Raw genomic sequence first — 57671 nt, 5'->3', positions numbered from 1 at the left:
ACGCGAGCTTCATTCCCGAGCCTTCGGGGCCGGGCTGGCCGGCGGCGAGCTGCTGGCGCAGTCGCTCACCGGTCAGACGCGCAACTTCGGATTCGGTCCAGAGCCGCATCAACTCGTCGTGCATTGCCGGATTACGCAGCTCGGGCTCGTCACGCCAGGCCTGAGCGACCTTTCCGATCATGCCTCCCTCACGCGGTGCGCCCGAACCGATGGCAACACGCTCGTTGTTCAGGGTGGTGGTCGCAACCTTCCACCCCTGGCCTTCGGCTCCGAGGCGATTGGCGTCCGGAATCCGGACGTCCGTGAGGAATACCTCGTTGAATTCGGCCTCGCCGGTGATCTGACGCAGCGGCCGGACATCGACGCCCGGGTCGGTCATGTCGCAGATGAAGTAGCTCAGACCCGCATGCTTGGAACGTGACGGATCGGTCCTGGCCACGAGAATCGCCAGCTGCGCATTCTGCGCGCCCGACGTCCATACCTTCTGCCCGTTGACTATCCAGTCGTCGCCGTCGCGGACGGCGCGGGTAGCGACGGCCGCGAGGTCCGACCCTGCGCCCGGTTCACTGAACAGCTGGCAGTAGACCGTCTCCGCAGTCCACAACGGGCGCAGGAACTTCTGCTTCTGCTCCTCGGTACCGAAGGCGGCGATGGTCGGTGCCGCCATGCCGAGTCCGATCCCGTTCTTGCCGGTGGCCGGGCCGGGTGCGCCGGCGGCCTCCAGCTGAGCGTTCACCTGACGCTGAAAGCTCTGCGGTACACCGAGTCCCCCATGACCTTCGGGGAAATGAACCCACGCCAGTCCGGCGTCGAATCGTGCGCCGAGGAAATCCGATACCGACACACTGTTCGGATCGTTCTCCGCGAGAAGCGTGTTCACCTTTTCGGTGAGATCACGCGATACTGCCTCTTCGTCGAAAGCCATGCCCATTCCTTCGGTTCGAGCGGTGAGCGGACGGTCAGTCCTTCGGTCCACCGGCGACGTAGACGACCTGACCGGAAACGAAGCCCGCGCCTTCACTGACGAAGAACGACGCGGTGTGCGCGATGTCCTCGGGCTGACCGACGCGGTTGACCGGAATCTGCGAAGCGGCAGCGGTCTTGAAGTCCTCGAAGCCGACTCCCATGCGCTCTGCCGTTGCGGCGGTCATCTCGGTTTCGATGAATCCGGGGGCAATGGCGTTGGCGGTGACGCCGAACTTGCCCAATTCGAAGGCCAATGTCTTGGTGAATCCCTGCATGCCGGCCTTGGCTGCGGAGTAGTTGACCTGTCCGCGGTTGCCGAGAGCCGACGTGCTCGAGAGGTTCACGATGCGGCCGAACTTCGCTTCCACCATGTACTTCTGCACCGCACGCGACATGAGGAACGCTCCGCGCAGATGGACGTTCATCACCGAATCCCACTCGGCGACGCTCATCTTGAACAGAAGGTTGTCGCGAGTGATGCCGGCATTGTTGATCAGCACGGTAGGTGCACCGAGTTCTGCGGCCACACGATCCACCGCTGCAGCAACCGAAGCCTCGTCGGAGACGTCAGCGCCCACGGCCAGTGCTTGGCCGCCTGCGGCCTTGATCGCGTCGACGGTTCCGGCACACGCTGCTTCGTCGAGGTCCAGCACGGCAACGGCAAAGCCGTCTTCCGACAGTCGCTTGGCCACTGCCGCACCGATTCCGCGTGCTGCACCCGTGACAATTGCGGTTCTACGTTCCTGGCTCACTGGCCCTCCATAATTTCGTGATTCGACGGACACCGGACGATCTCGTCAGATCCCGGCCTGATCTGCAATTTCCCTGGCTTTGGCTACCAAGGCGTCAATACGTTCCACGGTGGGAGTTCCGCTCTCGGCGGCATTCTGCGGTTCGTCGCGGGCGCGACGCATCACGCCCTCGGCGATCACGGCGATCTTCCACAGCCCCAAGGTGTGCCAGAACTTCAGCGCAGCCGGATCCCGTCCGGTGGCCTCGAGATAGATCCGGGAGATCTCCTCTCGCGAAGGGAATCCCGGGAGCGCTGACGCCGGGAAATCGCCACCAGTGTCCTCCCCTGCCGCCGGCCAGTACGCCAACAAGCTTCCGACATCGGCCAACGGATCACCGAGTGTGCAGAGTTCCCAGTCGAGGGCCGCGACAACTTCGCCGTTCTCAGCGGAGGTGATCACGTTGCGTAGGTGAAAGTCGCCGTGCACCAACGTGGTTTCGGTGTGAGCCGGCTGAGCTGCAATGAGACGTCGGGTGAGATCGTCCAGGTCAGGACATTCCCGCGTCTTCGACTGTTCCCACTGTCCGCCCCAGCGCTTCAGCTGCCGTGCAGCGTAAGGCTTGTGGCTTGCCAGGTCGTCGAGACCGGCCTTCCCGAGGTCGACGGCGTGTATCTTCGCCAGCGTCTGAGCGAGCGAGATTCCGATTGCCCGGCGACGATCTTCCGACAACGCCTCAGCAAGAGGCATTCGGTCCACCACTTCGCCGTCCACGAATTCCATGAGGAGCAGCGGAACTTCGGTGACGGCTGGATCCTCGGTCAACCCGAATACTCGCGGCGAAGGCACGTCGGTGGATTCGAGAGCGCTCAGGATTCGAGCTTCGCGCGCCACGTCGTGAGCCGAGGCCAGCAGGTGCCCCAGCGGTGGGCGTCGTAGCACCCAGCGATTGCCGTCTTGATCGCGAACCAGGTACGTGAGATTCGACTGCCCCAGACCGATTCGATCGAAGGACAACGGCCCGGTGAAGTCGATCCCCAGGCCTGCTATCCACCCGGTGACCGCTTCGGTATCGAGTCCCACTACTCCGACGCTAGCCACCGACGGACGCTCCCTGCCGGAACGGGAGTGCGTCACCCAACAACTGGCCACCGTCGATGGTCATGATCTCGCCGGTGATCCACTGGGCTGCATCCGAAACCAGGAAGGCGATGGCAGCGGCCACGTCCTCGGGTTCACCGATGCGTCCGAGAGCGGTCGACGCGGACACCGCTTCCTCATGTTCTTTCCACAGAGCTTCGGCGAGTTTGGTTCTCACCACTCCCGGAGCAACGGCGTTGACACGAATCTTCGGTGACAACTCGAGCGCCAATTGCTTGGTGATGTGGATCAGAGCAGCCTTCGACGCGTTGTACGTACCGATCCCGGCCTCGAACGCCATGCCGCCGATCGAGGCGGTGTTGACCACGGAACCACCGTGCTCGCCCATCCAGGCCCGCGCTGCCAGGCCGGTCCACAGGACTGGAGCCCACACGTTGACGTCGAAGGTCTTGGCGAAGCGCGAGTGATCCTGGTTGATGATCGGCCCGAACGACGGGTTGGTGCCCGCGTTGTTCACCAAGATGTCGAGACTGCCGAAACGCTCGATCGTCTGCTCGACGCACTTGCGTGCAGCATCCTCGTCCGTCGCGTGAGCGCCGACGCCGATCGCGTTGCCGTTCACCTGCGCGGCAGCCGCATCTGCGGATTCCTGTGAGCGCGAGGTCAGTACGACGTTTCCGCCCGCCGCCGCAATCGCCTGCACGGTCGCGAGGCCGATGCCCCGCGATGCGCCTGTGACGATTGCCGTCTTACCGGTGAGATCCAGTCCTGCCATGTCAGTTCGCCTTGACTTCGCGGTACTTGCGCAGTTCCTGCTTGGCGATGGCGCGCTTGTGCACCTCGTCCGGGCCGTCAGCCAGGCGAAGGGTGCGCATGTGGGCGTAAGCCATCGCGAGCGGGAAGTCGTCCGTGACGCCGCCGCCGCCGTGAACCTGGATGGCGCGGTCGATGATCTTGAGCGCGATGTTCGGCGCTGCAACCTTGATGGCTGCGATCTCGGTGCGCGCTTCCTTGTTGCCCACCGTGTCCATCATGTGAGCGGCCTTGAGCGTGAGGAGTCGAACCATCTCGATGTCGATACGAGCCTCGGCGATCCAGTCCTGGATATTCGCGTTGTCACTGACGGGCTTTCCGAAGGTGATGCGGGTGGATGCGCGCTTGCACATCAGTTCCAGTGCGCGCTCGGCCATTCCGATTGCACGCATGCAGTGGTGGATGCGGCCGGGGCCGAGGCGGGCCTGGCTGATCGCGAATCCTTCGCCCTCGCCGGCGAGAATGTCCTTGGCCGGGACGCGCACGTCCTCGAAAGTGATCTCGCCGTGTCCTTCGCGGTCCTGGTAGCCGAAGACCGGCAGGTTGCGCAGGATCGTGACGCCGGGAGCATCGATCGGAACGACCATCATCGACTGCTGACGGTGGGTGGCGGCATTGAAGTCGGTCTTGCCCATGACGATCAGAACCTTGCAGTTCTGGTGCAAAGCGTTGGAAGCGAACCACTTACGGCCGTTCAGTACGTACTCGTCGCCGTCACGGTCCATACGAAGCTGGATGTTGGTGGCGTCGGAACTGGCAACCTCGGGCTCGGTCATCGCGAAAGCAGAACGGATTTCGCCTTCGAGAAGCGGCTTGAGGTACTTCTCCTTGTGCTCGTCGGTGCCGAAGAGCGTGAGCACCTCCATGTTTCCCGTGTCCGGAGCGGCGCAGTTGGTGGCTTCGGAAGCCAGGTGGCTGCGGCCCATGATCTCCGCAAGCGGTGCGTATTCCAGGTTGGTCAGCCCGGGGCCCCATTCGGGATGCGGGTGAAAGAGGTTCCACAGCCCGCGCGCCTTGGCTTCCTTCTTCAAGTCGTCGATGATCGGCGGCTGGAAGTGCGGGTTACCGGACTCACGCATCTGCTCTTCGTAGACCGCTTCGGCCGGGTAAACGTGCTTGTCCATGAAATCGAGCAGTTCGGCCTGGTACTTCTTGGTGCGATCCGAGAACTCAAACACTGACATGTGAACTCCTGACAGAGAGGGAAGGAAAATTGGGGGCTCGATGTTCGAGATGGCTGTTGACGCCCTCGACGACATCCGGGCCGTGAAATGCGTTCAGCATCAGCGATTCCGCACGCCTGGCGGAATCGGTGAAGGTCGAGTGCGCGTCGGCACTCATCTGAGACTTGATGACGGAGAGGGACGTCGGCGAGCAGTTGGCCGCGATGTCCTCGGCGTAAGCAATCGCCGCATCCAGAACGTCACCGCCGCTGACCAGGTGGTCGATCAAACCGATACGGTACGCCTCGTCGGCATCCACCATCCGGCTGGAAAGCAGAAGATCGACTGCTCGGCTGTGACCGACCAAGCGGGGCAACATCCAGGAGATGCCGTACTCCGCAATCAGGCCTCGACGCGCGAAGGCGGTAGTGAATCGCGTTGCGCTCGAACCGAAACGAACGTCACAGTACAGAGCCTCGACCATTCCGAGCCCTGCGGCAACGCCGTTGACGACAGCGATCAGCGGCTTGCGAACGGTGGTCGGGAAATCACGGTCCCGTGGTCGGACAAGATCACTTTCGGAGACGTCGCCGACGTTCTTCAAATTGCCGAGGTCAGCCCCCGAGCAGAATCCTCGACCGGAGCCGGTGACAACAATTGCTCGGACACTGGGATCATCGTCTGCTGCGGCCAAAAGGTCGTAGTACTGATCTTCGAGCTCGTTGGTCCACGCGTTGAGAACGCGGGGCCGATTGAATGTCAGGACCAGCACCGCTCCTCTCTGCTCGGAGAGGACGAGTTCCTCGGTCATCGCGTTCCCGCGAGCAGCGACGCCTGATACCGGCGCATCCCGCGCAGCCAACGGTCGTAGTCGGCGCCCTTCTGCCGGTACATGTCCAGAACGTTCTTGTGCGGAAGGATGAGGAATTCCTCGGCATCTACTGCGGCAAGAACGATTTCGGCGCATTCAGCAGGCTCGAGAACATTACCTGCCGCAAGCACGGCCCCGGTTGCGGCCTTGCCGACCGGATCGCCGGAGTTCTCGCCTTCGTAGAGAAGCTTGGTGTTGACACCCATCGGACACAGGCAACTGACGCGAACGCCCTGATCTCCGTAGGTGATCGAGAGCCACTCGGCAAACGCGACCGCGGCATGTTTGGTCACCGAGTACGCGGCGGACCCGACCTGACTGAGCAAGCCGGCAGCAGAGGCAGTGCTGATGAAGTAGCCTTCCCCGCGCTCGGTCCAACCAGGGACGAGGAGCCTGGCGGCACGAATGTGGGCGCGAACGTTGACGTCGATCGTCGTGTCCCAGACGTCCTCACTGATGTCGAGGCCCATGCCTCCGGTGACGCCGGCATTGGCGAAGTAGAGGTCGACCGGGCCGAATTCCTTTTCCGCCTGCGCGATGAGGCCCGCAATGACCGTCTCGTCGGAGACGTCGCCACCCGCAGACACTGCTGCGCCGGGATGCTCCATGTTGATCGCCTCTGCCACTGCCGAAGCTGCCGCCCCGTCGAGGTCGGCTACTACGACGCGAGCGCCCTCTGCGGCCAGTCGCTGCGCCAACGCACCGCCGATCCCCCCGCCGCCACCGGTGACAATTGCTACCTTCTGGGCAACCTTCATGAGCGATTCCTCTCGCTTGCGTCATACCTACGCGCTGACAGTGATCCACGTCTCCCCTCATGTATAGTTGAATCCGGCGTCAGTTTCAACCGTCGAATCGCGACGGTCACCCGAACGGCCCGTTCCGTCCTCCTGAACTGCGAGTAAAGGGATCAACGATGACTGAAAACCAATTGCCCGTCCGCCCGTCCACCTTCGCCGAGCTCGAGAAGCTCATCGGCCAGGAACTTGGCCCGACGGAGTGGTACGACATCACCCAGGAGCGCATCAACGCGTTCGCCGAAGCCACAAACGATCATCAGTGGATTCACGTCGACCCGGAACGAGCCGCATCGAGCCCGCTCGGCAGCACGATCGCGCACGGACTCTTCAGCCTCTCGCTGGGCCCACAGTTCTCCTACCAACTCATCCACTTCGACGGCTTCGCGCACAGCCTCAATTACGGCTACGACAAGGTTCGCTTCCCCGCTCCCGTTCCCGTGGGATCCCGGGTCCGCATGCGTGCAACCGTTGTGTCCGCGGAGCAGTTGCCCGGCGGAATCCAGGTGAAGATGAGCCAGGTGGTTGAGCGCGAAGGTTCCGACAAGCCAGTCGTCGTGGCCGAATCCGTCGCTCGCGTCGTCGAGAAAAGCTGAACAGAGAAAAGCTGAACAGAGAAAAGCTGAAACAAGACTCGGCACGTCCCGGCCGCTCGAACGTCGATACGGCCGGGGCGACCTGCCGCTTCAGGATCGGTCAGGGAATTTCAGCGCGTTAGCCCACAGGTCTGTCACCGTGGCGACAATCTGATCGAACTCCGGCGAACGCCCGTCCACCTCACCCTCATGGAGGGTGAACAGACTGTAGGCGAGCCGACTCACCATGCCGGACAGAGCAATTGACGCTGTCATTGGATCCAGCGTCGTGTCCGCGATACCACGACTCTGCAGATCTGCAATCCCGCGGGCATTACGGCGTATGAACGCATTGGCACGCTCGCTGCGGAACTTCCGGAACTCCGGGTCGATGTGAGCAACCTGCTCCATCAGCCCCATCAATTTCGCATTGCGTTGATACGCAGCCAGATACGCTCGATTACTTGCCTCGAGCACGGCGTACGGATCGTCTGCGCCCGCCACGCGTCCCATGCCCGGGTGCATCATGTCGTCTCGCGCGACCTCGAGGACGGCGGCGAAGACCTCTTCCTTGTTCGCGAAGTAGGTGTAGAACGATCCCGTCGCGCAGCCGGCTTCTTTGGCGATGTCGATCAGACGGGCATCGAGATAGCCACTACGCTCGAATACCGCGCGGGCAGCGGCAATCAGCGCTGCGCGCGTGCGGGTTCCCCGCTCGGTGGTCGGCCGATCTCGGAGCAGCGCAGGCGGAGCCACTGGCAGGGCGGCAATTCGCGATTCGTCATCGAGCACGGTGCGCTCCCCATCCTTCCGAGCCAACATCATTTCGGGACAATCCCAGCAGACTCGATGTTGACGCCGGATTCAAGTGTACGCTCTGGTGAGACCCAGGACACACAATCGGTCGATTCCTCCCGAAAGGCAGAACCATGGTTAGCGTTCTCGACCCGGTGACCCGTCACGCGGAAGTCACTCCGGACAACATCGCAATTCGAAACAGCACTGCGATCCGCGGCACGGATGAACACTGGACTTACCGGCAGCTCCACGACGCGTCCCTGGCGTTCGCCGGCCGCATTCGCGATGCCGGGTTGAGCGTAGGCGATCGGGTTCTCCTAGCGGCACCGTCGGTAGCGGAATTCGTCGTGGCGTACATGGGAATTCAGGCCGCAGGTTGTGTCGTGGTACCGATCAACACGATGTCGGCGCAACCCGAAGTCGAGTACGTTCTGGACGACGCGGAGATTTCCCTGGCCATCGCGTGGCATCAGCTCGGTCCCGCAGTCCAGGATGCAGGGAGTGCGCGCGGTGTCCCGGTGTGGACACTCACCGAAGAATCGGCGCAGGCCGATCATGCACCCGCAACTGTGGTCGACCGTGACGCAGCAGACACAACGGCGATTCTCTACACCTCCGGCACCACCGGACGCCCGAAGGGCGCTCAGCTGACCGTCGGGAATTTGTTGTCCGCCGGTGAGATCGGCGCCGAGAGCAGCCGCGGAAACCCTTCGGACCGCACCGGAACCGGACTGCCGCTCTTCCATATCTTCGGCCAGGGTTCGGTCATGATGGCAACCTTCACCGGCGGCGGATCACTGTCCCTGCTCGCCCGGTTCGACCCCGCTGCCATGCTCGACCTGGTCCGCCGGGACAAGCTCACCATCATGGCCGGTGTCCCCACCATGTGGAATGCCATGCTGCACGCCGCCGCCGATGTGGACAGCTCCGACTTCGAACAACTCAGGATCGCAATCTCCGGTGGCGCATCACTTCCCGGTGAAGTCGCTCGCGCCTTCGAAGCACGGTTCAACTGCACGATCCTCGAGGGCTACGGCCTCACCGAGACGAGCGCGTTCGGGACTTTCAACAGCATCGACCGCGTCGCAAAGATCGGATACACCGGCCGCGCCGTACCGCGCACCGAGGTCGAGGTGCGTGATCACGACGGAAATGTCTGCGAGGCAGGCACAGTGGGCGAGGTGTTCATCAAAGGACCGACGGTCATGAAGGGTTACTGGAAGCGCCCTGAAGACACCGCCGCCGTTCTTTCCGACGACGGATGGTTCCGCACCGGAGACCTCGGTGAGACCGATCCCGACGGGGACCTTCGCATCGTCGACCGAGTGAAGGACCTCATCATCCGTGGTGGATACAACGTCTATCCGGGCGAGGTCGAAGAGGTGCTCTACCAGCACCCCGACATCATCGAAGCCGCAGTGATCGGCATACCCGACGACTACTACGGGGAGGAAGTTGCCGCAGTGGTGGCCGTGCGTCCAGGCTCCGACCTCGAAGCAGACGCCGTCACTTCGTGGGCTCGGGAACGTCTCTCCGCCTACAAGATTCCCCGAGTCGTCCAGTTCATCGACGCACTCCCGAAGGGTTCGACGGGAAAGATCCTCAAGCGATCGATCGACCGAACCGAACTCCTCGCCCAGAAGCAGAACTGAAAACACAGGTGAGCCCCGGCGAGATTTCGCCGGGGCTCGCCTGTTCACTCACTCACAGAGCCCCGTCCATGCGCTCAGAGAGCGTCGAAGTACTCGATCTGCGGGGCGCCGGCGAGGAAGGGTGCCATCGCCTTTCCTGCAGCCTGGAAATGCTCGGACGTTCCGTGAGCCTTGATGGCAGCACCGTCCTGATACAACTCCATGAACTTGTAGGAATTCGCATCCGTTTTCGATCGGATCAGTTGATACAGAACCGTTCCGGGCTCCTCCGTGCGCACCTTCTCCGCAAGTTCGGCGATTACGGCTTCGAACTGCTCGCCGCTTCCGTCCTTGACGGTGATATCCGCGATGACAGCAATCATTCGTTCCTCCAAAAGTGTTCCGGCAGTGTTCGAGTGTTACCGAGAAACCTACAGTTTCACTGCGTGGGCAGTAGTCCGAACGTCGATGCCAATTGTCTGCGAGTGCTTTCTGCGTCGGTGTGGAGAATGCCGGCGATCCCCAATCGTGCCGCACCGTCGAGATTCTGTTGCAGATCGTCGATCATCACCGCGTCTTCGGGCGCGACGCCCAGTCGCTCACACGCGATGGTATAGATCTGACGAGAGGGCTTACGAATCCCGACTTCCGAGGAGATCACCACTTCGTCGGCCAGGTCCTCGAGGACAAATCCCGCATAACAATCACGCCCGAAAGCATTGGACACGAGCGCAACAGGGTGTCCCGCCGCCCGCACGTCTGCGAGCAGACGCACCATCTCCTCGTCTCGAATCAGCCCGGCTTGCATACGGTCGACCAATCCAGCACTGTCGACGACTGCGCCGTGCGCTCGTAGACGTTCTCCGAATCCGGCCTCGAAGGCCTCCTGGTCGATCTTTCCGGATTCGTGATCGGAGAGCAGCCTCTTCGAGACGTCGTCGCGGGAGAGCAGGGTCAACGGAAGTCGTGGGTCTCCCCCAAGCGAGGCCCCGAAATCTTCGAAGGCCTGAAGAACACTGGAGGTGAGAACTCCACCGAAATCGACGAGCACTGCCGTACGCGTAGGTGTCATTGCTCCATCAGACACCAAACATGAACCCGGCGTCAACATCAGTTTTGGCGCAGCGAGAATTGTAAAGTGTTGATCCACAACCGGTTGACCGTATCGAGCAGACCATCGAAGGTCACTCCGGCGGCGCCGTCCTTGCCGCCGCGGGATACGAAGTACCCGAACGCAAGTCGACTGATCATCCCGGAGAGTGCCCGAGACGTCAGTAGCGGATCCAGGTTCGCGTCCGCCAGACCGGCTTTCTGCAGCTTCTCGATACTGCGCGCGTTGCGTCGAACAAACGCGTCAGCACGCTCGAGGCGGAGAACCCGGAACTCCGGATCGATACTTGCGACCTGCTCGAGCAATCCCATCAGCTTCGCGTTCCGTCGGTACGCCTCGAGGTACGCGCGGTTGCTCGCCGCGATGACCTCAGCGGGATCCGCTCCTTTCGGAGTGTGCGGCATGCCCGGATGCATCATGTCTTCGCGCGCCAGCTCCATCACAGCCGCGAAGATCTCCTCCTTGCTTGCGAAGTAGGTGTAGAACGTACCGGCCGAGCACTGCGCCTCCACCGTGATGTCGATCAGACGCGAGTCCAGATAACCGGTCCGTTCGAAGACGGTGCGAGCCGCATCGATCAACGCTCGACGCGTACGCAAACCACGCTGAGTGGAGGGGAGTTCCCGTGACACTGTCGACGAAGCATCTTCGGAGCCTGTGCGTGCTGCAGCCATGCTCCAGTTATACGTCAGACGCCCGCTACCGGTGACCGATAGCGGGCGTCTGTTCGAGACCGAAGGTATTACCTGCCGTAGAGATGCGCGCCCGGAATTGCGTTCGGATCGTCCCGAACTTCCTTCGGGTTGGTCTCTTTCAGCACCCAAGCGCTGAAGAAGGTCACCAAGCCCATGAGTGCTACGAACACGGCAACCCATGTCGTGGTTCCGGTCTTCGCGATAAGTGCTGTCATGATGAACGGAGTGCCACCGCTGACCGTGATCGCAGCCAACTGGTAGGCCAACGATGCTGCCGAGTAGCGCACGTTGGGTGCGAACAGTTCACCCATGTATGCCGCGATAGGCCCGTAGGTCATCGACTGGAACACGCTGCCGACCGTGACTGCGATGAAGAACAGCGGCAGGGACTTGGTGTTGATCAACCAGAAGTACGGGAATGCCCAGACCACGATCGCTGCGGCGCCGATCAGGATCATCGGACGACGACCGATCTTGTCGGACATCTTCCCGGACCACAGCACCACGCCGACTGTCAGCAACGCGCTCAGGAGCGAGATGATGAGCAGTGAGTTCCGCTTCAACCCCAGTTCGGTTGTGCCGTAGCTGAGTACGCCGGCAATGCTGATGTAGAACAGTGCATTGGTGGCGGCCAGAAGTCCGCAGCCAAGCAGGATCTTGCGCCAGTGATCCTTGAGCGCCTGCGCCAGTGGAGCCTGAACGACGACATCCTTTTGGTTCTTCTTGGCGTCTTCCTGCAACTCGAGGAATTCCGGCGTGTCCTCGACCTTCGTCTGGATGTACAGAACCACGGGGAAGAGCAGCGCGCTGGCGAAGAACGGAACCCGCCAACCCCAGCTCAGGAATGCTTCGTTGGAAATGGTCGCGGTCGCGACGAGGAAGACCAGGTTGCCCAGCACTACACCGAACGAGACACCCATCTGACCGAAAGTGCCTGAGAATCCACGCTTCTTGGGACTCGCGGATTCGGTGAGGAGAAGGACGATTCCGCCCCACTGGCCACCGCAGGCGAGACCTTGGATGAATCGCAGTGTCACCAGAAGAATCGGAGCGACGACGCCGATTGCCGACGCACTCGGAATCGCGCCGATCAGGAACGTCGCGACAGCCATCAGCAACAGGCAGGTGACGACGGCGGGCTTGCGTCCGTACTTGTCGCCGAAGTGTCCGGCGACCAAACCGCCGATGGGGCGGGCAACGAAGCCGGCCCAGAACGTACTGAACGAGAGCAATGTGCCCATCAGTGCGGATGAATCGGGGAAGAACACATGCGGAAAGACCAGTGCCGCAGCCGTTCCGTACAAGAAGAAGTCGTACCACTCGATGGAACTGCCGAGCAGTCCCGCGCCGAGAAGTTTGCGGTGCGCTTTCTTCTTCTTCCGTTCCTGATCGGACAGGCCCCCTGCCTGCGTGCTCGAATCCACTGCCGATCTCGTCATGGGTTACTCCTCGATGGGTCGGACGCTCGTCGCGCCGGGAGTTGAGAAGTGAAACCGGGCCAGAAGTAGAAACTGACACCAACTTCAACTCTGTGGCGTTGCGATCAGTCTGCGATACAAAAAGAGTGATGTCAATCACTGAAATGCATTGCCGCATAAGGGACTAAATCCCCTATCGATGCTTGCTGATCACCACGACGAATGGCCGGCTCACCTTGTCGGCGGCCGGCAATTCGTTTGTCAGGCAGATCTAGTTCGGTACCCGCAGTTCACGACGAAGAATCTTGCCGCTCACTGTTTTCGGCAGGTCATTCATGACCTCGACGATGCGTGGATACTTGTATGCTGCAAGCCTTTCCTTGCAGAACTCGACCAGATCCTCGGTGGTCGCCTCGGCACCGTCCTTGAAGGACACGAAGGCCTTCACGGTTTCGCCGCGATACGGATCCATGACACCGACGACGGCAGCCTCTCGTACGGCAGGGTGTTCGTAGAGAACATCTTCCACTTCGCGTGGCCACACTTTGAAGCCCGAGGCATTTATCTGATCCTTCATCCGGTCGACGATGTAAAACCAACCGTCGCCGTCCATGAATCCGATGTCGCCGGTGTGAAAACGCCCGTCCGGCATCGCATGTGCGGTCTCGTCCGGCTTGTTCCAGTATCCGAGTGCAACCTGGGGACCGGAGACCACGATCTCGCCGTACTCCCCGATCTGTACCGGCCTGTCGTTCTCGTCCACCACCTCGGCGTACGTATTCGATACCGGAACGCCGACAGCAACGGCCCCCGACGCCGGATCTACCGGCGCTTCACGCGAATTCGGCACCACGTTCGCCGGACTGTTCGTCTCGGTCAGCCCGTAGCCGTTGTGAATGTAGTGACCGAACTTCGCCCGGAACGCTTCCAACGCCGCGTGCGGGATCGGCGCGCCACCTGAATACACCGACTCGAGAGAGCTCAACGATTCCTTCGAGACTGCGGCGCTGTCCGTCCACGCGATGAATACCGTGATCGCTCCGATGATCGCGGTAGCCCGATGCTCCGAAATCGACTCCGCTGCAACGATGGGATGGAATCGGCAGGTCAGAATCGTGGGCGCGCCGGCCAGGAGTGGAGCCGCGACGTGCCCGATCAACCCGGTGATATGGAACAGTGGCGCCACCGCGAACATCGCGCCGCCGGGGCGCAGCCCCAACCAGTCCCGATAGATCTGCGCTGCGAACACGACATTTGCGTGCGTGTTCATCGACCCCTTCGGCGGGCCGGTCGTCCCCGACGTATAAGGAAGGTAGGCAAGGTCTTCCGGGGACAGATCGACCTTCTCGGGCTTCTGTCCTCGATGAGCCTCGATCAGTTCCAATAGGTCCGGAAATCCATCATGACGAATCCTGGACGCCGAACCGAAGATCCGTTCATCGTCGCGCGACTGAAAATCCCGTTCCGACGTGGTGATGACCCGTCGCACTTCGGTGCCCTCGGACGCAGTCGCCACGGTCTCGGCCGAGGACTCGAGACAGATGACTGCTACCGCGCCGCTGTCCGCGAGTACGGTGGACAGCTCACGGTCCCGGTACATCGGATTGACCGGAACGACGACAGCGCCGAGTTTCCAGACTGCGACCGTCGCGATGACGAACTGCGGAACATTCTGCAGGACAAAGGAAACTCTGTCGCCGAACCCGATTCCGTCCACGGCGAGGGCTACGGCAAGCGCATCCGACATCTCGTCGAGCTCGGCAAAGCTGACGGTCCTGTCGAAGTACCTGATGATCGGGGCGGTGCGATCGCGCTCCAGCGACGCACGGAACATCGCGAGGGCGTTGGCATGCTCGATGTCCACGTTCGGCGGAGTGTCGGCGTCGTAGTTGGCGAGCCACGGCTTGCTCTCGTACACGTTGGTCATAACTCAGCTCTCGAAGTACCGACGCGGATTATCCACCAGCATGGTGTTGATCTGATCCTCGGTGACGCCGCGCTCGAGCAGCGCGGGAATGACCTGATCGCTGATGTGGGTGAAATTCCAGTTCGGCACTGCGGCTGCCTTGGCCTCACTCGAGAACCAGTCGATGAAGCACGAGGCATCATGTGCCAGAACCATTTTCTCGGCATAGCCACGGCGGGCCAGTTCCACGACAGTGTTCACCCGCTCCTCGAACGGCAGCAGAACATCGAGACCGAAACGGTCCATCCCGAGTAGCGAACCCGCATCGGCAAGTGCACACAGGTAGTCCAGGTCGGTCGAATCACCCGAGTGCCCGATGACGACCTTGCTCAGATCTGCACCTTCCTCGGCCAGAACCTTCTGCGCAACGAGGCCCGATTCCGTGTGCGGGTTCGTGTGAACCGTGATCGGTACCCCGGTTTCGACCTGCGCCCGACCGACCGCTCGCATCACACGCTCGACACCGGGAGTCAGACCAGGTTCTTCGATGGCGCACTTGAGGAACGACGCGCGGATGTCTGTGCCGGCAATGCCGTCCTTGATGTCCTTCACAAATAGATCAACCATCGGCTCGCGCACGTCGAACAGCAAACCTGGACCGGTGTAATGGAATTGGAACGGAATGTCGTTGTACGTGTAGACGCCGGTGGCGACGATGATGTTGAGATCGACCTGCTCGTTGATCCGCGCAATACGCGGGATGTAGCGACCGAGTCCGATGACCGTGGGATCGACGATCGTGCTGATCCCTCGCGACTTCAGTTCGGACAGCTTGGTCACCGCATCGGCTACTCGAGCCTCCTCGTCCCAAGGCTCCGGGTAGTCGGGATAGTTCTGACGCATCTCCTCCCCCAGAACGAAGACATGCTCGTGCATCAACACCTTTCCCAGATCGGCTGTGTCCACCGGCCCACGAACGGATTGTACTGAACTCATCGATCGAACCCCTGACTGTGATCGCCATCACTAACATGAGACAATGAGCTAGTGTGTCTCACGTCGCTTGGTTCGTCAATAGGTTCGACCCACCCGAAGCCCACCTCTGTTCGACCGCCGAAATTGTGCAGTACCGGACAACCGGAGAGAATGTCCCGATGCCTACCGACCTCGAACGCCGACGCGCGATCGACACCGCCGCGAGCATGTACCTCGCGGAGGAACCACTCGACATGTCACTGCTCGCCGAACGTCTCGGAGTAGGCCGCGCGACGCTCTACCGCTGGGTCGGCAATCGCGACGAACTGCTCGGAACAGTGCTGGCCGAGGCCACCGAACGGACATACCGGAAGGCGATGTCACAGGCGTCGGGGCAAGGTCCGGAGTACATCCTCGACGTCTTCGGACGCGTCATGCGGTCGGTGGAATCGTCGACCGAACTGCGAGCGCTGACCAAACGCGAACCAATGGTGTTCATCAAACTCGCGATGATGCCCGGCTCCATCGAATCGATCTCCGCCTCCATCACCGCCGAAATCTTGCAGTCCCAGGTCGACGCCGGCCAACTGACGATCACGCTCTCGCCGCAAGTGCTGGGCGAAGCTCTCGTTCGCATCTGCGACGTACACCTCTACGCCCCTCTACTCGGGCGGGAAAAGGCGGAGATCGAGACGGCCCTCGACCTGATCGCACTGCTCCTCGGCGTCACCCGTAACTGACGGTATCGACTGCGTGAGCACTGCTCCGACACACGGCCCACCCGAGTCCTCAGACGTCTGATGAGTTGTTACGCTGTCGGTACCCCCACGAGAGGCAAGCCGTGTCCGACGACCACACAGGATTCACACTTCGCAGTGGTCCGCTGGTGCCGCAACTCGAACAGTTGCTTCGCGAGCGAATCAGGCAAGGAACGTGGGCGCCGTCCGAGCGCATACCGAGCGAGGCGGCCCTCGCCGTCGAACTCGGTGTCGGGCGTTCCTCGATTCGCGAGGCAATCCGCCTCCTCGCTCGCGACGGACTACTCGAAGTCAGACACGGCGTCGGCACCTTCGTGGCTGCCGCGTCCGAACTCGAGCACGTCGACGAATTCACCAAACTACTTCGACGCTCGAGGATCCTCGAGGTCTTCGAAGTCCGTCGCGCACTCGAGATCGAGGCCGCCAGACTGGCCGCGGAGCGGGTACAACCCGAGGACCTCGACGGCCTGCGGCGGCGACTGACCATGCGACACAGTCATTTCGAGGGTGACGTCGAGAAGTTCGTCGACGTCGACCTCGACTTCCACACCGAAGTCGTTCGGTTGTCCGGAAACGCGGTTCTGCTCTCGCTGTTCACGTCGGTGCGTCCACTCCTTCGTGAATCCCTCGTCGAGATGATGGCCCACGAAGCCGGCGTCCCCGACACCTCACATGCCCATGATCAGTTGGTCGAGGCCCTTCAAGACGCCGACCCAGAAGCCGCGGTAGCGGCAACCCGAGCAAATATCGACACCGTCTTACGGCGGTTGCGTGTGCTCGACGCCTAAGAGAGGTTAGTTCTCGTGCAACACCCCAATGGCACAGTTCTGTCGACCGAACACGTGGATCTCGTCCGCGACGGCCGATACTTGTTGAAAGACATCAACATTTCGATCGAACCCGGGCAACACTGGGTACTCCTCGGCGCGAACGGTGCAGGCAAGAGCACCCTCCTGAGCCTTCTCGGAGCAACCGCCCACCCGACTCGCGGTTCCGTCTACGTCCTCGGGCACAAGCTGGGCCGAGTCGACATGAGGGAACTGCGGATGGACATCGGGCACGTGAACCCGCGCCACACGATCGGAATTCCGATCACCGTCCGCAACGTCGTGATCACCGGCCTCACCAACACCACCGAGGTAATGCCGCGGTGGTCACCGACGCCGGAGCAAGAGGCTCATGCCGACGCACTGATCGATCTACTCGGGATGAGTCCGCGTTCGGACGCACTGTGGCCCAACTTGTCCCAGGGCGAACGAGGGCGAGCCCTGATCGCCCGTGCACTCATGGTGGAACCACGCCTGCTCCTGCTCGACGAACCGGCGACCGGGCTCGATCTTGCTGCGCGCGAACAGCTCTTGACGGCTCTGGACGATCTCCGCAATCAGAACCCGTCACTTGCCAGCATCCTCGTGACGCATCACATCGAAGAGATTCCGAGCACCACCACACATGCTCTCCTGATCAAGGACGGCGTCGTGACCGCCAGCGGCCTCGCCGAGAATGTGATCACCACCCAGAACATCAGCGAGTGCTTCTCGCATCCCATCGAGATCGAGCGTCGTGGTGGTCGGTGGAATGCTCAGTCGCGGCCACGCGAAAGAGTTTGACCGACAGTAGTTTCAGAGACGTCTGGCGCCGGGCCCCTCCCGGCCCAGTTCGTCTCCAGGGTTGAGCAGGTTGCATGTCTTGAGTGACAGACACCCACAGCCGATACAGCCCGTCAGTTCGTCCTGCATCCGGCTGATGGCCTGCTTGCGATCCTCGAGGCGCTGATTCCACTCCGTCGAAATCTTGCGCCAGTCCTTCTTCGTCGGCGTTCGCCCCTGCGGCAACGACCCGAATACTTCGGCGACTTCGGCCAGAGGTATCCCGAACCTGACTGCCAACTGGATCAGCGACACCCGCCGGATCGAGTGGCGCGGGAACTTCCTCATATTTCCTGCCGTCCGCTCCGCAGGAACCAGACCGAGTGTTTCGTAGTAGCGCACCGCCGACACGGCGACGCCGGTGCGCGCCGATACCTCACCGATCGAGAGAAGTTCGTCACTCTTACGGATCATTCTGCCTCCCAATGGCTGCGCGACATTGACCTGAAGCGCACTTGAGATTCTACCTTCGACAACATGCACTCCCCCACCGATGCTCCCGCCGGAACCTGGCGGCAGCTCCTGAGCGGTCGATACCTCGGCACCGCTACCGTCCTCGCAGGCGGCGTCGCGCTGTACGCGACCAACGTCTACCTGACGACCAGCCTGCTTCCGACTGCCATCGACGACATCGGCGGTCAGCAGTACTACGCCTGGACCGCGACGGTCTTCCTCATCGCTTCCGTCATCTCCTCGATGTTGGTCACCAACGTCCTCGCCGCCAGGGGACCGCGCGGGGCCTACCTGATCGGCCTCGCGATCTTCGCGCTCGGCACCGTCGTCTGTGCGGTCAGCCCGACCATGGAATTGCTGTTGGTCGGCCGCACGATCCAGGGTTCGGGAGGTGGCCTGCTGGCTGGTCTCGGTTACGCCGTCATCAATGCCGCGCTCCCCAGACATCTGTGGACCCGCGGGGCCGCGCTGGTTTCGGCAATGTGGGGAGTCGGCACCTTCGCCGGCCCTGCAATCGGCGGCGTCTTTGCTCAATTCGGAGCCTGGCGATGGGCTTTCGGCGTTCTGGTTGTCGCGACGATCGCAGTCGCAGCTCTCGTCCCCAGCGCGCTACCGGCACATGAACCGGGCAGCACGACCAGTAGCCCGGTGCCGGTCCTCTCCCTGGCATTGCTGACTGCGGCAGCCTTGCTGGTCAGCGTTGCCGGAATTCTGTCCAACCTCGCAGTGACCGCAGCAATGGTTCTCGTCGCTGTGCTGCTACTGATCGCCTTTGTCGCCGCTGACCGTCGCTCGCGCCACGGCGTACTACCGCCATCGACGTTCAACGCGTCGTCGCTCAAATGGGTGTACCTGACCATCGTCGTCCTCGCTGTTGCGTCGACCGTCGAGACGTTCATTCCACTCTTCGGCCAACGACTTGCCGGACTGGCACCGCTCGCGGCCGGATTCCTCGGGGCCGCACTCGCTCTCGGCTGGACTCTCGGCGAAATCCCGAGCGCCTCGGCGACTACCCCTCGTATCGTGCGACGAATCGTTGTCAGCGGTCCGATCCTCGTCGCGATCGGGTTGGGCATCATGGCAGCATTTCTCACGGAGCACGCCGGCGCCGGTGCGATGGTCGCGTGGGTGATCGGACTGCTGGTCGCCGGCGTCGGAATCGGCATCGCCTGGCCCCATCTTGCAGTCGGTGCGATGACCGCGGTCACCGATCCCGGAGAAGGTGCGCGTGCCTCCGCTGCCATCAACACCGTTCAGCTGATCGCCAATGCCTTCGGCGCAGCCCTGGCCGGAGCGCTGGTGAACATAGGCGAACCGTCGACGCTTCGTTCTGCGCAATTGCTTCTCCTCACCTTCGCCGCTATCGCGATCATCGGCATTGCCGTGGCAGCTCGCGCGCTTCCGCGAACGCCCGACAAAATCGACAGCCCCGAAATCGTTCACGACGCTCGCTAAACTGTGGAAAACCCACACGGAGGAGTTGGCCAGTGACAGAACCGGATCCGGGCACAGTGGAAACCGACTTCCCGAAAACGGGAGCTCCCGCACAGCGCGCGCTGATCGGAGCGGGCTACACCCATCTCGCGCAATTGACGTCCGTGTCCGAGAAGGAACTCGGCGCTCTGCACGGGATGGGACCGAAGGCTCTGAGGATTCTGCGTGAAGCACTCGCCGAACGCGGCCTGAGCTTCGCCGACTGAGCTCTCACATCAGACCAGGCTCGCCCGAACCTGGTTGCCACCTTCGCGCTTCGCTTCGTACATCACCGTGTCCGCGACGCGGAAGAGTTCGGCAAAGACTTCGTCGACGGACTCACCCGGATGCCGGGGCGCGGTGCGGACCGCCATTCCGATGCTCGCGCTCGTCGGTGGATCATCGGTCGCCCCGTCCATTGCCGAGCGGATCTGTCCTTCCAGCCTCGCTATCACGCTGACCGGCACCCGCTCGACCACGACGAACTCGTCACCGCCCACGCGGGCGGTCAGTGCAGCTTTGGTTGTCCACAGGCGAATACGCAGCGCCGTTCGCAGGATCGTGCTGTCCCCCACGTCGTGGCCGTAAACGTCGTTGATCGTCTTGAATCGGTCGAGATCGATCACCACTACGAGAACCGCGTCGGCCTCGGTCACCGGAGGCCCCATCAGATCCTTCACACGACGCGAAAGTCCGCGACGGTTGAGCAGACCGGTCAACGGGTCGATGTCGGAAGTAGTGGCGTCGGATCCCAGAACTGCCAGAACCATTTGGGACACCACGGGAATCACAATGATGGTGGCCATCACGACCGCGATTTTCGCCAACCCCAAGCCGACGTCCGCTGCTGGTCCGAACAACAAAGTCCACCCCGAAAGCACCGTGACAATCGAGGCGAAGACCAAGTGACCGACTTGGAGTTTCGGATTGTGGAAGAACGCAATATAGCCGCCGATCGACGCAAACACGACGCACGCGATGAGCCGTCCCATCGGTTCCGAGTCGGTTGCGGCGGCCGCCGCAATCGCAACGTCGGAACCCACGACAAAGGTGTACGACCACAGCGGCGTCGGCGGAAACAACCACCAGATCAGGGCCGCGCCGACGCACAGGACTATGACCATGAGATTGACCGCTCGCCAGAACGTACCTTGCGGACCGACGTCACTGAATCGCGCCGACAGCAACACCAACCCCATCCAGAGTGCCGTTCCGCCGACCAGCGCCCGGCAGGAAGTCAAGAACCCGCGGTCTTCGAGGTACCTGCTGAAACTATGGAACTGGTCCGGCAACTGCCACCAGCGCATGACAACTTCGACGAAACCCTTCATCGCCGGTCAGCCGATGCAGGTCTGCAACTTTCGGGCACACTTCGACGTAGCGGACAAGCTGATTTCCCCCCGGAGCACACTGGCATATCCGGCAGCATAGTCAGCTGCAGCAGACAAACCAACCGTTCCGCGGGATTAGCAATCGGGCCTATACCCAGCCCCCTCGGCTACTACTCAGCAAGGATTTGAGTAGCGCTTCGCCCTCCCTGTCATCTCGATCAAACGCAGTCACATCGATCAGCTCAGTGCGTCGTAGGCAGCCGATACGTACTGCGCCGATCTCTCGGAACCGAGCAGGCCCGGCCCCATCTTGTTCATCACGTACGAGAAGGTCATGCGCTTCTCGGTGTCGATGATGATCTGCGAGCCACCCCAACCTCCCCAGAAGCAGATTCGCCCCTCCGGAATGAACGGGACGGACTCCGGCGTCGGCAATCCGAATCCGACGCCGAAGCGGACCGGCACACCGAGGACGAGGTCGACCCCGTACGACTGCTCCTCGAAGATCTTGTCGATCGTTTCCTCCGACAGCAGGCGAACGTCACCGACCTTGCCACCGCACGCAATCACCGATTGGATCCTTGCGAGCGCCCTCGCATTCGAATGACCGTTGGCCGCACCGATCTCGGCGGCTCGCCACCCGTCGGTCCACGAACCTGTCGCGTCGGCCGGCGGCGCGGTGAAGGTCTTCACCATGATGTTGTCCATCCCGAGTGCCGCGATGTCGATCGGCAACGGCGGTGGCGCAATCACATTCGAGACTCGCCCGTATTCGGACTTCGGCAAGCCCAGGCGGAAATCAGCATCGAGCGGACCGGCTATTTCCTCGTCGATGAAGCGGCCGAGGGTTCGACCGTCGATGCGCCTGACGACCTCGCCGATCAGGTGGCCGTAGTTGAGGGCGTGATATCCGGATGCGGTACCCGGCTCCCACCACGGAGCCTGCGTCGCCAACCGGGCTGTGGCGTACGCGTCGTCGCAAATGTTCTCCAAGGTGAACGGTTGATCCCACCCCGAAACGCCTGATGTGTGCGACAACAGTTGCCGGACCTGAATACGGTCCTTACCCGCTGCTGCGAACTCGGGCCAGTACTGCGCGACCGGGGCATCGAGATCCAGCAACCCGCGGTCGACGAGCATGAGCGCGGCCAGTGCGGTCACGGTCTTGCTGCAGGACCAGACGTTGGTGACTGTGTCGCGGGCCCAAGGAGCAGTGTGCTCGACGTCGACCCAACCGCCCCACATGTCGACGACGGATTCGCCGTCGATCGTCAGTGCGATCGCTGCCCCGACGTCCTCGCCGGAATCGAGATTGCGTGCCAGCGCCTCCTTCAAGCCAGAGAATCGCTGGTCACATACGCCTTCGATGTTCGCCACTGACAGCCTCCACAGGAAAGTTAAAACTTGACGTCAACTTCAACTGTGTTGAGTATGTGTCCGATTTACCTGTGGTGTCAATCACTTCAAGTGTCAGAGTCGGCTCAGACCAACGGGATTCCCTTGGCGATGCGCCGACGCAGATCCCAGAGATAGAAGTTGTAGGGGAACATCCGCAGAATCTTCGGGCTGAACCGATTGACCAGCGCGGCGACCCGCATGGATCGGTCGAAGTTGCGCTGCTGACGCGCTGACCACGGGAGCCGCATTTCCTCACGAAAGGCCTGGGGCAGGAACCCGGTGGTGACAAATCGGTTGAGCGGACCGACCACGGGATGCAACAGCTTCGGCGTGAAGGTCGCCGACGCGATCCCGTAGAGATGCTCACGAATCGTCTCGTCGATCGCCACCTTGCCGAGGTTCTCGTTCCAGTAGACCTCGAACGCATCCCGGTCCGCCGGCCACATGTCGCGTCGCATCTGAAGGGTTGTACCGAACGTGGCGCTTCGCTGATAGAACGCATCCTGGGTGAGCGGATCGAGATCCCCGTACAAGATTTTGTAGACGTCCTCGAAGCCTCGGTACAGGCAGGCGGCTACCCACAACTGCAGTTCGGGATCGAACGCGTTGTATTCGACCGCGCTGTTCTCATCGGAGCGAACGTGCTTGTGAGAGCCGTTGACTGCGCGTCGGTACAGCTTCTTTTCTTCGTCCGTCGCCAGGCTCGCGACTGCGAGATACGTCAGCGTCGTCCGGGTTCGCTTCACCGGATGTCGATCCAACCGACCCGTCTCGACCTTGCTCTCATACACGCCGTACCCCACCGCCGGGCGCGCCAACTGCATGATGACGTTGGCGCCTGCGGCCAACAGTCCGAGCCCGGACATCGCCTTTTCGACCTCGGCGTCGATGTCGACCGCCTGGACGCCGACCGCTCCGATGCCGCCCGTCACCGCTTCCTCGCGCCCGTCCATCGAATCCCTACTCACCGTCATGGCAGAACCCCTTCGAGTCGATATCTGCGAACGCATGTTCTCAGATGAGTGAAACGCCGAAATGCCGAGATGTCAAGCAATCTCGGGATGCAAAGATGGTCTTCATGAATGACCAACCGCGTTCGTACGGTGGCGTCGACGGCGCGCTCCGCGTAGCCCAACGACGAGAGACGCTGATCGAGGCCGGGCTGGAACTCATGGGCTCCGCCGAGCCCGAGCTGACGGTCCGCGGAGTGTGCAAGAAGGCCGGTGTCGCGGCGAGGTACTTCTACGAGAGCTTCACCGATCGTGATGCTCTGATGTCGGCCGTCTACGACACCGTCATCACGGACATCGCCGTTTCAACCCAGGCCGCGGTGGATGCCGCCGAGACCGAACGAGGCAAGGCGCTCGCCGGAATCGCGAACATCGTCCGCACGATCGCGCAGGATCCCCGTCGCGGACGTCTACTGTTCTCCAGCGCCCTGACGAGCCCGGTCCTGGCCGAGAAACGACGAGTGTCGACGACGATATTCATCGGTCTCCTGGCCGCCAACGCCAAGACCTTCTACCGATTGAACGACAGCGGCCACTTGACGCTGACGGCAACCTTCCTGGTCGGCGGCCTGGCGCAGACCCTCAGTGCATGGCTGGACGGATACATCGACGTGACGGAAGAAGAACTGGTCGCCGAATGTGCAGCGATCCTGCTCGCTCCCGCCCTACCTCCGTCTTGAGCTCCTGATTCAGTCCCAGATCCCGATGTTGTCGAGGTGAGCGAGAAGTCGAGCAGCGCCGTCGGAGAACTGCAGACTCATCTGCGCGTCCACCTGTTCTCGATCGTGCTTCTCGAACGCCTCGATCAAAGCGTCGTGGCTCGATACCGCAAGCTCACCCCAGCCTGGATCCGTCGCGTAGAGACGAGCAGGGGTGTACCGAATCGCGCCGAACAGGAACCATGCCAGCTTCGCACCACCCGCAGCGCGATTGATCAAGCGGTGGAATTCGAATTCGCACTGCTCGATCGCAGCTGCATCCGAGGCGTCCACCGCCGCTCGCAAATCGGCGTTGAGTTCCGTGAGTTCCACCAGTTGATCAGCTGTGATGGTGTCCATCGCCCGCAAAGCCAGCTTGACTGCGATCTGCCCCTGCAACCAGAAGATGTCTTCGATGTCTTGGCGACTGAGGGGCGAGACGAGATAGCCGCGATGCGGAACCAACTCGACCATTCCCTCGCCGCGCAATGCGACGAGGGCTTCTCGCACCGGCGTCACGCTGACACCGAGGTCGGCTGCGGTTTCGTCCAATCTGACGAACTCGCCCGGACGCACAGCGCCGGACATGATCAGGTTACGAACGTGGTTAGCCACGTCCTCCGACAACTGTGGCCGTCTCCTCAGCTCAGATGTCGCCCTCCGAGTGCGTGCAGACGTTGCCACAACCGATCCTCACAGTCCGTACGTTTTGCCGATGATGTCTCGCTGAATCTCGTTGGTACCACCATAAATGGAGGACACAAGAGTCTTTCGCACATGGTGCTCCATGTCGAACTCAGTCGCGTAACCGTACCCACCCATCATCTGCATCCCCTCGAGCGCGACCTTCTTGGCGGTCTCGGTCAGCTTCAGCTTGGCCATCGACGCTTCCCGCGGGAACATCTTGGTCGGGTTGGCGTCGACCATTCGGGCAACGCTGTAGACCAGCAGACGGCCGCATTCGATCTCCGTGGCGAGATCCGCGATCCGGTGGCGAAGCGCCTGAAACGATCCGACCGGACGGCCGAACTGCTTACGCGTGGTGACGAATTCGAGGGTGTCGTCGAAAGCGCGCTGCGCGGTCCCGAGCATCATCGCCGCGAGGATGAGGCGTTCGATGTTGAGTCCGGCCATGAGTTGACGCCAGCCGTTGCCGACTTCCCCAACCACCGCGTCCTCGGGCAGGAATGTGTCGGTGAAGTAGAGATCGTTGACCTCCTTGCCGCCCATGGTGTCGATTCCACTGATCTTCAATCCGGAGATGTCGGCCGGGACATGGAACATCGTCAGGCCCTCATGCTTGCCTTCACCTCGGGATGTGCGAGCCACCAGAAGGATGTTCTCGGCGAAGTGCGCGTTGGAACACCACGTCTTCTGGCCGTTGATCAGCCACCCACCGTCGACCTTCTCGGCGCGGCAACTCAAATTTCCCACGTCGGAGCCTGCTTCGGGTTCGGACATCGAGATCGACTGCGACGCGCCACGGACGATCCCGCCGAGCACTGCCTCCTTCTGGGCTGGACTGCCGAACTTCTCGTATGCAGCCCCGGTGATGACGGTCGGGCCCAGTCCACCGATCGGCGCCATGCCCTTGGCTGCTTCCTCCAGGAAGATGCACAGGTCGACCGTACTTCCGGCAGATCCGCCGTATTCCTCCGGGACAGTCAGCCCGAGCCAACCCAATTCCGCCATCTTCTCGTAGAACGCCTGGTTGTGGTTATGGGCGCCATGATCGGTCAGCAGGTCTCGCTGCTCACGGGTACCACTTTCCTTCTTGCAGAACGACGCTACCGACTTGGCGAAATCAGACTGCTCCTGCGTGAAATCCATGTACATCGAAAACTCCCGAGTGAGATGAGGCTGGAGGCTTGTCGGAGCTCGGTCCGACGCATACTGTGACTACCAGCACAGTAAATCACATCACATATATGTGATGCACCGACATGTGGAGGATCTGAAGAACATGACAGAACAGCTCGGCCGCCAGAGCACGTCCACGTCGACAGATCCGAAATCGGACGATCACACCTTCGCGAGCCTCGACCCTCGCAACGATTCCGTGGTCGCGCAGCACCCCATTGCAGATCAGCAAGAGATCGAGAAAGCGGTCGCCTCAGCACGCACGGCGTCGAAGTGGTGGGATCAACTCGGATTCCAAGGCCGCCGGAAGGTGCTCGGTAATTTCCGCGCCGCGATCGCCACTCACGCCGAATCGATGGCGGCGATCATTTCCGCCGAGACCGGAAAACCCAGCGACGACGCCCTTCTCGAAGTCATGCTGGCCGTCGAACATCTCGACTGGGCGGCACGCAACGCACAGAAAGTGTTGCGCCGCAGACGCGTCGGTGCAGGACTGATCAGCGCCAACCAGTCTGCATCCGTCGGCTACCGGCCGATGGGCGTCGTCGGTGTGATCGGCCCCTGGAACTATCCGCTGTACACACCGATGGGGTCGATCGGCTACGCATTGGCCGCCGGCAACGCCGTCGTCTTCAAACCGAGCGAACTCTCACCAGGCGTCGGCGTCGAATTGGCCCGGCTGTGGAACATCGCCGCACCCGGACACCCTGTCCTGCAGACCATTACCGGTGACGGAAAAACCGGTGCACTTCTGTGTTCGTCCGGTGTCGACAAGATCGCATTCACCGGCTCGACGGCTACCGCAAAGCGCGTGATGGCCGCCTGCGCGGACACCCTCACTCCCCTGGTCGCCGAATGCGGCGGCAAGGACGCCATGCTGGTGGACTCCGACGCCAATCTCGATGCGGCCGTGAGCTTCGCCGCATTCGGGGCAGTGGGCAACGGCGGACAAACCTGCGCCGGCGTCGAACGAATCTACGTCGCAGCGCCCGTGTACGACGCCTTCCTGTCCAAGCTCACCGCCGCGCTTCGGGACGCCCACGCCGGCGCCACCGACAGCTCGACCTACGGGCCGATGACGCTGGGAAAGCAGACTGCGATAGTCCGAGGCCAGATCGAAGACGCTCTCAGTCGCGGCGCGAAAGCTGTACTCGGCGGACTTGATTCGTTCAACGGTCCGTTCATCGATCCGATCATCCTGACGGATGTTCCGGAGGATTCCACGGCGATCACCGAGGAAACATTCGGCCCGAGCGTCGTGGTGAACAAGGTCGCCGACATGAACGAGGGGATCGAGCGTGCCAATGCGTCGAAGTACGGCTTGGGCGCCTCGGTGTTCACCAAGAGTTCGTCGAAGGGTCGAGCGATTGCCGAGAAGCTCGAATGCGGTGTCGTCACGGTTAATTCGGTTCTCGGATTCGCCGGAATCGCCGCCCTGCCGTTCGGCGGGGTCGGCGATTCCGGGTTCGGGCGTATCCACGGAGCCGATGGGCTGCGTGAGTTCAGCAGTGTGAAATCACTGGCCGTTCAGAAATTCAGCGCTCCGTTGGACCTGCTGACCATCGAGCGAAAAGCTCGGGACATGAAGATCTCTCGTTGGATGCTGGCGAAGCGCCACGCAAAGTCCTGAGAGGCCAGGCGATCAGCCGGCGGTGACGAGCACCTGCTCGTCACTAGCGGCTGCTTCGAGTTCACGAACCAGCGGGAGCACCTTGGCCCCGAAGTACTCGATCTCTTCCTGGAAGTGCAGGAATCCGCCGAGAATCAGATCAACACCGCGACGGCGATATTCGACGATCCGATGGGCGATCTGTTCCGGTGTGCCGATCAGTTGTGAGCGGAAGCCGTCGTTGTACTGAACCAAGTCCTCGAACGTCGAATCTGCCCACATCCCGTCCTTGGACGAGGTCGACGCGCCGGCCTGTTGGACTGCATTCTTGAAACCCTCGACTGCGGGACGGTTCGCCTTGGCGATAATTTCTCGCAGCGTGTCTTTTGCTTCGGCCTCGGTGTCGCGGGCGATGATGAACCCGTTGAGCCCGAACTTGACCTCACGATCGTTCTCGCGAGCAACACGGCGGACGTCGACCAACTGTTCGGTGACGCCGTCGTAGTCCTTGCCGTTACTGAAGTACCAATCCGAATAGCGACCGGCGTTCACACGGGCTGCCGCCGAGTTACCACCTTGGAACAGTTCGGGATTGGGTCGCTCCGGAGTGTTCAGAGGCTTAGGCTTTAACGTGAAGTCGTGAATGCGGTAGAAGTCGCCGCGGAAATCGACGTCGTCCTCGGTCCAGATCTTCCGAAGAACCTGAAGGAACTCGGCGCTACGCCGATAGCGCTCGTCGTGCTCGAGCCACGGCTCGCCCAGATGAGTGAACTCGTCCTTGAACCAACCACTGACGACGTTGACGGCGAATCGACCGTTCGACAGGTGGTCAGCGGTAGCGCCCAGTTTCGCCAACACTGCCGGCTGCCAGAGTCCGGGATGCACGGCGGCGATGACCTTGAGCTTCTCGGTGGCCAGGAGCAGCGCAAGGCTGAAACTCGTGGATTCGTGCTGGAACTCGGCCCCGTAGCTCGCCTCGTAACGAACCTGACTCAGGGCGTACTCGAAGCCGTTGTTCTCGGCGGTCTGCGCCAACTTCTTGTTGTACTCGTAGTCCCAGCTGGTCCGCTGCTCGATGTCGGAGGTGACCAGACCACCACTGACATTGGGCACCCAGTAGGCGAACTTGATCTCGTCGGCGATACGTTCAGTAGACATGAAATCCAGCAAACATGCAGTTCCCGGGGGTTTCCAGGGTAGCGATCACACAGGTTGTAAGTGTTGGGTGGGTGCTGCGACTGTGAAACGGTGGCAGCATGACTGCTGTGGACATTCAGGAGATCGCGCACCGCATCACCAGTGAAGACGAGGCGCTCTCGGTAGCGTCACAGCTGTCCGACGAGTTCGCGGCAGGTGCCGGCGTCCGCGATGCGCAGCGCCTCCTTCCCCACGACGAGGTTCGCACCCTGGCGCAGTCCGGTCTGCTGGGCTCTCGGTGCCGAAGGAGTTCGGTGGCATCGACGCGAGCACCGAGACGTTGGCCGAGGTCTTCCGCCTACTCGCCGAGGGCGATCCCAGCATCGCGCAGATTCCGCACAGCCACTTCACTTTCCTGGAAGCGCTCCGGTACCAGGGGTCTAACGAGCAGAAGCAGTTCTTCTACGCCGAGGCGTTGTCGGGTAAGCAGTTCGCCAACGCCCAGAGCGAGCGCGGCAACAAGACCATCGACATCGACGGCACGACTCTGACACCCGACGGGGAAGACTTTGTGCTCGAAGGTCGAAAATTCTATTGCACAGGAGCGCTTTTCGCAGATTGGATCGTGGTGCGTGCCGCCAATGCGGATCAGTTCACCGAGACCGGCGCACAGGTGAAATCCGCGGTCTACCTACCCCGGAATACTCCCGGACTGTCGATCGTCGACGACTGGGACGGCATGGGGCAGAAGACAACTGCGAGCGGAACCGTGACACTCGAATCCGTGTCGGTGCCGCGGTTCAACGTCGTACCCTTCACATCGTTGTTCACTCACCCGACCACCTACGGGGCACAGGCCCAGATTCTGCACGCCGCGATCGACACGGGCATAGCGTCGGCCGCATTGCGTGAATCCGTGAAACTCGCAGCAAAGGCGCGGCCCTTCTTCGAGGCGAAAGTCGATACAGCGGTGGAGGATCCACTGCTCGTTCAACTCGCCGGCGAAGCGGCAATCGAGGTTCGCGCTGCCAGATCCCTCTTGGCGGAAGCGGCGCGATCGATCGACGTGGCGCGTCGTAATCCCACCGAGGACTCCACGGCCCGAGCATCCATCGACGCTGCAACTGCCAAAGTGGTCGGTGCCAGGGCGTCATTGGCGGCCACGAGCACGCTGTTCGAGATCGGTGGCACGAGAAGCGCGGGCGAATCAGCGAACCTCTCGCGATTCTGGCGTGACGCACGCACGCATACTCTGCACGATCCGACGAGGTGGAAGGTCCAACACATCGGCCGCTGGACGCTGTCGGGGACAATCCCACCGAGGCACGGGCTGTTGTAAACACTCTCAGTCGGAATTTGTGTATCCACTGATCAAGACCTCGAGACCTTCCAGGTAACTCTCAGTCGTCGTCCCTCCCGGCCAGTCCTCGAGCACCTCACTGAGTACCGGCAGTTTCTCGGGACCGATTTCTCGGATCTTGACCGCGAGAGGTGACACACTGCCTTCCGGTCGTGTGGTGGTGTCGTAGATGTTGAGCAGTGCACCGAGTGTGTAGTTCCACAGCGCTCGATAGACCAACAGTGCGCGGCGCGGCGACATCCCGAGTTCGACACACGCGGCCATTGCCCGATCGACCAAGACCACAGCGCCGCTCCCGCCGCGCCCACCTCGCTGAAGCAACTCGATGATCCAGCGCTCCGATGCCAGCGTTTCGAAGATCGCGGTGAAGATCATGCGAAGCCGTTCGACCTGATCCTGCGGCAGGACCAGCGCGCCGAGATCTTGTGAGTACACATCGAGAACCGCGCTGATCAGCTGTTCCTTGTCGCCCACGTGCCGGTACAGCGCCATCGGCGTGGTGCCGAGCGACTTCGCCAACGCTCGCATGCTCAACGCGTCGGCGCCGCCGGACTGAAGTTGCCGTTTCGCCTCGTCGAATATCTGCTCCGACGTGATCGTCGGGGGACGTCCGAGCCGCGGTGATCTCGGTTCCATCTTTTCGGCCATCCGTCGATTGTGCGCGCCCCTGCTACGACGCCCTCGCCCGGGGAACCCCTTGCATCTCAGTCGTCAGCAAGGTAAACCTAACTACTTATGAGAACGCGTATACAAATTAGGTACCTGCAATGACAACAACAACTCGAGCGGTAGCCGCACCGGCTTTGGTCCTCACAGCCGCCGCGGCAGCGCAGTTCCTGGTGGCCTTCGACATGTCGGTCATCAACGTCGCGCTGCCAGACATCCAGGAATCGCTGAACTTTTCCGACGCCGGGTTGTCCTGGGTCGTCAACGCGTACGCCCTCGCCTTCGGTGGACTGCTGCTTCTCGGCGGTCGTCTGTGCGACGTGATGGGCACTCGTCGAGTTCTGGTTTCCGGGCTTCTGCTGTTCGCCCTCGTCAGCATCGTCGGCACCTTCTCCGTGTCCGCCGAAATGCTTGTCGGAGCTCGGGCGCTTCAAGGCGTCGGCGCTGCACTGATCGCGCCGGCCGGGCTCGCCGCCCTCAGTCAGGCCTTTCCCACCGGACGCGCCAGAGCCAAGGCATTCGGCATCGGCGCAATGTCGTCAGCACTGGGCGGCGCACTCGGTGTCGTCCTGAGCGGCATTTTGACCGAAGGGCTCAGTTGGCGATGGGTGATGTTCGCCGGCGCACCGGTGGCCCTGATCGCCGCGGTCGCAGGTGCCCGTGGCCTGCCGGCCGGCCAAGCCGCCAGAGGTGGCTCCCTCGATCTCCCCGGAGCCATCTTGGCGACGGCCGGAATCACCGCCCTAGTCGGCACAGTGATCGCCACGGAATCACATTCCTGGACTTCGGGTTACGTGGTGGGTGGATTCGCACTCACGGTCGTCCTGCTGACTGCCTTTGTCGTAGTCGAAAGCCGCTGCGCCACACCACTGGTACGACTGTCCACCCTGCTTCGACCCCGAATCGGACTGGCCAACGCCATCATGTGCCTGGTGTGTGCGGCCCAGTTCAGCGCGTTCTTCTTCGTCTCACTCTTCCTGCAACGCGGGCTGGGCTATTCACCGACCACCACCGGTCTGGCTTTCCTGCCTTTCTGCTTCGGCCTGGTGATCGGCATCCTAGCGTCCACCAAACTCCTTCCGCGCTACGGAGTTCGACCGCTGCTCGTAGTCGGAACAGCAGTCGCCGCAATCGGGACTTTCATGTTTTCGACCATGAACCTCGACAGTCCCTTCTGGGCCGTCATCCTGGTGCCTTCGCTTCTGGCAAGCATCGGCATCGGTCTGTCGTTCATGCCGCTCAGTAACGTCGCCACCGCCGACGCTCCCCCCGAAGAAGTCGGCATGGCATCAGGGCTACTGAGCACATCGCGTCAGATCGGCGGTTCACTCGGACTAGCCGTTCTCGTGAGCGTCGCCGCTTCCTCGACGGCGCGTTCGGACAGCGCACCGACCGAAGCACTGGTTTCCGGATACTCCCAAGCCCTCTTCGTCTGCTCCGGCCTACTACTGGCCGGCACCCTCCTGTCCTTCTTCTTCCCACGAATGGATCGTTGACCTCAGATGTTCACCACCCGAACCGCATTCGGCATCGTCTCGGCGCTTCTCCTCACCGTTGCCGGCGCAAGCGCGTGCAGCAGCTCCGCCGAGTCCGAAACCGCTTCTGCAACTCGCTCCGTCACACACGAACTCGGCACCGTCGAAGTTCCGGCCTCACCGCAGCGCATTCTCGCGCTCGACGAGTACGCGGGGCTGAGTGCACTCGCACTCGGCGTGAAGCCCACCGTCGTCTACAGCACCCTGCGATCGGACGTCGCCAAGTCGATTCTGCGCGAGCAGGGCGTCGAAGTTCTCGACAAGCCGACTTTCTTCGCCAACCCCGCAGTCGAAGAGATCGCGTCCGTCGAACCCGATGAGATCCTGATGAGCAATGCCGGTCCACTACCGAGCCTGTTCGCGCAGATCAATTCCGTGGCGCCAACCTTGGTCCTCCCGTACTCGGCGCCGTGGCGTGACGTGCTCGAACAAGCTGGGGCACAGCTCGATCGAGGCAGCGAAGCAACCGCCATGATCGGAAAGCTGGAATCCGGCCTCGAAGACGTCAAGTCCGCGGCTGCCGGCCAGAGCCTTGCGATCCTTCTCGGCTACAGCGGAAACCTGTTCACCGTGCCACCGACCACTCCCATCTCCACACTGGTCACCGAGGCCGGATTCACCAGGCCGGCATCGGAAGTCAACGCGACCAACAATCAAGACACCGGCACGATTTCGCCCGTCTCACCTGAACTCCTACCCGAGCATGCGGCGCAGACCGTCGCCGTACTTTCCGGGCAGCAGTACGACGCATCCATCGTGCGAAACACTCCACTGTTCGACAACCTGACACCCGACCCGGCGCACGCTCTGGACGTCAGCGGTGATCTCTGGTTCGGCAGCCATCCTTTTGCCATCTACTGGATCATCCAGGATCTGGACGGCATCGCACATGGCAAGGGGCAGAACAGCATCGGAACCCTCGAAAGCGCCGACGCACGATGGGCGGCGTTCAGCGCGCTCTGACGTCCTGACGGAAGGTCAGCGGAGAAACACCCACCCGGGTGGCGAAGAATTTTGTGAAGTTCGCAGAATCGTCGAACCCCAGCTTCGACGCCACCTGGGTGACCGTGTCCGTGCCGAAAGACAGCAGACGTTTCGCTTCGAGCACCACACGCTGATCGATGTACTGCTTTGCCGTCATTCCGGCAGCAGCTCGGGTAGCTCGCAATACAGTCTTCTCGGAATACCCGATCTTGTTGGCGTACTCCGAAACCGAACGGACCGTGGCGAAGTCACGTTCGACAACGGCATGAAACCTTTCGAACACGTCATTGTGTGCCAGCACGGAACTCTGTTCCTGTCCACCGAGGTGGGTCAGTTTCAACAGAATTGCTGTCAACGTGTGCCGCAGAATGGCCGCGCGAACGACCGGCGCAGAAGTATCCGGACAACCGTAATTCAAGTTCAGGTGTTTCATACCCGTGCTGATGGTCTCGAGGTTCTCGCCGGACAACTGCCACGCTGCCTGCCGACTGTGAGCGTTCCCGTCCAACAACTGCTGGCTGACGGCATCGAGCGACGAGGGTGTGAACAGAACAACCATCGCCTCGAAATCCTCGATTCGCCCCCACTGTTGCACCTGCCCCGGTCTGACCCAGAACACGGTCCCCGGGCTCACCGCGTAGTTGACGAAGTCGATGGTGTGTAGCGCCGAACCCTCGGTCACCAGCGCGAGTAAGTGAAACTGCGGGCGTTGGGGGCCGACGAACTCTGCACTACCCCCGTTGATGCGAATGGTGTCCAGGCTGAGTACTTCGATCTCGGTCGCGTCAGCCACCGAAGACGCGTACCCGACGTCCCGGACGGGTACTTGTCTGTTTTTCACTAGTTCGGGACTCATCTTCACCGTGACCGAATACCCGAATGCGACATACCGTCAGAGTATCAATCAGTTCGCGCTCGGATAGGAATCAACAGTGCAATCGACAGGCTCGAAAACAGCAGGCACGACGCAACTCACCTACGTCTTCGACGCCTATTGCGGGTGGTGTTTCGGCTTCGGCCCTGCGTTGACGGAGTTCGTCCGTCAAAATGCCGATTCCATCAACTTATCCGTGGTCAGCGGCGGGCTGTTCACCGGTGAACGCGTCGCACCCATGTCTTCGGCTCCGTACCTGAAATCAGCCAACGCCACCATCGCAGCCCAGACCGGCGCCGCTTTCGGTGACGGATATTCACAACTGGTGTCTGACGGGCGGTTCGTCATGGATTCGACGGATGCTGCGATCGGACTCGCCGCGCTTCGCACACAAGATCCGACTCGCGCACTCGACATCGCGGAGGCCATGCAGACCGCGTTCTACCGAGACGGTCGCAGCCTCTCCGATCCCGAGACCTACCGCGCCATAGCGAAATCGCTCGGGCTCGACCCATCTGCCGCAGTGTCTTCCCTGTTCACCGCAGATTCGAAGGACGCCGCCCGCGCCGATTTCGTCCGGGCACGCAGGCTCGGCGCCACTTCGTTTCCGACGCTGCTGTTCCACGGGAGCGACGGGTCCGTCGTGAAATTCGGTTCTCCGACCAGTACAGCGGCCGATCTCACCCGCGACCTGAAGACGTGCGTGCGGGCGTATGCGGTGGCTTGACCCACCCACTTTCCGAGCGAAAGGTACGTTCAGCGCCTTCAGTACGCCGAACGTACCTTTCGCTCAGCGTGACTTCACCCAAATCACTCCGGCCCCCTTCTGGTTTGATGAAGACCGAACGAATCGCACCAAAGGGGAACGACAGTGGTTTCAGATCCGATCACGGGCCTGGAGATGGAACTTGCCGACATGTGGCAACGAGGACGCGCCCAGGCGCGCACCTATGCGCGTGCAATTCATCCCAAACTCGATCCGGCGCTCTACCCGGTTCTTGTCATCCTGAACCGTTCCGATGCCGTGCGGATGTCCGACCTGATCTCCACGCTCGATATCGAGAAGTCCACCCTGACCAGGCAAATTGATGCCGCAGCTCGGCTCGGCCTGGTGGAACGGATCCCCGACCCCGACGACGCTCGCGCGAAGCTGGTGACCCTGACCCCTGAGGCTCGGACGAAGCTCACGACGATCCGCAATCATCAGATCGATCGTTGGCGCGCCCGACTCGCAAAATGGGAAACTGACGACATCACCACGCTGACGGCCTTGCTGCACCGACTGGGCAGTTCCGAGGACTGACAACAAAGTAGTTGTGCAGTGCAACCAACTTGATCTATAGTTGCAAATATCAACTATTCGAGGGGGTGGCCGTGCTCACTCACGACAGTGCCGAGGCAATCCTCGACAACCTTCGCGCCCTAGTCCGGCGCCACCGCGAGGTTTCGTCGACCGGCTCACGCCAACTGTCCCCCGGCATGTTGCCGGACCCACTGGGCGCCCTCCTCTCGCAGTTGTCGGCCGCAGATTCCACGAGATCGACGGATCTGGCGGAAAAGTTGAGAGTGACAGTCTCGACGCTGAGCAGACAGATCACACACGCCGAATCTTGTGGATACATTCAGCGGCGACCGGACCCGGACGACGGACGGGCATCGCTCCTGTCCTTGACTCCACTCGGCGTCCAGACCCTGGTCTTCCATCGCCGCGCCCAGGCGCAGCGACTCATCGACCATCTCGACGGATGGACCGAAGAGGACGCCGTCGACGTCGCATGTGCACTCGATCGACTACGACGCTCGACCTGCCCAGAGTCCCACGCGGCGCACTGACCGACGCTGCACGATCAGATCGAATCATTCTCCGATGCAAGGACATTCATGAGTTCTTTCACGTCTACCGACGTTCCACCATCTCAGTCATCGACCGATGCGCCGATGACCCACAAGCAGAAGATCGAGGCACTTGTCGGGCTCCTACTCGGCATGTTCGTCGCATTCCTGTCGTCGACGATCGTCTCGAATGCACTCCCCACCATCATCACCGAACTACACGGCACCCAGGATCAGTACACCTGGGTCGTGACGGCAACGCTGTTGGCTTCCACCGCAACAACTCCCATCTGGGGCAAGTTCTCGGATCTGGTGAGTAAGAAGCTGTTGGTCCAGCTGTCCATCACGCTGTTCACGATCGGCTCGATCCTTGCGGGCATGTCGCAATCGGTCGGCATGCTGATCGGTTTCCGCGCTGTTCAGGGACTGGGCCTCGGCGGCTTGCAAGCCCTCGTGATCATCGTGATCGCGGCGATGTTCAGCCCGCGTGAGCGTGGCCGATACCAGGGACCGATCGCAGCCGTCATGTCCGTCGCGACAGTCGCCGGCCCACTGATCGGCGGCCTGATCGTGGACACCAGTTGGCTCGGCTGGCGCTGGACGTTCTTCGTCGGCGTGCCGCTGGCAGTCATCGCATTGATCGTCGTGCAGCGTACGTTGAACCTCCCGATCGTCAAGAAGGACGTCAGCATCGACTACGTCGGTGCAACCCTCATTGCCGCCGGTGTCAGCACTCTTTTGATCTGGGTCACTTTGGCAGGTAAGAACTTCGAGTGGGCTTCTGCGATGTCGTTCTTCCTCGTCGGACTCGGCGTCGTGCTGCTCGCCGCAGCGCTGTGGGTGGAAAGCAAGGTCAAGGAACCCATCATTCCGCTCCGCCTCTTCCGAGATCGGACTACCACGCTGGCAACACTGGCAAGCATTGCCGTCGGCGTCGCAATGTTCGGCGGAGCAGTGTTCTTGGGTCAGTACTTCCAGATTGCCCGCGGCTACTCTCCTACTGCCGCAGGTCTTTTGACACTGCCCATGGTGATCGGTTCCATGCTCTCCGCCGGCCTGTCCGGGGCAATGATCACGAAGTTCGGGCGCTGGAAGGGCTTCCTGATCGCCGGTGCCGTCGCAATGTCGGCAGGCTTCTTCCTCCTCTCGACCATCGATCACGCGACGCCGATGTTCTGGGTCGGACTGTTCCTCTTCGTGCTCGGCGCCGGGATGGGCATGGTGATGCAGAATCTTGTTCTCGCAGTTCAGAACACCGTCGCGCCTAGCGATCTCGGCACCGCAAGTTCGACGGTCTCGTTCTTCCGCTCACTCGGCGGCGCGGCAGGCGTGTCCGTCCTCGGCGCAGTGCTCTCCACTCACGTTGCAGATCTTACGACCAAGGGACTCAGCGCAATCGGGGTCGATCTGAGTGCGTCCGGAGGATCCGGCGCAGGGCTGTCGAACCTCAACGAACTACCCGAAGCGATCCAGGATGTGGTCCGCGCTGCGTACGGCGATGCCACCGCACGGGTCTTCCTCATCGCCGGAATCCTGGCTCTGTTGAGTCTGATCGCGATCGCCTTCATCAGGGAGAAGGCGCTTCGGACGGAAAGTGGTGACGAGCAACTCCTGGCGAAGATCGCCGTTCCCGGTGAGATCGATTCCGACGCCGTCGATGCCGAACTTGCGCTTCTGACCGAAGGTGACGACGAGTTTCAACGACGCAAGTAGCACCCACAAACAGTTCCGCGTACCGTCCGGGTGATTCCGGCGGTACGCGGAACTGTATGGGCAGCTGGGTGCGTCAGGTCGCAGCGATCACGCCTGCGACCGGGATCCGGCCGAGAACTGCAACCCGGAAGTCCACCATCGCGCGTTCCACGTGATTGGCGCTCGAAACCACAACCACGCCCGTTGCTCCTCGATCGGCGAGAATCCGCGCAGAGTTGAGCGCGTTCTCCACCGTGGACCACGACGTTCCTTCTTCGGTGATCCGGCCCGGGTCGACGCCGTTGGCGACGAGCCACTCGCGCATCGCCCTGGCTTCCGTCACTCCGGCCTTCGGGGCCCCACCGCTCGTGATGATCGGAGACTGCGGGTACTGACGAGCCAGCTGCAGCGCCGCCTGAAGTCGGTCGACCAGCATCGGACGCATCGTGCCGTCGTCGAAGAGGCCGGCGCCCAAGACGACGATGTTGGTACCCACCGGGTTGAGGTCGAGCAGCACGGGCGACTGGCGCGTCAGCGTCTCAGCACTCGTGCACGCAAGGATGAGAGACCGCACCGGCGTCTGGCAGCCGCCGACAGTCGACAAGATACCGTTGACGACCGTGGTCGGTGTGATGTCGGCGCTCGCTGTCGCCGGCGAAAGGCCCACGCCAGCTGCGGCGATCACCGAAGCAGCGATCAATCCCTTCGTCACAGACCTGCGAACATTTGCCATGTAGCCGAACCCCCAGATTGTCGGTTGTCCAGCACACGGTAGCGAACATTTCGCCACGGTTGCATCATTTGACTCAAATTTACTGTTCACTGACCGTCACACAGACTAAACATAAATATTGGGCAACAATTCGGGTTCGAAACCGTCATCTACCAGCATCTCGTATCGACGCGCCCGCCGCATTATCTATCTGAGCAGCAGAGTCACCGAGAAGGTTGACAACGCGGAACGGCAACAATTCGTTGTCACAGATCACGATGTTGCATCCAGGTGTTCTCGCCCGCTCCGTCCCGGCCGAGGTGTCGAAGATCAATTCAGGGTTCGCGAAACCGACAAGCTCTGCCGGGTCTCGACGGGCGGACCACCCGAACCGTGTGTGGGTAGCCCGACATACGGCGCCTGGCCATGTCTCCCCACCCGATCGCCAGCCCTCCGGCTCGTTCACCGAGAACCACAGACGCATCACGTTTGGGAAGAGTCCGCCTCCATACCGATTGCGCGACGCGCTCCCAGCGCCATGGTGACTTGCACAAGATCCTTCGGAGACGACAGGTCAAGTCCCGTCAGGGAACTCGCCTTTCGCAGGCGGTACACCACTGTGTTCGGATGTACGTGTAGCTGCCGGGCGGTGGCGGCTCGATCGAATCCGGAGTCGATGAAAGATTCGAGCGTCTCGAGTACCGCGCTATCGGACTCCAACGGCAACAACACATCTGCGAGTATCGGCAGCGCAGCACTGAAGCGGGTCAGTTGATACTCCACTGCAAGATCCTCGAGACGGACGACCCCACTGGTGCGTCCGTACTTTCGGGCAACGTTCAGCACCTCGCGCGCCTGCGTGACCGCCGCTGGAATTGCCGTGGGCGCCGCGACGTGTACAGCGGCAACCGTCGATGCACCGATGACCTTCTCGAGATCACCCAAACGTCGACACAATGACAAATACTGCGGACTCGACGCCCAGTTTCCCTCTGCGGGTTCCGATTCCACAATGGGAATCAGTACGGCTCCGCCGCTGCTCCCGAGCACCCCGAGGGCTTTGTCACGCCCCACCTGATCGAGCTCTCGTTGCAGGTGGCGCACCTTCCTCCGCTCGGCGACGGCAGTGTCCACCTCGGTCGAGGACTCGTCGTCATTCCGCTCGACGTGCAGCGCCACCACCCAGTACAGGCGCGCCAACCTGATCCCCACCTCGTCGGAGACCCGATCCACGTCGACACCCGTCGAAAGTGCTACGAACAGGGACCTTCGCGCCGAATCCTCGTCCGTCTGAGTGGCGTGGTCGGAACCGTAGCCGGCAAGAACCGCGGACGTGGAGGCCGCGGTGTAAGCATTCAAGAGTCGTCCGGTGCGAGCCAGCGCAACTCCGTCTTCCGGAACCGCCCATTCGCTGATCGTCTCCCACCACAGCCCTGCACCCAGGTGATACGCCCGCAACACCTCGCCGAGCGGGACCAATTCCTGGGCTCGCTGCCGGGCCGACTCACTGATGTCGGCGAGCGTTTCGGGCGCCAGATCTGCGCCCGTCCGGAGCATCGAAATGAACAGTTCCAAATTTCGCCTCACGATGGTCGTCACGTCGTTACGCAACGCCTCGTCCGGAAGCAACCGGTAGAAGGTGACGTCGCGGTGGACCAGATCGACCGTCGCATTGACCAGCGGATGGGTGCGTTGCGCCAATCGGTCGGCTAGAGATCTGCCGCCAACCACTATCGGTTCGAGCGGCAGATCTTTGTTTCCTGACACAAAACCCTCCACAGAATTGAATTGCCACCACAAGGCCGACCTGCCTTTTTCCTATCACTATGTAACCCACGCCACTCTCGAATTCACAATCAGCGGCGTACCTGGAAGTCCCACCTTCGACCAAATAGGAGCCTCGAGTGACGTGGAAAACGCACAGCGCAGCCATTCTGGCAGGCGTCGTGGCTGCCGGTTCGATCGCGGCACTCGGGACCGGTGTGTCACATGCCGAAACGCATGCCAGCCCCATCCAATACGTCGCTCTCGGCGATTCCGCGGCGGCCGGCCCGCTGGTCGCCGAACAAGATTCATCGGCGCCGGGCTGCCTACGATCACTCGACAACTACCCTTCCGTGGTGGCGCAAAGACTCGACGCTCACCTCACGGATGTGACCTGCTCGTCGGCGCGATCCGCCAACGTCACGGACACCGCACAATCGACGTTCTCCGGTCAAGTACCGCCGCAGGAAACAGCATTGGGGCCCGATACCGACCTCGTCACCATCACAATCGGCGCCAACGACATCTCGTTGTTCCCGACAGTTCTGAGCTGCGTAAATCCTCTCCCCGAACCCACCGGAACGTCCTGCCGTGACAAGTTCACCGCAGGCGGCGTCGACCAACAGCGACAGTTGGTCGAAAATGCCTCCGCAGGTTGGAGTTCCATGCTCGAATCGGTTCGCGACCGGGCGCCCTCGGCGCGCATCGTCGTGATCGGATACGGAACATACATCGCCGCCGACGGGTGCCCCGGCACCCAGCCGTTCTGGCCGCGCGACGCCGACTATCTCCAGAGTGTGATCGACTACGGCAACACGGTCATGGCAGCAACGGCGGCCCGTCACGGCGTCGAGTACATCGACATCACCGAAGCCACTGCCGGGCATGACATCTGCACTGACCCTGCCACTGCTTACTACACCGGAATCGTCCCTACCCAGCCGGCGGTTCCACTGCATCCCACTGCGGCCGGGATGCAGGCGATCGGCAAAACCATCGCCGACGCTCTGTCCTGAGCCTCTCCCCCAACACAATTCATTCAGCACTCGCGAAAAGGGTGGAACAATCATGTCAATTCAACGAGACGCTCCGCCGCTGCCGTCCATCGACGGCGCCCCTGTCGGAACACGCGACAAACTTCTCGGCGGCACACTCGTCGCACTGTTTCTCGCAAACATGCTCAACTTCTTCGACCGGGCGATCCCCTCGGTCGTTGCCGAGCCGATCAAGAACGAGTTTTCGCTCAGCGACTTGCAATTGGGATTGATCACCTCTGCATTCACCCTCGTCTACGCAGTCGCAGGGCTGCCTCTGGGCCGGTTGGCCGACACGAAGAACCGTCCCAAGATCATCGGGATCGGACTCCTGGTGTGGAGCGGACTGACGGCAGCAACCGGTGCCGCCGGCAGCTATGTGCTGTTCATCCTCGCGCGTCTAGGCGTCGGCGTGGGCGAAGCGACCTTCACACCTGCAGCCAACTCGATGATCGGTGATATCTACCCGGCGGAACGACGCTCACGCGCACTTGGTGTCTTCATGCTCGGCTTGCCGATTGGCCTCATGCTCGCCTACTTCACCGTCGGCAAGATCGCCGAGGCATTCGACAGCTGGCGTGCACCGTTCTTCCTCGCGGCGATTCCCGGTGTCCTGCTGGCAGTCGTGCTCTACCGCATGGCAGATCCGGTTCGTGGAGGTTCCGAAAGTCCGGAGGCCCGCGCAGCCGCTGTTTCACAGGCACCGATCACCCGTCCGATCCGTCGTCTGCTCGCAATTCCCACGCTTCGTTGGCTCATCCTTGCCGGACTGACGTTCAACTTCGCCGCCTACGCAGTGAATTCGTTTGTCGTCCCGCTTCTGATGCGCCAGTACCACCTGAAACTGACTACTGCGGCATCGGTCACCGGCATCATCGTCGGAATCACGGGCCTGATCGGATTGCTTCTCGGCGCTCGCTACGCTGACAAGGCCAGCGCACGCTCACCGCGCGCACGGTTGATGATCGGTGTCGGAACCTCGGCATTGGCAGCACCTTTGACGGCACTGGCACTGTTGCAGCACGGCGGGAACGTCGTGATGTTCACGCTCTTGTTCTCGGCCGGGTGGTTGTTGGCCTACGGCTTCTACATCAGCGTCTACCCTGCCATTCACGACGTCGTGGTTCCCAGGCTCCGAGGCACTGCGACGGCGTTGTTCTTCGCTGCCATGTATCTTCTCGGCGGATTCTCGGGACCAGTTGCCGTGGGCGCGATTTCGGACTGGTTCGCCAAGCGCGCGCTTGCCGATGCCGGTACCGGGAAGTTGGCTCAGTACGCCGGCGACGGGTTGAACTCGGCCATGTATCTCGTGCCGATCATGTTGGCGCTCACTGCGGTATTCATCCACCTGGCCACTCGCACTGTCGGCAAGGACGCCGCGCGTATGCAAGCGGAGCTGAGCCAGGCCTGACCCAGGAGTTCACGGCGGTGGCGGAGCCCCGAGGCCCCGCCACCGCCGAGTTCAGTTGACCGTGATCGCCAGAGTTGCCAGCATGGACCGCAACATGTCCGGCAAGCGAGCGATCATTCTCTGCTCGGTTATCCGAACGGAGACGGGCGCTGCCAGCGTCGCTCGCCACAGTTCCGGTTGATTGTTCATCAGGTTGTTGTAGACCGGGAGCAGCTGACCGTTGATGTAGGTCCAACGACCGTCCCGGTCCGCCCAGTTGAAGTCCGGAAGCGGTGTTTGCACAACGGCATTGCCCACCGCGAACGAGAGCGGGTTCGACTCACGCGGCGGTACGACGCCAGGCATGGACGGTGATGCGGCGAAGGTGGTCAGGTAGGTCAACGAGCGTCCGACGCTGCCGCGGTAGGTCTTCGCCTCGTCCCACTGATCACCCACCGACTGGTACTGCTCACGGCGCAGCAGACGCACATTGCCGTCGAAGACCGACTCCGGTGTCCCCGAGGCAATGTTGTCCCACGCGATACGGGCGTTCTCGTCGAGCAGCCCTGCCCGATCGAGTTCGGCGATGCCGTCGACACCGTCGTGAACCCACGCCATGTGCATGGGAATCAGATCCGAGAAGATGTGTTTGCTCATCGCAATCACTTTCCCCTGGAACCACATCACGTCCTCGGGGCGGATGTCGTGGCCGACCTGGAGAAGCGCCGCAACGTCCTCGGGTGCTCCCATCGACGTTGCGACCGGCGACCCGATGCGGTCGATCTCTCGCCACACCAGTGCCATCGCTTCGCTGATCGCTTGGACTTCCAGCACAACCCGCCCGTAGTCCAAGTCGAGGAGTCCACCGGCAAAAGCGGGCCCGACCATTCCGCCCATGCCTGCCCACTGCAGTTCTTGATGCTCGAGCTGCAGTCGCTCGTAGAACTGGAAAGTGTTGGTGAGGTTTCCGAGATTCGCGTGCACACCGTCGAAGGGAGTCCACGAAGCGAGATCGATACCTGCCGACTCCGTCCCGACTGCGAGCCAGTACTGCTTGAGCAGTGTCTGATAGCGGTGCGGAGCCACTCCCGATGCTCGGGCGGTATCGACCAAACTCCGCAGCGTCGCGGAATCCGACGGCAGTGAAGGATGCAGACCCCCTGCGGCTTCGGCGTTTGCGTTCACCGCTTCCAGGTCGAGGTACCTGTCGAGTTCACCAGTACCCGCAGACGCCCGGCCTCCCAGTACGACCGCACCGCCGATGCCTGCCGAAGCGACGAGAACTGTGCGCGCGAAATCCCTGCGTGTCAAAGACTTCCGCATACTCATTTCCCTTCGGCCTCGTCGAACGTCTTCGCCAGCCAGGCGATGTCCTGCATACCCAGCTGATCGGTCACCGTCTTGTACAGGTTGGTCACGTAATCGAGCGGCCCGCACTGCGACGGGAGCAGGTCCACGTCGCCGCCGTCTGCTCGATATGTCTGCGCCAATTGCTCTGCCTCACTGAAGGGAACGAGGAAGTCGTCCTCACAGGAAGAAATCAGAAGCTTCGAAGCCGGCGCCTGCTTTCCCAACGTGTTGTCCGCGTACGCCGCGGCCAGTGCCGGGATCGTTCGGGGTGCCGGGTTGGTGAGCAGGACGTCGAAGGGAACGAACGGGAGTCCGAGGTAGAGCGCCTGGCAGGACGCGCGGAATGCTGCGGCGACGTTGTGACCGATCGGAGTGAGATGATCGTCGAGCCGAACGTCGGGGTAGCCCGCGTCGAATCCGAGAATGCTCGAGAAGACGAAGCCGGAACCGATCCCACCGGCCGCCGTCTCCTCGAATGTTGCCGGGTCGATCATCATCGCCTGGATGGCGCTGGCCTGTACGTTCAGTTCCGGCGCGTAGTCATGCGCCTGTTCTGCGGCAAAGCCCGCTGCGACACCGCCGCCGGCGACACCGTAGATGCCGACAGGGGTGTCTGATTCGAGACCGGCCTCCGGAAGCGCGAGTGCTGCCCGAACGCCGTCGAGCGTTGCCTTGCCCGAGAACTGTCCGATCGAGAACGGATGGGGAGCAGTGTCGCCGTCGTTGCCGACGTCGCTCATCATCACTGCCCAGCCGTGACCGAACATCTGGGCCACCGGGCCGAGAGCCGAGAACATCGCCGGGTCGCTCTGATTGCCGCCGGTCCACTGGTGACTTGGTGCGCAGTTCGCCCCCAGGCTGTCGTTCGCTTCGGCATATCCGATGATCTTGCGATCGCCTGGCGCAGTTCCGTCCTCGGGGATCATCAGAATTCCGGTACTGATCACCTGGCGACCGAAGTGATCAGTGGTTGTGTACATGAGTTGGTGAGCCGAGACCACGTCCGGGCGGACCTGGTAGACCTGAACACTGACCTGACGCGCTTTGAGAAGAGTTCCGGGGGCGGTGCCGGGCTCGATTTCGGGCTCGTCGAACCACGGATCGTCGGACGAGAGTCCGAGTGGCGTCAATTCGGTAGAGATATCAGCGCCTTGAAGTGCCTTCACGACCAACGGGTTGAACACGTCGGCCAGGTCGACGGTCTCCTGCGCACCAGCCGGCGACCCCACCGCAAACAAGGCCACTGCCAGGGCCGATGCCGTTCCGGCGCGCCATGACCACCGTCGCCACGTCGAGTCAAACATCGTTCACAGGTTCCTTACTTTCGGGTAATGAGCACCCCTACACTCCCATTCACCTGCATTAACAGACAAGTCGGGCACCGATCCGTTGGCCGAAAACCTCGATCGGGCTTAGGCTGACGGCACCTGTCCGGCAAGTCTGGCGTGGGAGGTTTGTCTGTGAGTGCTCCGACCCGTGTATCGCGAGCTACCGGCGATTCACCTCGCGCTCGACCGCGGCCGTCCAATATCACGTGCAAAATTCTGATGGCCGTGACGGGACTGATCTTCGCCGCTTTCGTGCTCGTCCACATGATCGGAAACCTGAAGGTCTACACCGGGGCCGATCACTTCGACGACTACGCACACTGGCTACGCACAGTGTTCGAACCCTTCCTGCCATACGAGGGACTTCTGTGGATTCTTCGCATCGTCCTGCTCGCGTCATTGGTCGCACACGTCTGGTGCGCCTGGTTGCTCACCGTCCGTGGCCGCCGAGCTCGAGGGAAGTTTCGACGTAAAGGCTTGGGAATCAAGTCCTTTACCGCGCGCACAATGCCCGTCACCGGAGCAGTGCTGCTGCTGTTCGTCATCTTCCACATACTCGACCTCACGACCGGAACCCGACCCATCGGCAGCGCCGAGTACGAAGCAGCCACGCGCACGCAGAGTTACGCATACGACAACCTGATCGCCAGCTTCGAGCGTCCACTGGTGGCGTCGTTCTACATCGTCGCGATGGCTCTGCTGGCAATGCATCTCGCGCACGGACTCTGGAGTGCGGTCAACGATCTCGGCGTGACCGGCCAACGGCTGCGCCAGATTGCCGTTGCACTCTCCGGAATCTTTGCGCTCGTCGTGATGGTCGGAAACATGTCGATCCCCATCGCGGTGATGACCGGCGTCATCTCGAAGACAGGAGCGTCATAAGTGAACAGCTTCGAACTCGACGATCTGCGCAGCATCGGGACGCCGGTGGACGGTAAGGTCCCGGCCGGCGATCCGGAGACAGCCTGGCCCACTCGCAAACTCGACTACAAGCTCGTCAGCCCGCTCAACCGGCGCAAGTTCACGGTCATCGTCGTCGGTACCGGACTCGCCGGCGCGGCCTGCGCCGCCTCACTTGGTGAACTGGGCTACCACGTCGAATCCTTCACCTTCCACGATGCACCGCGCCGTGCACACAGCGTCGCCGCGCAGGGCGGCATCAACGCCGCTCGTGCCCGAAAGGTGGACAACGACAGTCTCGCCCGCTTCGTGAAGGACACCGTCAAGGGCGGCGATTTCCGCGGCCGCGAGGCCGACTGCTTCCGACTCGCAGAGGAATCCGTACGCGTCATCGATCACATGAATGCCATCGGAGCACCGTTCGCCCGTGAGTACGGCGGCACTCTCGCTACCCGATCCTTCGGCGGCGTACAGGTGTCGCGCACGTACTACACGCGCGGGCAGACAGGCCAGCAGTTGCAGATAGCGTCGTCGCAGGCACTGCAACGTCAGATCGCAGCCGGAACGGTCAACCTCCACACCCGAACCGAGATGCTCGATCTCATCGTTTCGGACGGCCGAGCACAAGGGATAGTCACACGCGATCTCGTGACCGGTGAGATCGGCGCCACCACAGGCCATGCCGTCGCACTGGCCTCCGGTGGGTACGGCACCGTGTTCCACAAGTCCACACTTGCGAAGAACTCCAACGCCACCGCCGCATGGCGAGCGCACCGACGCGGCGCGCTGATTGCCTCACCCTCGTTCATCCAATTCCATCCGACGGCACTTCCCGTCAACTCCGAGTGGCAGTCGAAAACCATTCTGATGAGCGAATCACTACGCAACGACGGCCGGATCTGGGTACCGGCCAAGCCCGGAGACGATCGCGAACCAGGCGACATTCCCGAAAATGAGCGCGACTACTACCTCGAGCGCAAATATCCGGCGTTCGGGAACCTCTCTCCCCGCGACGTCTCTTCACGGGCCGCCCGCGAGCAAATCGACTCCGGTCACGGCGTCGGCCCTCTGAAAAACAGTGTGTACCTTGATTTCCGCGACGCATTGGCACGGCTCGGCCGCAAGACCATCGAGGAGAGATACGGAAATCTGTTCTCGATGTATCGCGACGCCACCAGCGAAGACCCCTATACGGTGCCGATGCGCATCGCCCCCGGAGCCCACTTCACCATGGGAGGACTGTGGAACGACTACGACCAGATGACTTCCATCCCCGGCTTGTTCGTCGGTGGTGAGGCAGGGTGGGGATACCACGGGGCCAACCGCCTCGGCGCCAATTCGTTGCTCTCGGCCTGCGTCGACGGCTGGTTCACCCTCCCGTACGCGATTCCGAATTATCTTGCGCCGCTGCTCGGATCAGCACCTCTCGAACTTTCCGATCCCGCTGTGACGGCAACGCTCAGTGACGTGAGCGGTCGGGTGGACCTGCTGCTCTCGGTCGGCGGAACACACGGCCCCGACAGGTTTCATCGACAACTGGGCGAGATCCTCTATGCGGGTTGCGGTGTCACCCGAACGGCCGAAGGCTTGACCAAGGCCATCTCCGAAATCCGAGCATTACGAGGCGATTTCTGGTCGAACCTACGAGTCGCCGGCAGCGGAAACCAGTTCAACCAGGAGCTGGAAAGGGCCGGCAGGGTAGCCGATTTCCTCGAACTCGCCGAACTGATGTGCGTCGATGCTCTCGATCGTGACGAGTCCTGTGGAGCGCACTTTCGGGCCGAACATCAAACTCCCGACGGCGAAGCACAGCGAAACGATCAAGACTGGTGCTTCGTCTCCGCGTGGGAAACCGCCAAGGACGGCAGACACATTCGACACGACGAGCCGTTGTCCTTCACCGCTGTTCCACTGCAGACGAGGAACTACGTATGAAAATCACCGTGGACGTGTGGCGCCAATCCGGACCGGAGTCGTCCGGTGCATTCGACACCTACCAAGTAAACGACGCGACAGTGGAGATGTCACTGCTGGAACTTCTCGACCGACTCAACGACCAACTCGTGGAGAGCGGTAACGAACCCATCGCCTTCGATTCCGACTGCCGAGAAGGGATCTGTGGGTCCTGCGGCATCACGGTCGACGACGTTCCCCATGGGCCGGTTGCGAACACTCCCACGTGCCGTCAGCACCTGCGTAGCTTCTCCGACGGTGACCGAATCAAACTGGAACCGTTCCGCTCCGCCGCTTTTCCGGTGGTCCGCGACCTCGTGGTCGATCGTTCGGCTCTCGACCGGGTCCTCGAAGCCGGTGGCTATGTATCGGTCAATGCGGGAACTGCACCGGACGCGGACAGTCAGCCACTCTCGCATCAAAGTGCCGAAGCTGCACTGGACTTCGCCGCGTGCATCGGCTGCGGCGCTTGCGTGGCAGCCTGCCCCAACGGTGCCGCGCACCTCTTCACCGGGTCCAAACTGACCCACCTGTCCCTCGTCACGCAGGGCCGCAACGAACGTGGCAAGCGGGCCCGAGCGATGTCGCACCAGATGGAGGCCGATTTCGGGCCGTGCTCGACCTACGGTGAATGTGCAGAGGTGTGTCCCGCGGAGATACCGCTGACCGCGATTGCCGCTGTCAACAAGGAATCGATGCGATTCGGATTGCGGCGCAAGGACAACTGATCGTCACCAGGCGCCGATCAGCTTCATCCACGCGCCGCCGATGATCGTCCAGATCAGGATGATCACGACGCTCATCACGAAACCGATTCGGAACCATTCCGAGGTCTTGATGTATCCGGAACCGTAAATCACTCCGGCCGGACCGGACGCGTAGTGCGAGATACCGCCGAACAGGCTGCCGATGAAGCCGAATACCAGGGCTGAGAACAGCGGCGGTGCACCGGTTGCCACCGCCGCGCCGAGAAACACCGCGTACATCGCGACGATCTGCGCGGTGTTCGACGCAAACAGATAGTGCGCGTAGAAGTACACCAAGGTCAGGATCGCAAAAGCCCAGATCCACGGCAAACCGTCGACACTCGAGGAGACCTGGGTTCCGATCCACGAGATCACGCCGAGTTCTTCGAGATGGCTTGCCATACCGACCAGAACGGCAAAGAACACGAGCGTCTGCCACGCCCCGGTGTCGTGGACCAGGTTGTTCCACGTCAGCACCTTGGTCACCAACAGGATGCCGATTCCGACAAATGCTGTTGTAGTGGCATTGACGTTGAGCTGCGAGCCCAGGCACCAGAGCACCAGCAGCAGAACGAAGGTGGCGGCCATGATCTTCTCGTTGCGGCTGATCGGACCTGCCTTGCGCAGTTCCTCCCTGGCTTGCTCAGGCGCTTTCGGAGTCTTCAACATCGTGGGCGGGAAGATCTTCGACATCACCCACGGGATCGCGATGAGACTCGCAATTCCCGGAACCGATGCTGCCAGCGCCCATTTGCCCCACGAGATGTCGATGCCGATCTTGGCAGCCGCATCGACGGCGACGGGGTTACCCGCCATGGCGGTGATGAACATCGCGGAGGTCACGACGTTGACTTGCAGCGACGTGAGCAGCAGATATGCTCCGAGCTTCTTGCGAGAGTCCTCGGGCTCGGGATTGGAGTCCTCCAACTTGCTCAGTGAGACGATGATCGGATAGACGACGCCACCGGCGCGGGCGGTGTTCGACGGTGTCGCCGGAGCAAGTATCAAGTCCGTCAACGCCATTCCGTACGACAATCCGAGGCTCGACTTGCCGAGTTTGGTCACGAACATGAGTGCAACCCGTTTGCCGAGCCCCGTGACCAGAAAGCCCTCGGCGATGAAGAACGACGCGACGATCAGCCAGATCGTGGTGTTACTGAAGCCGGACAACGCTTCTGTCGGCGTCTCCGTCTGGGTGATCATGGCGATCGACAGGCCCACCAGCGCCACCGAACCCGTCGGCAGTGGTTGCAAAATCAACGCCACGATGGTGCCGACGAAGATTCCGAGCATGTGCATGCCCTTGGGGTCCACACCGTCCGGAACCGGCATGAAATAGATGATCAAGCCGAGGATGACGGGCACCGCAGCCGGGTAGTACCGCCGCAGCACGGATTGTTTCGGTGACTCCGTCGGCGGAGTCTTTGCCGGCGGTGTCTTTGCCGGCGGTGTCGTTCCAGCGAGAGACTCGGTGCTTTCGGATTTGGCCTCGGACATGTACATCTCCTCGACTTCTCGCCCCAGGTGATCGCCCCAGATCATTGTCCCCCAAACGTCCGGTTTTCGTGCGGTCAATCGAAGGTCGAGAGAATGCCCTCCTGCGGTATCCGATTCTCTGGATTCCGCAGGAGGGCTCATCCCGGGGCGCAGACAGCGGCCCGGGGCGCGACACATCTCCCTCATAAGGGTGCGCCAATCGATCAACAGGAGGCGCCGGCGTGCCGCAAGCTTGAATCTCGAAGAGATCCTGTTTCGGTGTTGTTTCAGCATGCCAATCGGTGCTCGTCTGCACATGGGTCGAATGGCCTGTTCAACTACCTGTTTCCGCTCAGCACCGAGTACACCGACGTTTTGTGTCGGTCCACAAAACAGGTATGTAACCGGGTAATTGAGCCGTTGTCGGCAAGCGTGTGAGACCGCGAATCTAGTCACGCCTCCGAACTGCAATCTGGAGACGAGACCTTCACAGTCTGTCCACCTCAATCACATTTCAGCACTGACGATTTCGTCTACCGCGATATGCAGCAGAACACTCGAGCCGCACGCCGAGCCGAGATCGCTGTCCCGTCAGACCGATCAAGGAAAATATCATGGGAAACCACCGGAAAAACAAACGTTCTCACACCAAACGATTCGTCACGATAGCCGCCGGAGCAGGCGTTCTGACAATTGGCGGCGCAATCGTCAACACCGGCGTAGCCAGTGCGCACGACTGGTCGCAGGTGGCCATGTGCGAGAGTTCCGGCGACTGGAACATCAACACCGGCAACGGCTTCTACGGCGGACTTCAATTCACGCAGTCGACGTGGGATGCATACAAACCGGCAGGTGCACCGACTCGCGCCGACTTGGCGTCGACAGCCGATCAAGTCGCGGCCGCGGAAGCAACCCTCTCAGCTCAAGGCATCGGCGCGTGGCCGGTATGCGGCGCTTACCTAGGTTGGGGCGGCACCACCCCTGATTCGACAACCTCGGCTCGATCGTCGGTAGGTTCAGCGGGCGACACGGTGACAGTCTCCGAGGGCGATACGTTGTTCAACCTTGCTGCTGCGAAAGGTATTCGTTGGCAGGATGTTTGGGTCATGAATGCGTGGATCGCCGATCCCGACCAGATCCGTGTGGGTGATGTGATCCGATTCTGAAGCAAATCGGCCGACAAAGTAGACCCTCGAATCGAGAACGTCGGTATCGGGCCGCCGACTGGTTGCGCCATCTATTGTCGGGAATGTGACGGAATCCGACGCCCACGAAGACTCGACTGAATCGACGACGGCTGATCACCCGAGAAAACGTCCACTGTGGCGTGAGATTCTCATCCTCGTTGTCGTCGCACTTGTCCTGAGTGTTGTCATCCAGAACTTCGTCGGACGCATATTTCTGATCCCGTCGGAGTCCATGGAACCGACGCTTCACGGATGCACCGGCTGCGCGGGAGACAAGATTTTCGTCGACAGAATCAGCTATAGATTCGGGGATCCACAGCCTGGGGATGTGGTCGTGTTCAAGGGACCCGAATCCTGGAACGACGAGTATCAATCCATTCGATCGGACAACTCGGTGGTCCGGGCACTTCAAGGACTCGGATCCATGGTCGGTTTGGTCCCGCCGGACGAGAACGATCTCGTGAAGCGGGTAGTCGCGGTCGGTGGGCAAACCGTGCAGTGCCTGTCCGAGGAAGAGGGGCTTCGAGTGAACGACAAGCCGCTGACCGAGCCGTACATCGACAATCGCATCTCAGGTAACGGTATCCCCTGTCAGGGAATATATTTCGGTCCGATTACCGTTCCGGACGGGAACCTGTGGGTGATGGGTGACAATCGCGGCAACTCCAAAGACTCACGATTCCATATCAAGGACGAACTGAGCGGAACGGTGCCGATCGACAATGTCATCGGCAAGGTTCAATTGATCGTCCTTCCCTTCTCGCGGTGGGGCACCGTGGGCTCGTTCGATCCGCAGTGACAGATCGAATCAGCCAGTTAGCCCGCATCTTCGGACGGCACAGTCGACATGACTCCGCTTTCGGACGATCATCGAGCACATCTGTTGCCGAGGGTAGGAGAACCACATGCGTGCACGACGGATCACCGCCAATCTCAAAGTCGCCGATGTCGGAGCCGCCAAGAATTTCTACTCCGACTATCTCGGCCTGAGCACCGAAGAGTTCAACATGGGGTGGGTCGCTCGCTACACCTCTCCCGACACCGGCGCGAACGTACAACTCGTCACGCACGACGCCACTGCAGCCGAGGACTCGGTCATCTCCGTCCACACGGACGACGTCGACGGCGCCTACGAAGAGGCCCGAAGACTCGGCTACGAAATCGTGCACCCCATTACGACCGAAGAGTGGGGTGTTCGCCGATTCCTCGTCCGGGCGCCCGACGGCAACGTCGTCAACATCGTGCGACACCGGGACTGAGCACTGGAAAGACCCCATTCGACGTTTTAGGTCATTTGACCTAGAGTTGAGTGCATGACCGATTCATTGCAGTATTCAGCCGACGGCCCGATCCTCGTGGCAGGCGGATACGGAACCGTGGGCAGCGCCCTGACCGCCTTGCTCGCCCCCGACTTCCCACTACTCCTCACCGGACGCACCCCCGAGCGCGGCAACGAACTGGCCAGCCGTCACGGCGCTTCCGTTCGCCGCTGGGACCTCCTCGACCCGACGCCCTTCGACGCGTCCGTACGCGCGGTCGTGTCGACGGTCAACGATCCCCACGATCGTGTCCTGTCCGCCGCCGTCGAGGCCGGAATTCCCTACGTGGACATCACCCGCTGGACAACCCGCGTCGCTCGCGCCGCCACTCTGGCGGGTCAGAAGTCGCCGAGCGCACCGGTGTACCTGTCGTCTGGATGGATGGGCGGAGTCACCAATATCGTCGCCGCAGCGCTGGCCGAGGAACTAGGTGGCGCGAGCACGATCGACGTCTCGATTCGCTACGACGTCAACGACATTGCCGGGCTCGACTCCGTCGACTTCATTGATCGTCTCGGCCAGGATTTCGAGGTGATGCAGCAAGGAAACCCGATCACCGTCAGCCCGTTGACGGATACACGCTGGGTCGACTTCCCCGGATCGCGCACCAAGGTCGGAAGAATCGACACTCCGGAACAATTCACGTTCCCCATGACCCTGGGCGCCGAAACTGCCAGCACTCGAATAGGTTTCAGTTCGCATGCATCCACAACTGCGCTGCTCGCCGCCAAGAAGGTAGGTCTGTTCCGTTGGGGTCGCGGCGACCGCTTCACACCGCTACGACGCGGACTCCTGTACTCGCCTGGCAAGGGCGGGAGCGCGCAAGTACGCATCGACGTCACCGGCCCGAGCGGCACGACAAGCGCAACAATCGTCGACCCGCAGGGCCAAGCTCACCTCACCGCGGTGGGCGGCGCGCTTGCCGTCAGACAAGCCTTGGCGGACGATGCCCAGCCTGGAGTCACTTTCCCCGAGTCGCTTCCGAACCCGCGCCGCACCGTCTCCGAGTTGGAGAGCTTCGGGGTGGCAGTATTGCGGGCATGACCCCCTCCAAGGGCGCCGCCCGCGCGGAAGCACTTCTCGACGCAGCAGAACAGGTCCTCGCCACGCAGGGCAATGCCAACTCGGCGATGCGCGATTTCGCAGCCGCAGCCGGAGTGCGGGTGGGGCACCTGCAGCACTACTACCCCACCCGTGCAGATCTCATCCGCGCAGTCATGTCACGGGCATTGACCCGCTCACTGGATCGCCTTGCCGTCGTCACGGATACGGATCAGAGTCTTTCCCGTGAGGAATCCGAACACTTCATCGGAGTCCTGCTCGGAGAACAGGACGACCAGGCCACAGTGCGTCTGTACGTCGAAGTATGGGCGATTGCGGCAGCGGACCAAGAAGTGGCGGTCGTGGTTCGAGACTTCTACGCGCAGTACATCGCACACGTAGAGCGCGCTGTTGCGTGTGCACAACCGGATCTGGATGCGGCGGACCTGGGCGCGGCAGCGCAGACCATCGTGAGCCTGCTCGAGGGTTCCGCAATTCTCCGATCGGGAATCACCGGCCGAAAGTCCGAGGCTTCGGACCGAAAGCTCGTGGACACACTGCAGTACCTGATTCACGGGTCCTGACTCGGACGTATCGTAAAGCCCATGAGCGTTGCAAACGAATGGAGCCGAATCGAAGCGTGGTGCCGTACACACGCACCGGTGACGGCTGCAGCGTTTCAGCCAGGGCTCGGTGACGCCGTTATCGAGGAATTCGAAGCGTCGACCGGCGTCACGTGGCCCCAGGAACTTCGCGAGCTGTATCGGGTGCACAACGGCAGCCTGACCCACGACGACCGGACCGGGCTCTTTCTCGGCAGCGTGCTTCCCGACAAGTTCTTCTACCCCATCGACGTCGCAACCGAAGTTCGTCTCACTCTGCTCGAAACGTGGGACGAGACGATCTACGAGAATCCGGACCTCTACGCCGAGGACGAGATGGATCGACACGATCAACGCGACGCAGGCACTGCCGCAACCATGTTCATCCCCTCGTTCCTTCCCTTTGCCGGACTGGACGAGTACCACTACTTCGTGGACACACGAAACGGCGCACTCCATCATTGTGTGACCGAGTATGCGTCGGACGCCACTGACAACGGCGGTCCGATCTGGGCGTCCATCTCGGTCATGTTGGGCGCCCATGCCGCAGCGCTGGAAACAGGATCCACGATCGGAGTGTGGAAACCCGTTGTCAGCAAGGGTGTTCTGGAATGGGAAGTCGACGCATGACACCCAAGCAGGATCCGACCCGTCGCACCCTCGCCGACGGGCGTCAGATCTTCTACTTCGACGATGCCGGCCGTACCCGCGCCCACTCTGCGCGAGATTCCCGCGAATTGCCGGCTCTCGACCACTCGTCTCGGATGAGGTTCGACGTTCTCACCGGGGAGTGGATCACCATGGCTTCGCATCGCATGACACGGACACATCTCCCCTCCGCCGCCGAATGTCCATTGTGCCCGACCAACGAAACACGCACGCCCACAGAGATACCCGACGGAGACTACGACGTCGCGGTGTTCGAGAATCGGTTTCCGAGCTTTGCCGCGGCGCCCGAGGAAGCCATTGACGGTCCCGGAGACGGTGTGGGCGATCGCCCAGCTGTCGGCCACTGCGAAGTGATGTGTTTCTCGAGCGATCACACGGCGTCCGTCGCCGAGCTTCCACTCGAACGCATGCGTACGATTGTGGGTGCATGGATTTCTCGGACCGAAGAGTTGTCGGCGGATCCGGTTGTGGAACAGGTGTTCTGCTTCGAGAACCGCGGCGAAGAAATCGGGGTGACACTCACCCATCCACACGGACAGATCTACGCATACCCGTATGTCACGTCACGCACCCGATCGATGTTGACGCAGGCGGACAAACACTTCGAGCGCACCGGTCGCTCACTGCTCGCCGATGTTCTGGCGTTCGAGCGCGAGGACGGGACCCGGTTGATCTACGACGGCGACCACTGGAGCGCCTACGTCCCGACCGCCGCACGATGGCCCATCGAGATTCACCTGGCACCGCACCGAGACGTCCCGGACCTTCCCTCGTTGAACGACCAAGAGCGCGAAGAGCTTGCGGTCGTTTACCAAGATCTCCTGCGCCGTATCGATCGCTTCTATCCGGGCGTCGATCGGGTACCGTACATCGCGGCCTGGCACCAAGCTCCCGTCCGCATCGACCGACCTCTGGGTCGACTGCATCTTCAGCTGTTCTCGATCTTGCGCGCACCAGGCAAGCTCAAATACCTCGCCGGGTCCGAGTCCGCCATGGGCGCCTGGGTGAACGACACCATTCCCGAGGCAGTCGCGGCCCGCCTACGGGAGTTGAAATAGTGGATACCGTCTCGAAACCATCTATGCTCCAACAGTTTCGCGACGCCTATGGCTATCCGGCAACCGGAGCCTGGGCGGCACCCGGTCGAGTCAACCTGATCGGTGAACACACGGACTACAACGGTGGATTGTGCCTACCGGTCGCTCTCGAGCAGCGAACGCTGGTTGCCGTCGCACTGCGCACCGACGGGGACGTCCGCGTGCACAGTCGGCAATCCGACGAGACATACACCGGGCCCATCGGCGACATAGCAGCAGGATGGGCCGCCTACCCCACAGCCGTTCTGTGGTCTCTTGCGCGCCGAGGCCTCCCGCTCGGAGGAATCGATCTGGCAGTCGACTCGTCGGTACCGGTCGGGGCCGGGCTGTCGAGTTCCGCTGCCCTCACCTGTTCGGTTGCGTTGGCCGTCAATGAACTTCACGATTCACCATTCACCCGCGATGAACTGGTACAGGTGTGCATCCAGGCGGAGAACGACGGCGTCGGCGCACCGACCGGTGGGATGGATCAAAACATTGCCCTCTTTGCCCGACCCTCGACTGCGCTCCTGTTGGACTGCCTGGACGGATCCACCGAACCCATCCCTTTCGAACTCCACGGTGCGGGGTACGAACTGATCGTCATCGACACTCGGGTCAAACACTCGCTCGCAGACGGACAGTACGGGTTGCGACGCTCTCAATGCGTCGATGCAGCAGCAGCTATCGGCGTCGGCAGCTTGCGAGAGGCTTCTGCGGACCAAGCCGAGACAGTGCGAGACCCGATCCTCCGGGCGCGGGCACGGCACGTTGTGACCGAGATCGAACGGACACGGAAGACCGCAGAGCTTCTGCGCAGCAACAGATTCAGCGACGTCGGCGAGCTGTTTGACAACTCCCACGCGTCGTTGCGCGACGACTTCGAGGTCTCGTGTGAAGAACTCGACGTCGCCGTTGCCGCAGCACGACGCGGCGGCGCGATCGGTGCGCGGATGACCGGCGGCGGATTCGGAGGTTCGGCCATCGCATTGGTTCCGGAAGGAAGTCATGCGGAGGTCATCGCGTCGGTGAGCCGCGACTTTGCGGCGCGAGGTTGGCGAGCACCCCACTTTCTCGGCGTCGTTGCCGGGGGTTCGGCCGCCCGACTCTGAGCGAACGGCACGTTCAGCGCACTGGAGGCGCCGAACGTACCGTTCGCCCTGGTTGGGACCCCTCGAGATCCCCCTCACATAAATAGTCATCTCAGATGCGAATTATGTAGGTTCAGATCATGCAACTGACGCAGTTCACCG

The 57671-nt window shown here is 61.7% G+C and carries 56 protein-coding genes and 1 pseudogene (1 of these 57 running past the window's edge); 29 read left to right on the top strand and 28 right to left on the bottom strand.

What is annotated here, in order from left to right:
- The 7 genes in view from B0E55_RS12615 to B0E55_RS12585 are tightly spaced (at most 45 nt apart) and all read right to left on the bottom strand, a layout consistent with a single transcriptional unit that may run on beyond the window.
- Nucleotides 1–925 carry the 5' portion of an acyl-CoA dehydrogenase family protein gene (locus tag B0E55_RS12615; protein WP_003943047.1) on the bottom strand. Its footprint begins 269 nt before the window's first position, so the window shows 925 of its 1194 coding nt (coding positions 1–925); its start codon is at nucleotides 923–925; its stop codon lies beyond the left edge, outside the window.
- A gap of 34 nt (nucleotides 926–959) precedes the next feature.
- Nucleotides 960–1718, bottom strand: coding sequence for a 3-oxoacyl-ACP reductase FabG (gene fabG, locus B0E55_RS12610; protein WP_020909429.1), 759 nt, complete (start codon nucleotides 1716–1718; stop codon nucleotides 960–962).
- 45 nt (nucleotides 1719–1763) lie between these two features.
- On the bottom strand, nucleotides 1764–2798 hold the full coding sequence (locus B0E55_RS12605; RefSeq protein ID WP_029537145.1) for a phosphotransferase family protein: 1035 nt from the start codon (nucleotides 2796–2798) through the stop codon (nucleotides 1764–1766).
- Nucleotides 2791–3573 carry an SDR family oxidoreductase gene (locus tag B0E55_RS12600; RefSeq protein ID WP_080909815.1) on the bottom strand — a complete coding sequence of 261 codons (783 nt, stop codon included), beginning with the start codon at nucleotides 3571–3573 and terminating at the stop codon, nucleotides 2791–2793. Before B0E55_RS12600 ends, B0E55_RS12605 begins: the two co-directional genes overlap by 8 nt.
- 1 nt (nucleotide 3574) lies before the next feature.
- Nucleotides 3575–4795 (bottom strand): acyl-CoA dehydrogenase family protein, encoded by a 1221-nt coding sequence (locus B0E55_RS12595; protein WP_019745701.1) that lies wholly within the window; start codon nucleotides 4793–4795, stop codon nucleotides 3575–3577.
- Nucleotides 4782–5585, bottom strand: a complete 804-nt coding sequence (locus B0E55_RS12590; protein WP_080909814.1) for an enoyl-CoA hydratase-related protein — start codon at nucleotides 5583–5585, stop codon at nucleotides 4782–4784. Before B0E55_RS12590 ends, B0E55_RS12595 begins: the two co-directional genes overlap by 14 nt.
- Complete coding sequence (locus tag B0E55_RS12585; protein ID WP_020909431.1) at nucleotides 5582–6403, bottom strand: SDR family oxidoreductase; 822 nt, start codon at nucleotides 6401–6403, stop codon at nucleotides 5582–5584. The genes B0E55_RS12590 and B0E55_RS12585 overlap by 4 nt, the downstream gene beginning before the upstream one ends.
- A 158-nt stretch (nucleotides 6404–6561) precedes the next feature.
- Here B0E55_RS12585 and B0E55_RS12580 point away from each other — a divergent pair, with 158 nt between their 5' ends.
- Nucleotides 6562–7038, top strand: coding sequence for a MaoC family dehydratase (locus tag B0E55_RS12580; protein ID WP_003942878.1), 477 nt, complete (start codon nucleotides 6562–6564; stop codon nucleotides 7036–7038).
- A gap of 90 nt (nucleotides 7039–7128) precedes the next feature.
- Here B0E55_RS12580 and B0E55_RS12575 read toward each other — a convergent pair whose 3' ends face one another.
- Nucleotides 7129–7842: a TetR/AcrR family transcriptional regulator gene (locus tag B0E55_RS12575; protein WP_443216809.1), complete on the bottom strand. Its 714-nt coding sequence runs from the start codon at nucleotides 7840–7842 to the stop codon at nucleotides 7129–7131.
- Nucleotides 7843–7946: 104 nt separating this feature from the next.
- Between B0E55_RS12575 and B0E55_RS12570 the strand changes: the two genes are divergently transcribed.
- On the top strand, nucleotides 7947–9467 hold the full coding sequence (locus B0E55_RS12570; protein WP_029256474.1) for an AMP-binding protein: 1521 nt from the start codon (nucleotides 7947–7949) through the stop codon (nucleotides 9465–9467).
- Between the two features lie 74 nt (nucleotides 9468–9541).
- Here B0E55_RS12570 and B0E55_RS12565 read toward each other — a convergent pair whose 3' ends face one another.
- The 6 genes from B0E55_RS12565 to B0E55_RS12540 form a co-directional block, all read right to left on the bottom strand.
- Complete coding sequence (locus tag B0E55_RS12565) at nucleotides 9542–9829, bottom strand: putative quinol monooxygenase (RefSeq protein ID WP_019745706.1); 288 nt, start codon at nucleotides 9827–9829, stop codon at nucleotides 9542–9544.
- A gap of 56 nt (nucleotides 9830–9885) precedes the next feature.
- Nucleotides 9886–10518 carry an HAD family hydrolase gene (locus tag B0E55_RS12560; protein WP_030243853.1) on the bottom strand — a complete coding sequence of 211 codons (633 nt, stop codon included), beginning with the start codon at nucleotides 10516–10518 and terminating at the stop codon, nucleotides 9886–9888.
- 38 nt (nucleotides 10519–10556) lie between these two features.
- A complete protein-coding gene (locus tag B0E55_RS12555) occupies nucleotides 10557–11231 on the bottom strand; it encodes a TetR/AcrR family transcriptional regulator (RefSeq protein ID WP_080909813.1) in 675 nt (224 codons plus the stop codon).
- Between the two features lie 68 nt (nucleotides 11232–11299).
- The gene (locus B0E55_RS12550; RefSeq protein WP_021331755.1) at nucleotides 11300–12691 is read right to left on the bottom strand and encodes an MFS transporter; all 1392 of its coding nucleotides are present in this window, start codon (nucleotides 12689–12691) and stop codon (nucleotides 11300–11302) included.
- 250 nt (nucleotides 12692–12941) lie between these two features.
- Entirely contained in the window at nucleotides 12942–14597 is a 1656-nt protein-coding gene (locus B0E55_RS12545; protein WP_080909812.1) for an AMP-binding protein, read from the bottom strand.
- A gap of 3 nt (nucleotides 14598–14600) precedes the next feature.
- A complete protein-coding gene (locus B0E55_RS12540) occupies nucleotides 14601–15572 on the bottom strand; it encodes a phosphotriesterase family protein (protein WP_080909811.1) in 972 nt (323 codons plus the stop codon).
- Nucleotides 15573–15730: 158 nt separating this feature from the next.
- Between B0E55_RS12540 and B0E55_RS12535 the strand changes: the two genes are divergently transcribed.
- From B0E55_RS12535 to B0E55_RS12525, 3 genes are all read left to right on the top strand, one after another.
- Entirely contained in the window at nucleotides 15731–16291 is a 561-nt protein-coding gene (locus tag B0E55_RS12535; protein WP_003943195.1) for a QsdR family transcriptional regulator, read from the top strand.
- 101 nt (nucleotides 16292–16392) lie between these two features.
- Nucleotides 16393–17097 carry a FadR/GntR family transcriptional regulator gene (locus B0E55_RS12530; RefSeq protein WP_080909810.1) on the top strand — a complete coding sequence of 235 codons (705 nt, stop codon included), beginning with the start codon at nucleotides 16393–16395 and terminating at the stop codon, nucleotides 17095–17097.
- A gap of 15 nt (nucleotides 17098–17112) precedes the next feature.
- Entirely contained in the window at nucleotides 17113–17919 is an 807-nt protein-coding gene (locus B0E55_RS12525) for an ABC transporter ATP-binding protein (protein ID WP_020909438.1), read from the top strand.
- A 12-nt stretch (nucleotides 17920–17931) separates the two neighbouring features.
- On the opposite strand, the gene soxR is transcribed toward B0E55_RS12525, so the two are convergent.
- A complete protein-coding gene (gene soxR, locus B0E55_RS12520) occupies nucleotides 17932–18372 on the bottom strand; it encodes a redox-sensitive transcriptional activator SoxR (protein ID WP_020909439.1) in 441 nt (146 codons plus the stop codon).
- Between the two features lie 63 nt (nucleotides 18373–18435).
- Between soxR and B0E55_RS12515 the strand changes: the two genes are divergently transcribed.
- On the top strand, nucleotides 18436–19866 hold the full coding sequence (locus tag B0E55_RS12515) for an MFS transporter (RefSeq protein WP_080909809.1): 1431 nt from the start codon (nucleotides 18436–18438) through the stop codon (nucleotides 19864–19866).
- A 32-nt stretch (nucleotides 19867–19898) separates the two neighbouring features.
- Nucleotides 19899–20111 (top strand): hypothetical protein, encoded by a 213-nt coding sequence (locus tag B0E55_RS12510; protein WP_020971089.1) that lies wholly within the window; start codon nucleotides 19899–19901, stop codon nucleotides 20109–20111.
- Between the two features lie 9 nt (nucleotides 20112–20120).
- Here B0E55_RS12510 and B0E55_RS12505 read toward each other — a convergent pair whose 3' ends face one another.
- The 3 genes from B0E55_RS12505 to B0E55_RS12495 all read right to left on the bottom strand — a co-directional run bounded on the left by B0E55_RS12505 (nucleotide 20121) and on the right by B0E55_RS12495 (nucleotide 23566).
- Nucleotides 20121–21215 carry a GGDEF domain-containing protein gene (locus tag B0E55_RS12505; RefSeq protein ID WP_042953148.1) on the bottom strand — a complete coding sequence of 365 codons (1095 nt, stop codon included), beginning with the start codon at nucleotides 21213–21215 and terminating at the stop codon, nucleotides 20121–20123.
- 237 nt (nucleotides 21216–21452) lie between these two features.
- Nucleotides 21453–22592 (bottom strand): serine hydrolase domain-containing protein, encoded by a 1140-nt coding sequence (locus B0E55_RS12500; protein WP_020971091.1) that lies wholly within the window; start codon nucleotides 22590–22592, stop codon nucleotides 21453–21455.
- 104 nt (nucleotides 22593–22696) lie between these two features.
- Complete coding sequence (locus B0E55_RS12495) at nucleotides 22697–23566, bottom strand: oxygenase MpaB family protein (protein WP_069145432.1); 870 nt, start codon at nucleotides 23564–23566, stop codon at nucleotides 22697–22699.
- A gap of 116 nt (nucleotides 23567–23682) precedes the next feature.
- Here B0E55_RS12495 and B0E55_RS12490 point away from each other — a divergent pair, with 116 nt between their 5' ends.
- Nucleotides 23683–24303, top strand: coding sequence for a TetR/AcrR family transcriptional regulator (locus tag B0E55_RS12490; protein WP_241896058.1), 621 nt, complete (start codon nucleotides 23683–23685; stop codon nucleotides 24301–24303).
- 9 nt (nucleotides 24304–24312) lie between these two features.
- Here the strand turns inward: B0E55_RS12490 and B0E55_RS12485 are convergent, their stop codons facing one another.
- Both B0E55_RS12485 and B0E55_RS12480 read right to left on the bottom strand, forming a co-directional pair.
- Nucleotides 24313–25005 carry a GntR family transcriptional regulator gene (locus B0E55_RS12485; protein WP_019745722.1) on the bottom strand — a complete coding sequence of 231 codons (693 nt, stop codon included), beginning with the start codon at nucleotides 25003–25005 and terminating at the stop codon, nucleotides 24313–24315.
- A 9-nt stretch (nucleotides 25006–25014) separates the two neighbouring features.
- The gene (locus B0E55_RS12480; protein WP_007730792.1) at nucleotides 25015–26157 is read right to left on the bottom strand and encodes an acyl-CoA dehydrogenase family protein; all 1143 of its coding nucleotides are present in this window, start codon (nucleotides 26155–26157) and stop codon (nucleotides 25015–25017) included.
- A gap of 127 nt (nucleotides 26158–26284) precedes the next feature.
- On the opposite strand from B0E55_RS12480, the gene B0E55_RS12475 reads away from it, so the two are divergent.
- Entirely contained in the window at nucleotides 26285–27811 is a 1527-nt protein-coding gene (locus tag B0E55_RS12475; protein ID WP_080909933.1) for an aldehyde dehydrogenase family protein, read from the top strand.
- Between the two features lie 12 nt (nucleotides 27812–27823).
- On the opposite strand, the gene sfnG is transcribed toward B0E55_RS12475, so the two are convergent.
- Nucleotides 27824–28948 carry a dimethylsulfone monooxygenase SfnG gene (gene sfnG / locus B0E55_RS12470; protein WP_080909932.1) on the bottom strand — a complete coding sequence of 375 codons (1125 nt, stop codon included), beginning with the start codon at nucleotides 28946–28948 and terminating at the stop codon, nucleotides 27824–27826.
- A gap of 98 nt (nucleotides 28949–29046) precedes the next feature.
- Here sfnG and B0E55_RS12465 point away from each other — a divergent pair.
- Nucleotides 29047–30266, top strand: a pseudogene (locus tag B0E55_RS12465) (SfnB family sulfur acquisition oxidoreductase).
- Between the two features lie 6 nt (nucleotides 30267–30272).
- On the opposite strand, the gene B0E55_RS12460 reads toward B0E55_RS12465, so the two are convergent.
- Complete coding sequence (locus B0E55_RS12460) at nucleotides 30273–30935, bottom strand: TetR/AcrR family transcriptional regulator (protein WP_080909807.1); 663 nt, start codon at nucleotides 30933–30935, stop codon at nucleotides 30273–30275.
- A gap of 119 nt (nucleotides 30936–31054) precedes the next feature.
- Between B0E55_RS12460 and B0E55_RS12455 the strand changes: the two genes are divergently transcribed.
- Both B0E55_RS12455 and B0E55_RS12450 read left to right on the top strand, forming a co-directional pair.
- The gene (locus tag B0E55_RS12455; protein WP_080909806.1) at nucleotides 31055–32449 is read left to right on the top strand and encodes an MFS transporter; all 1395 of its coding nucleotides are present in this window, start codon (nucleotides 31055–31057) and stop codon (nucleotides 32447–32449) included.
- Nucleotides 32450–32455: 6 nt separating this feature from the next.
- Nucleotides 32456–33451 (top strand): ABC transporter substrate-binding protein, encoded by a 996-nt coding sequence (locus B0E55_RS12450; protein WP_080909805.1) that lies wholly within the window; start codon nucleotides 32456–32458, stop codon nucleotides 33449–33451.
- Here B0E55_RS12450 and B0E55_RS12445 read toward each other — a convergent pair.
- A complete protein-coding gene (locus B0E55_RS12445) occupies nucleotides 33438–34265 on the bottom strand; it encodes a helix-turn-helix domain-containing protein (protein ID WP_080909931.1) in 828 nt (275 codons plus the stop codon). The genes B0E55_RS12450 and B0E55_RS12445 overlap by 14 nt on opposite strands.
- Nucleotides 34266–34404: 139 nt before the next feature.
- Between B0E55_RS12445 and B0E55_RS12440 the strand changes: the two genes are divergently transcribed.
- The 4 genes from B0E55_RS12440 to B0E55_RS12425 all read left to right on the top strand — a co-directional run bounded on the left by B0E55_RS12440 (nucleotide 34405) and on the right by B0E55_RS12425 (nucleotide 37892).
- The gene (locus B0E55_RS12440; protein ID WP_080909804.1) at nucleotides 34405–35073 is read left to right on the top strand and encodes a DsbA family protein; all 669 of its coding nucleotides are present in this window, start codon (nucleotides 34405–34407) and stop codon (nucleotides 35071–35073) included.
- A 144-nt stretch (nucleotides 35074–35217) separates the two neighbouring features.
- Complete coding sequence (locus tag B0E55_RS12435) at nucleotides 35218–35649, top strand: MarR family winged helix-turn-helix transcriptional regulator (RefSeq protein ID WP_019745731.1); 432 nt, start codon at nucleotides 35218–35220, stop codon at nucleotides 35647–35649.
- A gap of 71 nt (nucleotides 35650–35720) precedes the next feature.
- Nucleotides 35721–36179, top strand: a complete 459-nt coding sequence (locus B0E55_RS12430) for a MarR family winged helix-turn-helix transcriptional regulator (protein WP_128636562.1) — start codon at nucleotides 35721–35723, stop codon at nucleotides 36177–36179.
- Nucleotides 36180–36227: 48 nt separating this feature from the next.
- A complete protein-coding gene (locus B0E55_RS12425; protein WP_080909803.1) occupies nucleotides 36228–37892 on the top strand; it encodes a DHA2 family efflux MFS transporter permease subunit in 1665 nt (554 codons plus the stop codon).
- 73 nt (nucleotides 37893–37965) lie between these two features.
- Here B0E55_RS12425 and B0E55_RS12420 read toward each other — a convergent pair whose 3' ends face one another.
- Both B0E55_RS12420 and B0E55_RS12415 read right to left on the bottom strand, forming a co-directional pair.
- Nucleotides 37966–38694: a YdcF family protein gene (locus B0E55_RS12420; RefSeq protein ID WP_029256486.1), complete on the bottom strand. Its 729-nt coding sequence runs from the start codon at nucleotides 38692–38694 to the stop codon at nucleotides 37966–37968.
- A 372-nt stretch (nucleotides 38695–39066) separates the two neighbouring features.
- Complete coding sequence (locus B0E55_RS12415; protein WP_080909802.1) at nucleotides 39067–40350, bottom strand: PucR family transcriptional regulator; 1284 nt, start codon at nucleotides 40348–40350, stop codon at nucleotides 39067–39069.
- 137 nt (nucleotides 40351–40487) lie between these two features.
- Here B0E55_RS12415 and B0E55_RS12410 point away from each other — a divergent pair, with 137 nt between their 5' ends.
- Together B0E55_RS12410 and B0E55_RS12405 are read left to right on the top strand one after the other, a co-directional pair.
- Entirely contained in the window at nucleotides 40488–41363 is an 876-nt protein-coding gene (locus tag B0E55_RS12410) for an SGNH/GDSL hydrolase family protein (RefSeq protein ID WP_080909801.1), read from the top strand.
- A 52-nt stretch (nucleotides 41364–41415) separates the two neighbouring features.
- Nucleotides 41416–42792 (top strand): spinster family MFS transporter, encoded by a 1377-nt coding sequence (locus B0E55_RS12405; RefSeq protein WP_080909800.1) that lies wholly within the window; start codon nucleotides 41416–41418, stop codon nucleotides 42790–42792.
- Nucleotides 42793–42843: 51 nt separating this feature from the next.
- Here B0E55_RS12405 and B0E55_RS12400 read toward each other — a convergent pair whose 3' ends face one another.
- Both B0E55_RS12400 and B0E55_RS12395 read right to left on the bottom strand, forming a co-directional pair.
- Entirely contained in the window at nucleotides 42844–44094 is a 1251-nt protein-coding gene (locus B0E55_RS12400; RefSeq protein ID WP_241896057.1) for a Tat pathway signal protein, read from the bottom strand.
- A gap of 2 nt (nucleotides 44095–44096) precedes the next feature.
- Nucleotides 44097–45425 (bottom strand): lipase family protein, encoded by a 1329-nt coding sequence (locus B0E55_RS12395; RefSeq protein WP_021331733.1) that lies wholly within the window; start codon nucleotides 45423–45425, stop codon nucleotides 44097–44099.
- A gap of 156 nt (nucleotides 45426–45581) precedes the next feature.
- On the opposite strand from B0E55_RS12395, the gene B0E55_RS12390 reads away from it, so the two are divergent.
- Genes B0E55_RS12390 through B0E55_RS12380 form a run of 3 tightly spaced genes read left to right on the top strand, consistent with a single transcriptional unit; the run spans nucleotide 45582 to nucleotide 49030 of the window.
- Complete coding sequence (locus B0E55_RS12390) at nucleotides 45582–46331, top strand: succinate dehydrogenase cytochrome b subunit (protein ID WP_041816310.1); 750 nt, start codon at nucleotides 45582–45584, stop codon at nucleotides 46329–46331.
- Nucleotides 46332–48284, top strand: coding sequence for a fumarate reductase/succinate dehydrogenase flavoprotein subunit (locus B0E55_RS12385; RefSeq protein ID WP_080909798.1), 1953 nt, complete (start codon nucleotides 46332–46334; stop codon nucleotides 48282–48284). It abuts the gene before it with no gap.
- On the top strand, nucleotides 48281–49030 hold the full coding sequence (locus B0E55_RS12380; protein ID WP_047888993.1) for a succinate dehydrogenase/fumarate reductase iron-sulfur subunit: 750 nt from the start codon (nucleotides 48281–48283) through the stop codon (nucleotides 49028–49030). The genes B0E55_RS12385 and B0E55_RS12380 overlap by 4 nt, the downstream gene beginning before the upstream one ends.
- Before the next feature lie 3 nt (nucleotides 49031–49033).
- On the opposite strand, the gene B0E55_RS12375 is transcribed toward B0E55_RS12380, so the two are convergent.
- Nucleotides 49034–50545 carry an anion permease gene (locus B0E55_RS12375; RefSeq protein WP_080909930.1) on the bottom strand — a complete coding sequence of 504 codons (1512 nt, stop codon included), beginning with the start codon at nucleotides 50543–50545 and terminating at the stop codon, nucleotides 49034–49036.
- A 593-nt stretch (nucleotides 50546–51138) separates the two neighbouring features.
- Here B0E55_RS12375 and B0E55_RS12370 point away from each other — a divergent pair.
- The 8 genes from B0E55_RS12370 to galK all read left to right on the top strand — a co-directional run bounded on the left by B0E55_RS12370 (nucleotide 51139) and on the right by galK (nucleotide 57530).
- The gene (locus B0E55_RS12370) at nucleotides 51139–51690 is read left to right on the top strand and encodes a LysM peptidoglycan-binding domain-containing protein (RefSeq protein WP_070795528.1); all 552 of its coding nucleotides are present in this window, start codon (nucleotides 51139–51141) and stop codon (nucleotides 51688–51690) included.
- Nucleotides 51691–51775: 85 nt separating this feature from the next.
- A complete protein-coding gene (gene lepB, locus B0E55_RS12365; protein ID WP_080909797.1) occupies nucleotides 51776–52510 on the top strand; it encodes a signal peptidase I in 735 nt (244 codons plus the stop codon).
- A 106-nt stretch (nucleotides 52511–52616) separates the two neighbouring features.
- Nucleotides 52617–52970, top strand: a complete 354-nt coding sequence (locus B0E55_RS12360; protein WP_020909467.1) for a VOC family protein — start codon at nucleotides 52617–52619, stop codon at nucleotides 52968–52970.
- 54 nt (nucleotides 52971–53024) lie between these two features.
- Nucleotides 53025–54074: a saccharopine dehydrogenase family protein gene (locus B0E55_RS12355; protein ID WP_070795525.1), complete on the top strand. Its 1050-nt coding sequence runs from the start codon at nucleotides 53025–53027 to the stop codon at nucleotides 54072–54074.
- Nucleotides 54071–54655 (top strand): TetR/AcrR family transcriptional regulator, encoded by a 585-nt coding sequence (locus B0E55_RS12350; RefSeq protein ID WP_019745748.1) that lies wholly within the window; start codon nucleotides 54071–54073, stop codon nucleotides 54653–54655. Before B0E55_RS12355 ends, B0E55_RS12350 begins: the two co-directional genes overlap by 4 nt.
- Before the next feature lie 21 nt (nucleotides 54656–54676).
- Nucleotides 54677–55303 (top strand): SMI1/KNR4 family protein, encoded by a 627-nt coding sequence (locus B0E55_RS12345; protein ID WP_042953173.1) that lies wholly within the window; start codon nucleotides 54677–54679, stop codon nucleotides 55301–55303.
- Nucleotides 55300–56400: a galactose-1-phosphate uridylyltransferase gene (gene galT, locus B0E55_RS12340; RefSeq protein WP_080909796.1), complete on the top strand. Its 1101-nt coding sequence runs from the start codon at nucleotides 55300–55302 to the stop codon at nucleotides 56398–56400. Before B0E55_RS12345 ends, galT begins: the two co-directional genes overlap by 4 nt.
- Nucleotides 56400–57530 (top strand): galactokinase, encoded by a 1131-nt coding sequence (galK, locus tag B0E55_RS12335; protein ID WP_080909795.1) that lies wholly within the window; start codon nucleotides 56400–56402, stop codon nucleotides 57528–57530. Before galT ends, galK begins: the two co-directional genes overlap by 1 nt.
- Nucleotides 57531–57671: the final 141 nt, after the last annotated feature.

Source organism: Rhodococcus sp. 66b (assembly GCF_002076325.1).
In the GTDB taxonomy this organism is placed as follows: domain Bacteria; phylum Actinomycetota; class Actinomycetes; order Mycobacteriales; family Mycobacteriaceae; genus Rhodococcus_F; species Rhodococcus_F erythropolis.
This window is presented reverse-complemented; position numbering and strand designations above follow the sequence as displayed.

Coding starts and splice junctions, on each gene's coding strand:
- B0E55_RS12600 (WP_080909815.1), bottom strand. CDS start 3,573: ATGGCAGGACTGGATCTCACCGGTAAGACGGCAATCGTCACAGGCGCA.
- B0E55_RS12595 (WP_019745701.1), bottom strand. CDS start 4,795: ATGTCAGTGTTTGAGTTCTCGGATCGCACCAAGAAGTACCAGGCCGAA.
- B0E55_RS12590 (WP_080909814.1), bottom strand. CDS start 5,585: ATGACCGAGGAACTCGTCCTCTCCGAGCAGAGAGGAGCGGTGCTGGTC.
- B0E55_RS12585 (WP_020909431.1), bottom strand. CDS start 6,403: ATGAAGGTTGCCCAGAAGGTAGCAATTGTCACCGGTGGCGGCGGGGGG.
- B0E55_RS12580 (WP_003942878.1), top strand. CDS start 6,562: ATGACTGAAAACCAATTGCCCGTCCGCCCGTCCACCTTCGCCGAGCTC.
- B0E55_RS12575 (WP_443216809.1), bottom strand. CDS start 7,842: ATGATGTTGGCTCGGAAGGATGGGGAGCGCACCGTGCTCGATGACGAA.
- B0E55_RS12570 (WP_029256474.1), top strand. CDS start 7,947: ATGGTTAGCGTTCTCGACCCGGTGACCCGTCACGCGGAAGTCACTCCG.
- B0E55_RS12565 (WP_019745706.1), bottom strand. CDS start 9,829: ATGATTGCTGTCATCGCGGATATCACCGTCAAGGACGGAAGCGGCGAG.
- B0E55_RS12560 (WP_030243853.1), bottom strand. CDS start 10,518: ATGACACCTACGCGTACGGCAGTGCTCGTCGATTTCGGTGGAGTTCTC.
- B0E55_RS12555 (WP_080909813.1), bottom strand. CDS start 11,231: ATGGCTGCAGCACGCACAGGCTCCGAAGATGCTTCGTCGACAGTGTCA.
- B0E55_RS12550 (WP_021331755.1), bottom strand. CDS start 12,691: ATGACGAGATCGGCAGTGGATTCGAGCACGCAGGCAGGGGGCCTGTCC.
- B0E55_RS12545 (WP_080909812.1), bottom strand. CDS start 14,597: ATGACCAACGTGTACGAGAGCAAGCCGTGGCTCGCCAACTACGACGCC.
- B0E55_RS12540 (WP_080909811.1), bottom strand. CDS start 15,572: ATGAGTTCAGTACAATCCGTTCGTGGGCCGGTGGACACAGCCGATCTG.
- B0E55_RS12535 (WP_003943195.1), top strand. CDS start 15,731: ATGCCTACCGACCTCGAACGCCGACGCGCGATCGACACCGCCGCGAGC.
- soxR (WP_020909439.1), bottom strand. CDS start 18,372: ATGATCCGTAAGAGTGACGAACTTCTCTCGATCGGTGAGGTATCGGCG.
- B0E55_RS12515 (WP_080909809.1), top strand. CDS start 18,436: ATGCACTCCCCCACCGATGCTCCCGCCGGAACCTGGCGGCAGCTCCTG.
- B0E55_RS12505 (WP_042953148.1), bottom strand. CDS start 21,215: ATGAAGGGTTTCGTCGAAGTTGTCATGCGCTGGTGGCAGTTGCCGGAC.
- B0E55_RS12495 (WP_069145432.1), bottom strand. CDS start 23,566: ATGGACGGGCGCGAGGAAGCGGTGACGGGCGGCATCGGAGCGGTCGGC.
- B0E55_RS12490 (WP_241896058.1), top strand. CDS start 23,683: ATGGTCTTCATGAATGACCAACCGCGTTCGTACGGTGGCGTCGACGGC.
- B0E55_RS12480 (WP_007730792.1), bottom strand. CDS start 26,157: ATGTACATGGATTTCACGCAGGAGCAGTCTGATTTCGCCAAGTCGGTA.
- B0E55_RS12475 (WP_080909933.1), top strand. CDS start 26,285: ATGACAGAACAGCTCGGCCGCCAGAGCACGTCCACGTCGACAGATCCG.
- sfnG (WP_080909932.1), bottom strand. CDS start 28,948: ATGTCTACTGAACGTATCGCCGACGAGATCAAGTTCGCCTACTGGGTG.
- B0E55_RS12460 (WP_080909807.1), bottom strand. CDS start 30,935: ATGGCCGAAAAGATGGAACCGAGATCACCGCGGCTCGGACGTCCCCCG.
- B0E55_RS12455 (WP_080909806.1), top strand. CDS start 31,055: ATGACAACAACAACTCGAGCGGTAGCCGCACCGGCTTTGGTCCTCACA.
- B0E55_RS12450 (WP_080909805.1), top strand. CDS start 32,456: ATGTTCACCACCCGAACCGCATTCGGCATCGTCTCGGCGCTTCTCCTC.
- B0E55_RS12425 (WP_080909803.1), top strand. CDS start 36,228: ATGAGTTCTTTCACGTCTACCGACGTTCCACCATCTCAGTCATCGACC.
- B0E55_RS12405 (WP_080909800.1), top strand. CDS start 41,416: ATGTCAATTCAACGAGACGCTCCGCCGCTGCCGTCCATCGACGGCGCC.
- B0E55_RS12400 (WP_241896057.1), bottom strand. CDS start 44,094: ATGCGGAAGTCTTTGACACGCAGGGATTTCGCGCGCACAGTTCTCGTC.
- B0E55_RS12395 (WP_021331733.1), bottom strand. CDS start 45,425: ATGTTTGACTCGACGTGGCGACGGTGGTCATGGCGCGCCGGAACGGCA.
- B0E55_RS12380 (WP_047888993.1), top strand. CDS start 48,281: ATGAAAATCACCGTGGACGTGTGGCGCCAATCCGGACCGGAGTCGTCC.
- B0E55_RS12375 (WP_080909930.1), bottom strand. CDS start 50,545: ATGTCCGAGGCCAAATCCGAAAGCACCGAGTCTCTCGCTGGAACGACA.
- B0E55_RS12370 (WP_070795528.1), top strand. CDS start 51,139: ATGGGAAACCACCGGAAAAACAAACGTTCTCACACCAAACGATTCGTC.
- B0E55_RS12360 (WP_020909467.1), top strand. CDS start 52,617: ATGCGTGCACGACGGATCACCGCCAATCTCAAAGTCGCCGATGTCGGA.
- B0E55_RS12355 (WP_070795525.1), top strand. CDS start 53,025: ATGACCGATTCATTGCAGTATTCAGCCGACGGCCCGATCCTCGTGGCA.
- B0E55_RS12350 (WP_019745748.1), top strand. CDS start 54,071: ATGACCCCCTCCAAGGGCGCCGCCCGCGCGGAAGCACTTCTCGACGCA.
- B0E55_RS12345 (WP_042953173.1), top strand. CDS start 54,677: ATGAGCGTTGCAAACGAATGGAGCCGAATCGAAGCGTGGTGCCGTACA.
- galT (WP_080909796.1), top strand. CDS start 55,300: ATGACACCCAAGCAGGATCCGACCCGTCGCACCCTCGCCGACGGGCGT.